General features: G+C 47.5%; 51 protein-coding genes (2 of these 51 only partly in view). 8 read left to right on the plus strand and 43 right to left on the minus strand.

The features are described 5' to 3' along the window. The 23 genes from MJ595_RS20445 to MJ595_RS20555 all read right to left on the minus strand — a co-directional run. Positions 1 to 1,129, minus strand: partial view of an ankyrin repeat domain-containing protein gene (locus tag MJ595_RS20445; protein ID WP_263079948.1) — the beginning only. The gene continues 2,918 nt to the left of window position 1, outside the view; the window shows 1,129 of its 4,047 coding nt (coding positions 1–1,129); its start codon is at positions 1,127 to 1,129; its stop codon lies off the left edge, out of view. A gap of 143 nt (positions 1,130 to 1,272) precedes the next feature. After that, positions 1,273 to 2,505 carry an NADH:ubiquinone reductase (Na(+)-transporting) subunit F gene (nqrF, locus tag MJ595_RS20450; RefSeq protein ID WP_263079949.1) on the minus strand — a complete coding sequence of 411 codons (1,233 nt, stop codon included), beginning with the start codon at positions 2,503 to 2,505 and terminating at the stop codon, positions 1,273 to 1,275. Between the two features lie 70 nt (positions 2,506 to 2,575). Further along, on the minus strand, positions 2,576 to 3,172 hold the full coding sequence (nqrE, locus tag MJ595_RS20455) for an NADH:ubiquinone reductase (Na(+)-transporting) subunit E (protein ID WP_263079950.1): 597 nt from the start codon (positions 3,170 to 3,172) through the stop codon (positions 2,576 to 2,578). 3 nt (positions 3,173 to 3,175) lie between these two features. Beyond that, the gene (locus MJ595_RS20460; protein WP_263079951.1) at positions 3,176 to 3,841 is read right to left on the minus strand and encodes an NADH:ubiquinone reductase (Na(+)-transporting) subunit D; all 666 of its coding nucleotides are present in this window, start codon (positions 3,839 to 3,841) and stop codon (positions 3,176 to 3,178) included. Next, entirely contained in the window at positions 3,841 to 4,632 is a 792-nt protein-coding gene (locus MJ595_RS20465) for a Na(+)-translocating NADH-quinone reductase subunit C (RefSeq protein ID WP_263079954.1), read from the minus strand. Before MJ595_RS20465 ends, MJ595_RS20460 begins: the two co-directional genes overlap by 1 nt. Next, positions 4,625 to 5,830 carry an NADH:ubiquinone reductase (Na(+)-transporting) subunit B gene (locus tag MJ595_RS20470; RefSeq protein ID WP_263322553.1) on the minus strand — a complete coding sequence of 402 codons (1,206 nt, stop codon included), beginning with the start codon at positions 5,828 to 5,830 and terminating at the stop codon, positions 4,625 to 4,627. Before MJ595_RS20470 ends, MJ595_RS20465 begins: the two co-directional genes overlap by 8 nt. A gap of 3 nt (positions 5,831 to 5,833) precedes the next feature. Further along, complete coding sequence (locus MJ595_RS20475; protein ID WP_263079955.1) at positions 5,834 to 7,168, minus strand: Na(+)-translocating NADH-quinone reductase subunit A; 1,335 nt, start codon at positions 7,166 to 7,168, stop codon at positions 5,834 to 5,836. A 991-nt stretch (positions 7,169 to 8,159) separates the two neighbouring features. Beyond that, on the minus strand, positions 8,160 to 9,236 hold the full coding sequence (locus tag MJ595_RS20480; protein ID WP_263079956.1) for a hypothetical protein: 1,077 nt from the start codon (positions 9,234 to 9,236) through the stop codon (positions 8,160 to 8,162). A 68-nt stretch (positions 9,237 to 9,304) separates the two neighbouring features. Next, positions 9,305 to 11,815 (minus strand): protein kinase, encoded by a 2,511-nt coding sequence (locus MJ595_RS20485; RefSeq protein ID WP_263079957.1) that lies wholly within the window; start codon positions 11,813 to 11,815, stop codon positions 9,305 to 9,307. Between the two features lie 196 nt (positions 11,816 to 12,011). Further along, positions 12,012 to 12,791, minus strand: coding sequence for a TatD family hydrolase (locus MJ595_RS20490; protein ID WP_263322554.1), 780 nt, complete (start codon positions 12,789 to 12,791; stop codon positions 12,012 to 12,014). 90 nt (positions 12,792 to 12,881) lie between these two features. Next, the gene (locus MJ595_RS20495; RefSeq protein WP_263079958.1) at positions 12,882 to 13,223 is read right to left on the minus strand and encodes a PilZ domain-containing protein; all 342 of its coding nucleotides are present in this window, start codon (positions 13,221 to 13,223) and stop codon (positions 12,882 to 12,884) included. Positions 13,224 to 13,235: 12 nt separating this feature from the next. Then, positions 13,236 to 13,592: a VanZ family protein gene (locus MJ595_RS20500; RefSeq protein WP_263079960.1), complete on the minus strand. Its 357-nt coding sequence runs from the start codon at positions 13,590 to 13,592 to the stop codon at positions 13,236 to 13,238. 28 nt (positions 13,593 to 13,620) lie between these two features. Then, positions 13,621 to 14,604 carry a DNA polymerase III subunit delta' gene (locus tag MJ595_RS20505; protein ID WP_263079961.1) on the minus strand — a complete coding sequence of 328 codons (984 nt, stop codon included), beginning with the start codon at positions 14,602 to 14,604 and terminating at the stop codon, positions 13,621 to 13,623. Then, the gene (tmk, locus tag MJ595_RS20510; protein ID WP_263079963.1) at positions 14,601 to 15,230 is read right to left on the minus strand and encodes a dTMP kinase; all 630 of its coding nucleotides are present in this window, start codon (positions 15,228 to 15,230) and stop codon (positions 14,601 to 14,603) included. The genes MJ595_RS20505 and tmk overlap by 4 nt, the downstream gene beginning before the upstream one ends. 13 nt (positions 15,231 to 15,243) lie before the next feature. Then, on the minus strand, positions 15,244 to 16,281 hold the full coding sequence (mltG, locus tag MJ595_RS20515; RefSeq protein ID WP_263079964.1) for an endolytic transglycosylase MltG: 1,038 nt from the start codon (positions 16,279 to 16,281) through the stop codon (positions 15,244 to 15,246). Beyond that, the gene (gene pabC, locus MJ595_RS20520) at positions 16,274 to 17,107 is read right to left on the minus strand and encodes an aminodeoxychorismate lyase (protein WP_263079965.1); all 834 of its coding nucleotides are present in this window, start codon (positions 17,105 to 17,107) and stop codon (positions 16,274 to 16,276) included. The genes mltG and pabC overlap by 8 nt, the downstream gene beginning before the upstream one ends. An 18-nt stretch (positions 17,108 to 17,125) precedes the next feature. Continuing rightward, positions 17,126 to 18,367, minus strand: coding sequence for a beta-ketoacyl-ACP synthase II (gene fabF, locus MJ595_RS20525; protein WP_263322555.1), 1,242 nt, complete (start codon positions 18,365 to 18,367; stop codon positions 17,126 to 17,128). 330 nt (positions 18,368 to 18,697) lie between these two features. Further along, entirely contained in the window at positions 18,698 to 18,931 is a 234-nt protein-coding gene (gene acpP, locus MJ595_RS20530) for an acyl carrier protein (RefSeq protein ID WP_034872521.1), read from the minus strand. A gap of 337 nt (positions 18,932 to 19,268) precedes the next feature. Next, entirely contained in the window at positions 19,269 to 20,015 is a 747-nt protein-coding gene (gene fabG / locus MJ595_RS20535; RefSeq protein WP_263079966.1) for a 3-oxoacyl-ACP reductase FabG, read from the minus strand. Between the two features lie 85 nt (positions 20,016 to 20,100). Further along, positions 20,101 to 21,051, minus strand: a complete 951-nt coding sequence (fabD, locus tag MJ595_RS20540) for an ACP S-malonyltransferase (RefSeq protein ID WP_263079967.1) — start codon at positions 21,049 to 21,051, stop codon at positions 20,101 to 20,103. Positions 21,052 to 21,226: 175 nt separating this feature from the next. Further along, the gene (plsX, locus tag MJ595_RS20545) at positions 21,227 to 22,264 is read right to left on the minus strand and encodes a phosphate acyltransferase PlsX (RefSeq protein ID WP_263079968.1); all 1,038 of its coding nucleotides are present in this window, start codon (positions 22,262 to 22,264) and stop codon (positions 21,227 to 21,229) included. A gap of 6 nt (positions 22,265 to 22,270) precedes the next feature. Continuing rightward, entirely contained in the window at positions 22,271 to 22,453 is a 183-nt protein-coding gene (gene rpmF / locus MJ595_RS20550; protein WP_263079969.1) for a 50S ribosomal protein L32, read from the minus strand. Positions 22,454 to 22,455: 2 nt separating this feature from the next. Then, the gene (locus tag MJ595_RS20555) at positions 22,456 to 23,037 is read right to left on the minus strand and encodes a YceD family protein (RefSeq protein ID WP_263079970.1); all 582 of its coding nucleotides are present in this window, start codon (positions 23,035 to 23,037) and stop codon (positions 22,456 to 22,458) included. Between the two features lie 129 nt (positions 23,038 to 23,166). On the opposite strand from MJ595_RS20555, the gene MJ595_RS20560 reads away from it, so the two are divergent. Continuing rightward, the gene (locus MJ595_RS20560; protein WP_263079971.1) at positions 23,167 to 23,748 is read left to right on the plus strand and encodes a Maf-like protein; all 582 of its coding nucleotides are present in this window, start codon (positions 23,167 to 23,169) and stop codon (positions 23,746 to 23,748) included. Between the two features lie 192 nt (positions 23,749 to 23,940). Here the strand turns inward: MJ595_RS20560 and MJ595_RS20565 are convergent, their stop codons facing one another. Genes MJ595_RS20565 through rluC form a run of 3 tightly spaced genes read right to left on the minus strand, consistent with a single transcriptional unit; the run spans position 23,941 to position 26,646 of the window. Next, a complete protein-coding gene (locus tag MJ595_RS20565) occupies positions 23,941 to 24,924 on the minus strand; it encodes a S49 family peptidase (protein WP_263079973.1) in 984 nt (327 codons plus the stop codon). A 23-nt stretch (positions 24,925 to 24,947) separates the two neighbouring features. Beyond that, positions 24,948 to 25,622: an HAD-IA family hydrolase gene (locus tag MJ595_RS20570; protein WP_263079974.1), complete on the minus strand. Its 675-nt coding sequence runs from the start codon at positions 25,620 to 25,622 to the stop codon at positions 24,948 to 24,950. Further along, a complete protein-coding gene (rluC, locus tag MJ595_RS20575; RefSeq protein ID WP_263079975.1) occupies positions 25,615 to 26,646 on the minus strand; it encodes a 23S rRNA pseudouridine(955/2504/2580) synthase RluC in 1,032 nt (343 codons plus the stop codon). Before rluC ends, MJ595_RS20570 begins: the two co-directional genes overlap by 8 nt. Positions 26,647 to 27,389: 743 nt before the next feature. Between rluC and rne the strand changes: the two genes are divergently transcribed. Next, positions 27,390 to 30,308, plus strand: coding sequence for a ribonuclease E (gene rne / locus MJ595_RS20580; protein ID WP_263079976.1), 2,919 nt, complete (start codon positions 27,390 to 27,392; stop codon positions 30,306 to 30,308). A gap of 123 nt (positions 30,309 to 30,431) precedes the next feature. Here the strand turns inward: rne and MJ595_RS20585 are convergent, their stop codons facing one another. From MJ595_RS20585 to MJ595_RS20625, 9 genes are all read right to left on the minus strand, one after another. Then, the gene (locus MJ595_RS20585) at positions 30,432 to 31,220 is read right to left on the minus strand and encodes a DeoR/GlpR family transcriptional regulator (RefSeq protein ID WP_263079977.1); all 789 of its coding nucleotides are present in this window, start codon (positions 31,218 to 31,220) and stop codon (positions 30,432 to 30,434) included. An 8-nt stretch (positions 31,221 to 31,228) separates the two neighbouring features. Further along, positions 31,229 to 32,248: a UDP-N-acetylmuramate dehydrogenase gene (gene murB / locus MJ595_RS20590; RefSeq protein WP_263079978.1), complete on the minus strand. Its 1,020-nt coding sequence runs from the start codon at positions 32,246 to 32,248 to the stop codon at positions 31,229 to 31,231. A 36-nt stretch (positions 32,249 to 32,284) separates the two neighbouring features. Beyond that, complete coding sequence (locus MJ595_RS20595) at positions 32,285 to 32,761, minus strand: low molecular weight phosphotyrosine protein phosphatase (RefSeq protein WP_263079979.1); 477 nt, start codon at positions 32,759 to 32,761, stop codon at positions 32,285 to 32,287. After that, a complete protein-coding gene (kdsB, locus tag MJ595_RS20600; protein ID WP_263079980.1) occupies positions 32,758 to 33,567 on the minus strand; it encodes a 3-deoxy-manno-octulosonate cytidylyltransferase in 810 nt (269 codons plus the stop codon). Before kdsB ends, MJ595_RS20595 begins: the two co-directional genes overlap by 4 nt. Continuing rightward, positions 33,567 to 33,758: a Trm112 family protein gene (locus tag MJ595_RS20605; protein WP_263079981.1), complete on the minus strand. Its 192-nt coding sequence runs from the start codon at positions 33,756 to 33,758 to the stop codon at positions 33,567 to 33,569. Before MJ595_RS20605 ends, kdsB begins: the two co-directional genes overlap by 1 nt. Then, positions 33,751 to 34,752, minus strand: coding sequence for a tetraacyldisaccharide 4'-kinase (gene lpxK, locus MJ595_RS20610; RefSeq protein WP_263079983.1), 1,002 nt, complete (start codon positions 34,750 to 34,752; stop codon positions 33,751 to 33,753). Before lpxK ends, MJ595_RS20605 begins: the two co-directional genes overlap by 8 nt. Before the next feature lie 189 nt (positions 34,753 to 34,941). Further along, a complete protein-coding gene (locus MJ595_RS20615; protein ID WP_263079984.1) occupies positions 34,942 to 35,364 on the minus strand; it encodes a biopolymer transporter ExbD in 423 nt (140 codons plus the stop codon). Further along, positions 35,364 to 35,996: a MotA/TolQ/ExbB proton channel family protein gene (locus tag MJ595_RS20620; RefSeq protein WP_263079985.1), complete on the minus strand. Its 633-nt coding sequence runs from the start codon at positions 35,994 to 35,996 to the stop codon at positions 35,364 to 35,366. Before MJ595_RS20620 ends, MJ595_RS20615 begins: the two co-directional genes overlap by 1 nt. A gap of 97 nt (positions 35,997 to 36,093) precedes the next feature. After that, positions 36,094 to 38,373: a DNA internalization-related competence protein ComEC/Rec2 gene (locus MJ595_RS20625; protein ID WP_263079986.1), complete on the minus strand. Its 2,280-nt coding sequence runs from the start codon at positions 38,371 to 38,373 to the stop codon at positions 36,094 to 36,096. 345 nt (positions 38,374 to 38,718) lie between these two features. Here MJ595_RS20625 and MJ595_RS20630 point away from each other — a divergent pair, with 345 nt between their 5' ends. From MJ595_RS20630 to MJ595_RS20640, 3 genes are all read left to right on the plus strand, one after another. Beyond that, positions 38,719 to 39,237 carry a DUF2062 domain-containing protein gene (locus tag MJ595_RS20630; protein WP_263079989.1) on the plus strand — a complete coding sequence of 173 codons (519 nt, stop codon included), beginning with the start codon at positions 38,719 to 38,721 and terminating at the stop codon, positions 39,235 to 39,237. Between the two features lie 200 nt (positions 39,238 to 39,437). After that, positions 39,438 to 39,731, plus strand: coding sequence for a hypothetical protein (locus MJ595_RS20635; protein ID WP_263079991.1), 294 nt, complete (start codon positions 39,438 to 39,440; stop codon positions 39,729 to 39,731). Between the two features lie 472 nt (positions 39,732 to 40,203). Continuing rightward, entirely contained in the window at positions 40,204 to 41,193 is a 990-nt protein-coding gene (locus MJ595_RS20640) for a hypothetical protein (RefSeq protein WP_263079992.1), read from the plus strand. Between the two features lie 39 nt (positions 41,194 to 41,232). Here the strand turns inward: MJ595_RS20640 and lolD are convergent, their stop codons facing one another. The 3 genes from lolD to rlmKL form a co-directional block, all read right to left on the minus strand. Continuing rightward, a complete protein-coding gene (gene lolD / locus MJ595_RS20645) occupies positions 41,233 to 41,934 on the minus strand; it encodes a lipoprotein-releasing ABC transporter ATP-binding protein LolD (RefSeq protein ID WP_263079993.1) in 702 nt (233 codons plus the stop codon). After that, on the minus strand, positions 41,927 to 43,171 hold the full coding sequence (locus MJ595_RS20650) for a lipoprotein-releasing ABC transporter permease subunit (RefSeq protein ID WP_263079994.1): 1,245 nt from the start codon (positions 43,169 to 43,171) through the stop codon (positions 41,927 to 41,929). The genes lolD and MJ595_RS20650 overlap by 8 nt, the downstream gene beginning before the upstream one ends. Positions 43,172 to 43,341: 170 nt before the next feature. Next, positions 43,342 to 45,498: a bifunctional 23S rRNA (guanine(2069)-N(7))-methyltransferase RlmK/23S rRNA (guanine(2445)-N(2))-methyltransferase RlmL gene (rlmKL, locus tag MJ595_RS20655; protein WP_263079996.1), complete on the minus strand. Its 2,157-nt coding sequence runs from the start codon at positions 45,496 to 45,498 to the stop codon at positions 43,342 to 43,344. A gap of 226 nt (positions 45,499 to 45,724) precedes the next feature. On the opposite strand from rlmKL, the gene rmf reads away from it, so the two are divergent. Then, positions 45,725 to 45,937, plus strand: coding sequence for a ribosome modulation factor (gene rmf, locus MJ595_RS20660; protein WP_263322556.1), 213 nt, complete (start codon positions 45,725 to 45,727; stop codon positions 45,935 to 45,937). 69 nt (positions 45,938 to 46,006) lie between these two features. On the opposite strand, the gene MJ595_RS20665 is transcribed toward rmf, so the two are convergent. Then, positions 46,007 to 47,035 carry a quinone-dependent dihydroorotate dehydrogenase gene (locus MJ595_RS20665; RefSeq protein WP_263079998.1) on the minus strand — a complete coding sequence of 343 codons (1,029 nt, stop codon included), beginning with the start codon at positions 47,033 to 47,035 and terminating at the stop codon, positions 46,007 to 46,009. A 223-nt stretch (positions 47,036 to 47,258) separates the two neighbouring features. On the opposite strand from MJ595_RS20665, the gene MJ595_RS20670 reads away from it, so the two are divergent. Beyond that, a complete protein-coding gene (locus MJ595_RS20670; RefSeq protein ID WP_263079999.1) occupies positions 47,259 to 52,226 on the plus strand; it encodes a hypothetical protein in 4,968 nt (1,655 codons plus the stop codon). 175 nt (positions 52,227 to 52,401) lie between these two features. Here MJ595_RS20670 and MJ595_RS20675 read toward each other — a convergent pair whose 3' ends face one another. From MJ595_RS20675 to MJ595_RS20685, 3 genes are read right to left on the minus strand one after another with little or no spacing between them, the layout of a single operon-like run. Continuing rightward, on the minus strand, positions 52,402 to 52,830 hold the full coding sequence (locus MJ595_RS20675; protein ID WP_263080000.1) for a YeeE/YedE family protein: 429 nt from the start codon (positions 52,828 to 52,830) through the stop codon (positions 52,402 to 52,404). Between the two features lie 12 nt (positions 52,831 to 52,842). Beyond that, positions 52,843 to 53,247 carry a YeeE/YedE family protein gene (locus tag MJ595_RS20680; RefSeq protein ID WP_263080001.1) on the minus strand — a complete coding sequence of 135 codons (405 nt, stop codon included), beginning with the start codon at positions 53,245 to 53,247 and terminating at the stop codon, positions 52,843 to 52,845. A gap of 36 nt (positions 53,248 to 53,283) precedes the next feature. Next, the gene (locus MJ595_RS20685; RefSeq protein ID WP_263080002.1) at positions 53,284 to 53,577 is read right to left on the minus strand and encodes a metalloregulator ArsR/SmtB family transcription factor; all 294 of its coding nucleotides are present in this window, start codon (positions 53,575 to 53,577) and stop codon (positions 53,284 to 53,286) included. Positions 53,578 to 53,746: 169 nt separating this feature from the next. On the opposite strand from MJ595_RS20685, the gene MJ595_RS20690 reads away from it, so the two are divergent. After that, positions 53,747 to 55,399, plus strand: coding sequence for an FAD-dependent oxidoreductase (locus MJ595_RS20690; protein ID WP_263080003.1), 1,653 nt, complete (start codon positions 53,747 to 53,749; stop codon positions 55,397 to 55,399). Positions 55,400 to 55,535: 136 nt separating this feature from the next. On the opposite strand, the gene MJ595_RS20695 is transcribed toward MJ595_RS20690, so the two are convergent. Continuing rightward, positions 55,536 to 57,671, minus strand: partial view of an NAD-glutamate dehydrogenase gene (locus MJ595_RS20695; protein WP_263080004.1) — the 3' portion only. The gene runs 2,688 nt beyond the window's last position; 2,136 of the gene's 4,824 nt are visible here — the last part of the coding sequence; its start codon lies off the right edge, out of view — the gene reads right to left on this strand; its stop codon occupies positions 55,536 to 55,538.

Genomic DNA, 57,671 nt, shown 5'->3' on the forward strand with positions numbered 1-57,671 from the left:
TATTATACTGATGATCTCCGCCCAGCTGTTTTGCTAGCTTTTTGTGCTGCCGGTTGGTTCGGTATAATATTGAGGGACGCCAGGCGGATAAGGAAGGCGTCGTTTCAGGCATTATCTCGGCAAACAATAACTGATCAAGTAACGATATGGGCTGAAGATAGGCTGTTTCAGTACTGCACTCACCGTCATCTGGCAAAGAGATGGAGCAGCTGTGGGCGAGCAAGAGCTGAAGTAACTCTCTTTTATCTGCAATTAATAGCGGCTTTACGCTCAACCCCGCCAAGCTTTGCCAGCGCTCTATAATAGCTGAAAACCTTTTATCGATGAGTGAAATGCACTGCTCACATACATTAAATGCCCCATTATCGACACCTATACCCCCAGCAGTTTCATCAATGCAGTCGCATGTAATTCCCTGGATCCAAATTTCCAGGTCAGCGGGAACGCTTTTTATACTTTCGGAAACAGGGTTGTGAAAAGAAGGTGAATATATCTCGGCCAATACCTTATAGGAAGGAACTGAGGGTGTTAATGGACTGTCTCTTAAAGGTTCTTGCAATGCCAGTTTCATGCTGGTCAGATCAGTCATTAATTTTTTATCCGGTTCTGGAGGTATATAAATAGCCTGTAGAGGATTATCCTTTTGAATATTTCTCTCTACCTCGTCAAGCACAGCATTAGTAATCGGAGGTCGATTATCAGTATTATCTGGCATGGAAGACGACAGAACCTGCTTTTGATCCTGAACAAGGGTAGCAATTATGATGTTATCCAGCACATAAAGCTTTCTAATTTGTGTAAGAGCCAACATGATTTTTGTTGCTGACTCTGTGGGAGGTTCTTTTAATCGTGGTGCTTGGCCTGAAGACAGAATTTTTAGCATCTCACTATTATTTTGAATAATTTCAACCCCATAAGCAGGTGTAATATATATCCCGTCTACCGCTATAAAAATATTAACCGGGACAGCATAGGGTGAAGTGTATCTTGTCACTTCATCGTCCTCTATAGCTTCATAGCAAAAAATAGCCCCTGTGGACTGAAGTGATATAAGAGTAATTAAAACAATAAACCATCTTGTTTTTTCTAAAGATAGACTTGATTGATTCCTCATAAAAAAACCCATCATTTTTATACTCTCATTATTGATAGGTGATTTTTCATCAAAGGCAATTAATGTAAAACAAATGGCCAGCTATAAGTTCAATAGGTATAAAAAAACCGGCGAAATATTCGCCGGTTTTTTTATACCTCAGCAAAAGCCTTTAGCGATTAACCACCAAAGTCATCCAGCAGGATATTTTCTTTCTCAACACCCAGGTCAGTGAGCATATTGATAACTGCCGCATTCATCATGGGTGGTCCACACATGTAGAACTCACAGTCTTCAGGAGCCGCATGATCCTTCAGGTAGTTTTCCATCAATACCTGGTGGATAAAGCCGGTCTTGCCAGTCCAGTTATCCTCAGGCTGAGGATCAGACAGGGCCAGATGCCAGGTAAAGTTCGGGTTTTCTTCCGCCAGCTTGTCAAACTCTTCTACGTAAAAAGCTTCACGCAAAGAACGGGCACCATACCAGAAAGAGATCTTGCGACTGGATGATAGACGCTTGAGCTGGTCAAAGATATGGGAACGCATAGGTGCCATACCAGCACCACCACCCACAAAGACCATTTCGTTGTCCGTATCCTTGGCAAAGAACTCACCGAATGGACCGTATACAGTCATCTTATCGCCTACCTTCAGGTTAAAGACATAAGACGACATCTGTCCTGGTGGGAAGTCAGTTCCCGGAGGAGGTGAGGCAACCCGGATATTAAACTTGAGCAAGCCCTTCTCTTCCGGATAGTTGGCCATGGAATAGGCCCGGATAACCGGTTCACTAACCTTGGACTTGTACTGCCACAGGTTGAACTTGTCCCAGTCGCCACGGTACTCTTCCTGAATATCGAAGTTTTTGTAATCCACTTCGTGAGCAGGCGCTTCCAGCTGGACATAACCACCGGCACGGAAATTAACGTTTTCGCCTTCAGGCAGCTTCAGGGTCAGTTCTTTAATGAAGGTGGCAACGTTGTCATTGGAAACAACTTCACATTCCCACTTCTTGACGCCGAAGAGTTCCTCTTCAACCTCAATCTTCATATCCTGCTTAACCGCCACCTGACAGGACAGGCGCCAGCCTTCCTGCTCTTCACGCTTGGTGAAGTGAGAGCGTTCAGTGGGCAGCATTTCACCGCCACCATCCAGCACTTTACACTTACACTGGGCACAGGTACCGCCACCACCACAGGCAGAGGGCAGGAAGACACCACTACCCGCCAGGGTTGTCAGCAATTTGCCGCCCGCGGCCGTGGTTACACGTTTTTCCGGATCGTCATTGATGTCGATGGCGACATCTCCGGTACTAACCAGCCTGGAGCGAGCGGCCAGGATCACGGCTACCAGCGTCAGCACGATAACCGAGAACATGACCACGCCCAGGAGGATGATATTTGAATCAGTCATAGATCTATCTCGTCCTTTTATAGCATCCGGTGATCAACACTCATGACACACCGGATACGCTCAGGGCTGTTTACAGCTGAACTCCGGAGAATGACATAAAGCCCAGAGACATCAGACCCACAGTAATGAAGGTGATGCCCAGACCACGCAGGCCCGGAGGCACATCGCTGTACTTGAGCTTTTCACGAATACCGGCCAGCGCCGCAATAGCCAGGGCCCAGCCAACGCCAGCACCCAGGCCATACACCACACTCTCACCTACGTTGTAGTCACGCTGAACCATAAACAGGGAGGCACCCATGATGGCGCAGTTTACGGTGATCAACGGCAGGAACACACCCAGAGCGTTGTACAGTGCCGGTACATATTTATCCAGGAACATCTCCAGAATCTGAACCAGGGCAGCGATAACACCGATATAGGTGATCAGGCCCAGGAAACTCAGGTCCACGCCGGCAACCAGCGCGCTGTCCTTGAGGATGTTCTGATAGATCAGGTTATTTATGGGAACGGTAATGGTCAGTACCGCAATAACGGCAACCCCCAGACCCAAGGCAGTTTTTACCTGCTTGGATACCGCCAGGAAAGTACACATTCCCAGGAAGAAAGCCAGCGCCATGTTTTCCACGAACACTGCTTTCACAAAGAGTGAGATAAAATGTTCCATGGTTTAGTGGGCCTCACTGAACTTGGTATTAGGAGCCATCTTGAATTCGGCTTTTTCCACCTGCCCTGGCTTCCAGCTACGAATCGCCCAGATCAGCAGGCCGATCAGGAAGAAGGCGCTGGGAGCCAGCAGCATCAGGCCGTTCGGGTTGTACCAGCCACCGTTGTTGATGGTAGGCAGGATTTCAATACCGAACAGTTTACCGGCACCAAACAGCTCCCGGAAGAATGCCACAACCAGCAGCACGCAACCATAGCCCAAACCGTTACCAAAACCATCCAGGGCAGACAGTTTGGGCCCATTCTTCATGGCGAAGGCTTCTGCGCGCCCCATTACGATACAGTTGGTAATGATCAGGCCTACGAATACGGACAGCTGTTTGCTGATGTCATAGGCATAGGCTTTCAGGATCTGGTCAACCACAATTACCAGGGAGGCAATAACCGTCATCTGACAGATAATACGGATACTGTTAGGAATGTGGTTCCGGATCAGTGAAACCGCCACGTTGGAACAGGTGGTAACCCCGATAACGGCCAGGGCCATAACCAGACTCACCTGCATGCTGGTAGTCACCGCCAGCGCCGAACAGATGCCCAGAATCTGCAAGGTGATGGGGTTGTTATTAACAACCGGTTCCAGCAGGATATCTTTCGTCTTGACCGACATTACGCATCCCCCGCTTTGAGATGTTCAAGGAAAGGTCCAAAGCCGTTTTTACCCATCCAGAACTGCACCAGGTTGGTGACACCGTTACTGGTCAGGGTTGCGCCGGCAAGACCGTCAACCTGGTATTTGGCGGCAGGGTTGGCAGCATCTACAGAGCCTTTGATAACAGCCAGTTCAACCGCACCTTTGTTATCGTAAACTTCTTTGCCCGCCCACTTGCTCTTCCAGTTCGGGTTGTCCACTTCACCGCCCAGACCCGGAGTTTCACCATGCTCGTAGAAACCCAGGCCCGCAACAGTATTCAGGTCACCTTCCAGCGCCATGAAACCGTAAAGGGTGGACCACAGACCGTAACCATGAACGGGCAGAATCAGAGTCTTCCGCTTACCGTCTTTGACGATCTCATACACCTTGGCCACATTAGCCTGACGTTTGATGGAAGCAATATCCTGAGCTCCGGCCAGGGTGTGGGACGCTTTAGGGTCTTTAGCAGCAACGCGCTGGTCATAGGCGTTGATATCCGCTTCGGATGCATCCACAAACTTACCGGTTTCCAGGTTAACCAGGCGAGGTGTGATGTGCTGGAACAGCTCAGCCACCTGCAGGTTAGTCAGCGCACCGGCGTTATCAGTCAGGCCGGAAATAGCCAGGATATTACGCTGAACATCAACCACCTTGTTCAGCTCCTGCTTGGGCTTCAGGAAAACAGCCGCAGCAGATACCACTACCGAGCAGACCAGCGACAGCAGGATCGTGACCAGTAGCGTCTTTTTAATGGAGTCGTTAGACATTAGAACGAGCCTCCCGACGCTTGATGTTAGCTTCGATGACAAAGTGGTCAATCAATGGCGCAAACAGGTTGGCAAACAGGATCGCCAGCATCATACCCTCCGGGAAAGCCGGGTTTACAACGCGGATCAGTACCACCATCAGGCCAATAAGAATGCCGTAGAACCAGCGTCCGGTATTGGTCATGGAGGCAGAAACCGGATCGGTGGTCATAAAGATCAGGCCGAAAGCGAAGCCACCCAGTACCATATGCCAGTACCATGGCATGGCAAACATCATATTGGTGTCAGAACCAATAAAGTTAAACAGCGTAGACAGACCAATCATGCCCAGCATGGTACCGGCAACAATGCGCCAGGATGCTACACCACTGAGCAGCAGCACCGCACCACCAATAAAGATAGCCAGGGTAGAGGTTTCACCGATGGAACCCTGCATAGTGCCAACAAAGGCATCAAACCAGGTAATATTGTGAGCCACCAGGTTCGCAACACCGCCGTGTTGAGCCAGGCTCAGGGCAGTGGCACCGGAGAAGCCGTCAACGGCAGTCCATACCAGGTCACCGGAGATCTGTGCCGGATAGGCAAAGAACAGGAAGGCCCGGCCTGCCAACGCAGGGTTCAGGAAGTTTTTACCGGTACCACCGAATACTTCCTTGCCAATCACAACACCAAAGGAAATACCCAGAGCCACCTGCCACAGCGGAATGCTCGGTGGAACAATCAGGGAAAACAGAATGGAAGTAACAAAGAAGCCTTCATTCACTTCATGGCGACGAATAATGGCAAACAGCACTTCCCAGAAGCCGCCCACAAAGAAAGTCACCGCATAGATCGGCAGAAAATACACGGCACCGTATATCAGGTTGTCCAGGATACTGGCGGGGTCATTACCTGCCAGCATGCCGATCAGCATACCGTGCCAGTCTGTTGGCAGGGACATGCCATTGGCAATGGCCGTGTTAGCCTGGTAGCCCACGTTCCACATGCCAAAGAACATGGCCGGGAAGGTACACAACCAGACCAGTCCCATCATCCGTTTCAGGTCAACCGCATCACGCACATGACTGGTGTTATGGGTGACATCCGGTGGACTGTACAGCAGAGTGTCTGCCGCCTCGTAAAGAGCGTAGAACTTTTCGTACTTGCCACCCCGGGTAAAGTGGGGCTCAAGTGAGTCAAGCAGTTTTCTTAACACTATGAGTTACCCCTCGATCTCGATGCGTGTCAGGTTATCGCGCAGAATGGGACCGTACTCGTACTTGCCAGCACAGACATAGCTGCACAGGGCCAGATCCTCTTCCTCAAGTTCCAGTACACCCAGCTTCTGGGCTACTTCTGTATCGCCAACGATAATGGCACGCAACAACTGGGTGGCCAGAATATCCAGCGGCATCACTTTCTCGTAATTGCCCACAGGCACCATGGCTCGCTCACCACCATTGGTTGTGGTGGTAAAGTCAAACAGGCGGCTGGGGTTCAGTCTGGAAAGCAGCAGGTTCAGGGTGGAGTGACGATCAACTGCCGGGTTCAGCCAGCTCATGAACAGACGCTCAGTGCCTTCTTTCAGAATGGAAACCTGATTGTGGTAACGTCCCAGCCAGGCAAAAGCACCACTGGCAGTCCGACCTCCCAGAATGGAACCACTGATAATACGGTTATCACCGCTTTTCAGTTCACCGGCTGTCAGCTCTTCCAGGCTGGCACCTACACGGGTACGAACCAGGCGTGGTTTTTCCACCTGCGGTCCCGCCAGGGAAACCACCCGGTCTGTGTACAGTTTGCCAGTGGTAAACAATTTACCAACCGCAATCACATCCTGATAGCTTATCTGCCAGACGGTCTTTTTTACAGAAACCGGATCCAGAAAATGGATATGGGTACTTGGCAGACCCGCAGGGTGTGGGCCAGAGAACTCTTCAGCATTGGCTATACCTGCCGGGATACGGGCACCCGGTGCCTTGCAAAGGAAAATTTTGCCAGCGCTGAGTTTGCCCAGTATATTGATGCCCAGTTCAAAGGCTTCGGTCTGCTCATTGATGACCACCTCCGGATTGGCTGCCAGAGGGTTGGTATCAATAGCGGTCACAAAAATAGAGTTCGGACGGGAACCCAGGGCAGGAACCTTACTAAATGGACGGGTGCGAATAGCTGTCCAAAGGCCGGCCTGGTTTAACGTCTCTTCCACCTGTTCAGCGGTCAGGCCGGACAGTTCCTCAGGTTTGTAAGAGGCGAAAGTTTCTTCTTCATCGCCCTTGATATCAATGACGACGGATTGCAGAACACGCTTCTCTCCGCGGTTAATGGCTGCCACCACACCGCCTGCGGGCGCTGTGTAGCGAACCCCCGGAGTTTTTTTATCAGTAAAGAGCAATTGCCCTTTTTTAACTCGATCTCCTTCAGCTATCGCCATTGTGGGCTTCATGCCCACATAGTCAAAGCCAACCACGGCGACCGAGCGTATAGCCCTGCCGTCCGAGATGCTTTGTTCAGGCGATCCTGAGATTGGGAGATCCAGCCCCTGTTTGATTTTGATCATACCTTTCGCCTAATCAATCAAGTTGAGGTCAGGAATAACCTGTCTTTTCGGTTAAAGTTACTGCAATAGACACAGCTGGCACTTCAGGGTCTTTAGGCAGAAGCCGGCATGAAGAATATGCCAGCTTGCCCCGGACGCCCCGTTAAAAGTCAGTTTGCGATGAATCCCCGAGACACCGCTTTTTATACTCACTCCTATTTCTGGTTATCAGCAGGCATTCCACCCACCTTAAAGACCAAAAGCAAAAACAGGTATAATTACAGACTTTTCATAAGCACAAAAAGACCTCACTTAGCACATAAGCCCGCAGCCTATACCTGCGAATTTATGTGTCAAAAGTGGGGTCTGATACCAATAGCTGCTCCCCTCGCAATGAAACTACTACTTGGGACGAAATGAAAAACAGAGCCTCAGGGCTTAGCATAACGCCAGAGCCGCAAGCTCCATTTTCGAACATTCATCTCAAACAGCTGTACATTCAGGGATCTTGAAACAGCGATTGGCATAACCAGCCTGGGTTCAATACTTGCACGATAACCAGGCAACTCAGTCAGGCGAACTTCAACAAAAAGCCTGTTTTACCACCCCCGGCAGCTTAACAACACTCTCTATTTAAACACATCTGACCGGCATAATAACCATGCTTTCCCATCCCTGTCGGGCCACAGCAAAATAACCAATTAAAATGGTAGGGCGATTATAAAGACAGAGCGCTAGATATTCCATACTCAATCACAATGTAAATGGTGGAAAAATACTCTGTATTTATACGGGTGGTCAAAGGACTGCATCCATTTAATCCGAGTTCAATAGAGCAATGAGCAACCACTCTGGATCAGCTTCAGCTGGCTCTTTTTTTACAGATACAGGTATAAACCACGCCAGGCAATATCTATCCAAACATACACTTTCTAGCAGAGTGCGGTTTAATCCGTCGCAATCAGGGAAGTGCTTACAGTCACACAGCCTACAACCATATTAACTAAAAAACTCACTCTTGCAGGGAACCCAACTCACCACCTTTGCCCTTACTTTTTGATTGAGTCTTATCTTTCTCATAGCCGATCTGCAACCATTTCGCAGCCGTTGCTTCAGGATCCAGTTGCAACAATAGATCTGATCTTAATTTCTCATCAATCTTATTCTTAACAGTCGGTTGCGCACGGCCTGGGGCAGTTTGTTTTGGAACCGTCACTTTACTATCAAATGGTGCTCTAGCCATAGATACATTAGCAAACGTAGTTTTGGAAGCAGAACCCACTCCTGCTATGTATTTCAACCAGTGATCGTATTCTTGTTGATCACATTTCACAAACACTAAACCCTGTTCTTCATCAGAATATTTATACAGAAACCTATCGGTATTGGTCGTATGATTCCAAATCCATAGTCCATCTTTAATAACACACGAATACCCCCCTTGTTGTGGATGATATACCCATTCATTCTCCAATTCTTCTACAGCTTTTTTTTCTATCTCCTTAGCACCCTTTTCATCTTCAGAACCTAATACCATCAGAGGATCCGCTGATTTATGCTTAAAATTTCCCAAGCCAGCCTTATCATCACTTTCTTGCTGCTGGTATGCAGCCATTGTATCTTCAGGATCTATACCTTGATACGCCTGTTTGACTGATTGATCAGGCTTGTCAAAAAAATCAGGGTCAAACATAAACCAATGACCAAGACAGCATCCATATATCGTCTCAGGAAAACCCTGAACATATGTCTCTCTACAGGTATAGTTTTTTTGATCACCTTCCTGGGAAGATTTTTCTATAAGAAGTTTCAAGCTTGAATATTGCTTTCCCTCTTTATTTTCAAAAGCTGCAATTCCAAGCTTATCCCACATCCTAACCATCCCGGTTTCACCAGGTATCCTGACAGACTGATAGTTTTTACTCGTAGCAGTACTTCGTAAATTTCCCCCTTCATACTTCATGACACCAAAAATAGCATCTTCATTTCCCTCAAAATACACCTTATAGTAGAAATCTGTAGGACCACACCAGACCACGCCAGAAAAAACAGAATACGATATTAAAATAGAAAAAAACAGATACTTCATTAGTTTTAAGCAATTCATAATAAAGCCCTCTAATTACAAAAACCCCTAACTAAAAACTTTTATTACATTTAATTCCGTCTAAAAAAAAGATTTTCCATAAAATAATTACATGACCATGGATTATAAAAACTTTCACTCTGCTCCATCATGACTTGACCGAGAAACTCTGCCTCATCATCCAAACAGGGGCAACCACATAATTTAAAATATTCCTTGAACCCATTAGTTGCTCCCTGAGCATAAAGCCATCTATTAAACTGGATTGCTCCATCATAGCAAAGCCTTAAGGTATCAGCTCTTGTCTTTGCTGAAGGAAGAGTATAAGGAAGCTTACCATCCCTTTGCAAAGTTGGAGGGAGCGTTCCTGTTCTCATTCTCACATACAAAATAGCTACAGCAGCAATATCTTTAAAATAACCATTATAACCCTCTTCATGTCTATCCAATACAACATCATTATCAGTTTCTTCTGATAAAATTGGTTTTTGAACAGAAAAATATCCATGCGGGCCAATCAAACCTTGGCAAATAGCATCATCATTCTTTAACCAGTGTGATATACCAAAATCACAAATTTTTAGTTTCCCACTATAATTAATCAACACATTCCTAGGCTTTAAATCTCGGTGTATGATATTTTTTCCATGCAAGTGACTTAATCCACACAGCAACTGGTACAAATAATTACTAGCAATTTTTCTACTAAGCATCTTGCCCTGTAATTCTTTATCAAGCGCATTACAATAACAATCCATAATCACGACCAACTTTCTATTGCCGGAATCGAATAGAGCATCTCTTACTTTCACAACATTCTCATGTGGATCCCTTTTAATCTCGCAAACAATGTCATATTCCCTCAATAACTGATGATAATAGTGAGCCATTTTATCTTGGTTATCTTTTATTGCTTTTGGTGGAACTGAAACTCTCACCGCACAATAATCGGTATTTTCCACATCAAGAGCTCGAAAAATATCAGACTCAACGCCTTTCCCAATTTCTTTTTCCAAAATATATTTATCTCTATAAAATTCGGGAAGTTTATCCTGCATGTTTATATTTTTCTCAATTTGCGATAGCTCTTCAAACCTCTTGTTTTTCCTATCAACTTTCACCCTTACATACTTATTACCATTTTGGTAGATTCGAACATTATCATCAGAGTCTGAACTTAAAAACTGAGGAGCATCCCTTATTGAAGAGTCCCGTCTTAAATCACAAGATAGTGACCATTCAGAAAACATTCTTTCTAATAGCTGTTCTTCAGATGGAGGAGAAATTAAGTGAACCTGTAACTCCCTTTGTCTTTCCTTTGAGCTGGACCAGCGAGTAGTTTGTGGAAAAATATCTATTTCTAAAGGTTTCATACTTTCCATCGATACAAGTCTAAACTTCCTACTTCTATGAAAGCAGTGATTATCCCTGTTGTAGCATGCCAACTGATACAGGCTATCTGATCTCGTATCAAGCAACTTTTCCCAAGTAATTGTTCTTGTCGTTTTATTGACATCAAATCCATATGTCTCTGATGCCCTGCCATAAATAAAACCTGCTTCATGCACTTTCTTTTGCGTTACAGCATCAACCAGTTCAACCCGTGAACTCCGACTGGCTTCCTTATCATCGAAATACTCCATCCAATCGTAATAAAAATCCCGATCTTGACCAGTATAGTAGTTCTGGCAGACAGACAAGACAGGCCCAAAAATATCTTTTCCGCTTCCCTGTATTTCTTTAATGAGTTTATCACTTTCAAACCCACCACTACTAACTAAGGAATCCTGAGGTGCATATGGTTCTAAACCTTTAAGGAATTTATCTCCTACAATATTATAAATGAATTTTCCATCACGCTTACCTTTCCTATCGATATGTGCGGAAAAAACACATCGATCATCCAAAACAATAGCGCTATAAATTTTACCACCATGGACAACAATAGTTTTTTGATACCTGGCTCTTTTTAAACCTGAACTCTTACTATGATGTTGAATAAATGATTGGGGAAATGGGTCTTCAGACTGTGGTTTATAAGGCATTAAAACAACCCTTCCTTTCCACTCAAAAAAAAGCATTTGTATTTTTCCCATATAATTTGAGCCTGACAACTCAAAAACCTTAGCCTCTATTTTCAAAAACCCTTGCTCTACCAGTCGATGACATTCAATTGAATGATGATCAGCAAAAGATTTTCTAATAAACGAAACCCCAACATCCAGATCAACTTTCGTACCGTCAGGATCAAAACAAGGATACTCAATACCATAGTAATTCATGGCCAAACTTACATCTACTTTATCTACCTGCCCAACCAGCATTAACTCTAAAGTATTGAGACTATAATTTTCTTCCGGGGACTTTTCATCCCTACAATATAACGACTCTAGAACATTATCTTTTTTATCATCCACAAAAACAAGACAAGAAACACTATCCAAACCAAAAAGCCGGCCACATAAAAAAAATAAGCTAATTATAAGCAATAATAACTTAACTATTATTTTCCTATTTAAACTTACCCTGGAGTTTAAAAAAAGAAAAAACCCACAAAAAAACAAGCCAATAAATTCAGCCATACAAAAACTCTTTGAGTATTACGAACTACTCATAAAGATCAAGTCTGGTACATATACTATTAATGTCAAAGCCTGTTTAGTGATAAATAATATCACCTATATCTTAAGATGCTATACCCTGAAAGTATCAATTAGTTCTTATTATGCTTAAGCCCAAGACAGGCTTCATGCCTGCCCTGACTCTAGAATATAAAAATCACCTAGCTGCTTTTTTAAATAGCTTAAAAAAATTATTGGTCGTTTGTTCTACCAACTTATCTACCGAAATTTTTTTCAGGTCGGCAATATAATGTGCTACCTCAGCGACAAAAGCAGGTTCATTAGGCTTACCTCTGTGGGGAACAGGGGCAAGATAGGGCGCATCCGTTTCAATAAGCATTCGATCAAGGGGTAACTGTTTTACCACATCCCTTAAGGCAGAAGCATTGCCAAAGGTCACTATTCCTGAAATAGATATCATAAAATTCATATCCATGGCCGCTTTTGCCATCTCCCGGGACTCTGTAAAACAATGCAGAACACCTGCCTGCTCCAGATCACCATGGGCACGAATAAGGCTGAGGGTATCTTCCCGGGCATCACGGGTGTGGACAATCACCGGCAATTCTGCCCGGGCGGCAGCCTGTAGTTGTATAACAAAGCATTCCTGCTGCGCCTGTTTATTATCAGGGGAGTAATAGTAATCCAGGCCGGTTTCACCGATGGCAATAACTTTGCTGTGCCTGGCATAGTTTAAAAGCTGGTCTATATCTGGTGCTGGTGACTTATCTTCGAGAGGATGCACCCCTATCGAGGCATAGACGTCAGGAAACTGTTCAGCCAGCTGAATAATCTGCCCCGCATGCTCCATATCAATACCAGCACATAAGACTTTACCAACCCCTCTTTTTCGGGCAGCAGCAAGGGCTAATTCCAGCTTTCCGTCGTATTTATCCAGCTTCAGCCGATCAAGATGGCAATGGGAATCTACCAGCATATTCAATATCAATAACCTTGTGAGGGAAGGGTTTCAAAAGGCAGGCATCATCCCCGCTAATTCCAGCTCCGTCAATCCATCTCCCTAAAACTACATGGTACTGGTTTCCCGCTCCGACTTCAGGGTTCCGGCAAGATGGGCTTCAATTTTAGTACGCACAGTATCATCCGCACTGGCAAACTGTATTCCGATACCTGCACGCTTCCTGCCCTGGGCGCCCTCGGGTGTAATCCAGACCACCCGGCCTGCCACTGGCAGAACTTCAGGATCATCCATTAGCGTTAAACGGATAAAAACCTCATCACCCAAATGATATTTTTTGGAGGTGGGAATGAATACACCCCCTCCCTCAAGAAAAGGCATATACGATTCATAAAGAGAAACCGTATCTTTAATTGTTAGCGACAAAAAGCCCGTCATTCCTCGAGACATATCCTTTTCTCCTCAGGTTTTATCTGGCAAAAATTGGGTCACCGTCCTTCGTATCAACTCAAACAAACAGGAACCAAGAAAGCTGGCTACAAAATCATCAAGATGAAACTCTCTTCCAGGCGCCCATAACTGTGCCACTTCAATTCCCAAGGCAATAACTGCCATTACCCCCAACCGGGTTCCTGTTGTTGATGCAGGAAAAGAAATGGCCGCAAAAAAAGACAGACCCAAAAAGGCCATAATATGCCGAAGCTTATCCCCCATGAAATCTAATGGCTGCCACGATGTAAATAAAGCATTCCACAAGACAACCATTAAAACCGCAATTAAAGCCAGGCGGGCTATATATAGCCTGTGCTGAACCTGCATATTGAAGTACTTATTGTTTATTATTGTCTTATAAAACTAACCCAAGATAGCGGCAAAAAACACCTTCAAGCACAAGCAGTGTATTCAGGTTTCCTCCTGATAGCAGAATTTGCCTTTGCGCCACCAGCAAATCCCTCAACTCAATTAACTGCCGGATATCTGATTTACCCGCAAGATAACCAATAAGCTTAATCAGATCGTCATTTTTTATGACGCCATCTTCCCCGGATAATTTAAACTTAACACTGTCCTCCAGCCAGCTTGCCAACCACTCCAGAATCTGCACATAATCCCGACCCTGCCACTCTTTAGCCACTTCAACAGGGGTCAGTTCCCCTTTAAAAAGTGCCCCCACAGAGTCAATGAGATCCCGCCGCAGCTTTAACGTACCTTGCCCGAAAAAAGCATAGGCCAGCAGGGGAGAGCCAGAAGCCAGATTCAATAATAGCCCGGCATCCCTGGAATCATCCAGCTTATCCATCAACCAGGACAGTGCCTGTTCCTTCCCTGGGGTTGCAAAGCTCAACACCTGACACCGGCTTCTAATAGTAGGCAACATATCCGCCGCACGATGGGAAACCAGCAAAAACAGGGTTTCAGCTCCAGGCTCCTCAAGGGATTTAAGCAAAGCATTAGAGGCATTGATATTCATGGCCTCCGCCGGATTGATAATGATAATCCGGCGCCCCCCTTGCTGAGCCGTCTTTTGCGCAAAATCGTTCAGGGCCCTGACCTGACCAATCTTGATGGGCCGACCAGTCTCCTCCGGCTCAACAACCAGCAAATCCGGATGATTGCCCGCCTGAATCAGGGAACATCCTTTACAACGCTGACAGGGTTCGTTGCCATTCGCTTCACACAGCAGCATTCCGGCAAAGGCCTTGGCAAAGTGCAATTTGCCAACCCCGGAAACCCCTTTCAACAGGAAGGCATGAGCCAGAGCCCCTTGCCGAGCACTAGCCATCATCATTTGCCAGAGTTCGTCATGCCAGGGAAGAGGCTGAAAACTCACAGGCATGACTCCAGATACTCTGCCAGTATCGTTTCGATCCGGACTCTGACAGATTCAATACTCTGGCTGGCATCCACCACCCTATACCGTTCTGGAAATTGCTCAGCCCTGGCAAGATAAGCCGCCCTGACACGCTTGAAGAAGTCAATATCTTCCTGCTCTATACGATCCAGCTCACCGCCCCGTCCACGGGCCCGGGCAAGACCCAGTTCCGGCTCCAAATCCATCAACAGGGTTAAATCCGGACGACAATCTCCCTGTACCAGCTGCTCAAGAATTTCGATTCGTGAACAATCAACACCCCGTCCTCCGCCCTGATAGGCATAAGTTGCATCAGTAAAACGATCGGATAAAACCACTTTATCCTGAGCAAGGGCTGGCTTGATTTTTTCATGGAAATTCTGTGAACGGGCAGCAAACATCAGCAGCAGCTCAGTGGTATCCGCCACTGATTCCTGGTGCTTGGCCAGCAGCAGCTCCCTGATTTGCTCAGCCAACAAGGTGCCGCCCGGCTCTCTTGTTTGTTCAAACGCAATACCCTTTGCTATAAGCCATTGGCGAATAGACTCCATAGCTGTTGTTTTCCCTGCACCTTCACAACCTTCTACCGTGAGAAAAAAACCCATGAATTTCCTTAAATTAATTAACCTCAAAAGTAGAGCGATAGTCTGACCTTCGCTCACTGACCTGATACTTTCTGACCGCCTTGTTATGCTCAACCAGCGATTCTGAAAAATAATGGGTACCATCACCCTTGGCCACAAAGTACAGTGATTTCCCGTCAGCCGGATGCAATGCCGCATTGATGGCCTCTCTCCCCGACAAGGCAATGGGTGTTGGCGGCAACCCTTTAATGACATAGGTGTTATAAGGTGTTTTCTCTCGCAGCATACGCCGGCTTAACTGACCATCATACCGCTCACCCATTCCGTAAATAACGGTAGGATCACTTTGCAGCCGCATCCCCCTTTGCAGCCGTCTAACAAATACACCAGCAATGGCAGGACGTTCGAAGGCTGCCCCGGTTTCCTTCTCGATAATAGAAGATAGAACCAGCGCCTCATATGCACTGTCAACGGGTAAGCCCTTGGCCCGCCCTAACCACTCCTCTTCCAGGACTTTATTCAAACGTTTATGGGCCCTGGCCAGAATCGAACGAACCGGTGCACCCGCTTCAAAAAAATAGGTATCCGGATAAAACAGCCCTTCGGCTGCCCCGTCAATCCCCAAAGACTTGAGCAAGTCGGGAATATCCTCCCGCTTTACCGGCTCTGTCAGCTTTGGGTGGGCATTAAGCCTTTCCAGCTCTTGATAAAAGGTCTGCCCCTCCACCAGGGTGATATCGTAATAACGCACCTGCCCCTGGGTGAACATGGCCAGCAACTCCCGACGGGAGATACCTGGCAGAATCTGATAGTCTCCGGCATGAAGGCCTCCGGCAATACCCGACAACCGCCCCATAACAGAAAACACTTCGGGATACTCCAGCACCCCCAAAGCCTCCAGGCCTTGAGCCACTTTAGTCAGGGAATCCCCCCGCTCAATGGTAAAGTCCCGCTCAACGGTAGAGACCACCGGCTGATCCGCATACCAGTTGAGAGCTACCCAACCCGCCCCCATCATCAGGGCCATTGAAAATAGGCCAATGAACAAGCCAAGAAAGAATTTCTTAAGCATTTAACACACCCGTCACTTTGTCTCTGATCACCCGGGTTATATCACCAACAGGCCAATGCCTATGATCACAGGATACAACCGGCCAAATGCCATTAACACTGTTGGCAATAAATACTTCTCTGGCCTTATCAAGCATATCAGGGAATACATCTTTTTCCTGAACCTCCATCCCCCAATCCCGGGCTTGCTCCATGATATATTGCCGACACACTCCCGCAACACCATTCCTGACAAGCGACGGTGTAACAATAACTTCCTGATGATCAATAAAGAACAGGTTACTCATTGTTCCCTCAATAATCCGGCCCTCGAAATCCCTTAATAGCCCTTCAGCATAAGCTGCTCCCTGCCACTCTGACCTGGCTATCACCTGCTCCAGGCGATTCAGGTGCTTCAAACCGGCAAAACTGCTCTGACCGATCCTCAAATCACAAAACCGGATATTAACACCGTCAATTGCATAGTGCTTCGGATACTCCGGCAAGGCATGCAGGGACATTATTCTGCTGGCTTGACCACAGCCAGCAGCATTATAGCCTCTACCCCCACTGCCACGGGTAACAATCACTTTTAGCACAGCCTCAGTAACACCCGAAGACTCCAGGAACAGCAGGCTTTCCCTCCATACCTGCTCAACATCCAGGGTAATACCCAAGCGGCGGGCACCTGACAGAAGTCTCTGCCAGTGCAAATAGTCCAGCGTTTGCCTGCCATTGGTAACCCGAATAGTCTCAAACAGACCATCGCCGTAAGACAAGCCACGATCAGTTATCGAAATCATTTCCGAGGGCTTGCCATTTACCCAAGAAGCCAGACTCAAAAGCATCCCCCCCGTCCACAACGTCTAATTTTGCCTGGAAAAAACCAGTGACACATTGGTTCCCCCAAATCCAAATGAATTAGAAAGTGCATGCCTGATATCCAGCTTCCGTGCTTCACCCGGTATATAATCCAGATCACAGCCCTCTCCGGCATTCTCCAGATTAATGGTGGGCGGAACCATAGAGTCCATTAATGACTTGATTGTAAATACCGCTTCAACAGCCCCCGCTGCACCCAATAAATGGCCTGTCATGGATTTTGTAGAACTGACCGCAAGGGTGTCTGCATACCGGCCAAAGACTGAGCGAATTGCCCTTGTTTCAGCCACATCACCCGCCAGGGTTGAGGTTCCATGGGCATTGATATAAGACACCTGCCCCGCATCAACCCTGGCATCCCTCAAAGCGGCATCCATGGCCCGCGCCGCACCACCACCATCTTCAAGGGGGGCCGTCATATGGTAGGCATCCGCACTCATGCCGATACCACTGAGTTCCGCATAGATTGTCGCTCCCCGCTGACGGGCATGTTCATATTCTTCAAGAACAACAATGCCTGCACCATCCCCAAGTACAAACCCGTCACGATCCCTATCCCAGGGGCGACTGGCTTTTTCCGGTTCATCATTACGGGAAGAAAGCGCCCTTGCGGCAGCAAAACCCGCCATACCCAGAGCAGAAGAGCCTTTTTCAGCACCGCCAGCCACCATCAGGTCCGCATCACCATAGGCAATGGTTCGGGCTGCCAGCGCTATAGCATGACTACCTGTAGCACAGGCTGTGGAAGTTGCGAAGTTCGGCCCCTGAAGCCGGTACTTTATGGATAACCAGCCAGCCGCCATATTAATAATCGCTGCCGGAATAAAAAAAGGTGATATCCGCCTTGGCCCCTTTTCTAACAAGGTATTATAATTTTGCTCAATGGTTGTCAGTCCACCCACTCCCGAACCAATCGCAACACCATATCGATGACTTTTAGTTTCATCAACAGCCAGCCCTGCATCTTCTATGGCCTCAATTGCAGCAGCCAGACCGTATTGAATAAACACATCCATTTTCCGAAGCTCTTTTGAATCCAGAACACCGGTTGCATCAAATCCCTTTACAGCCCCACAGAGCCTTACATTAAAGCCGGTTGTATCGAAATGCTCGATGGTATGAATACCACTCTTGCCAGCCAGGGCAGCCTTCCAACTTGATTCAACATCCAGCCCTATAGGCGTCAAGGCTCCCAGACCTGTAACCACAACCCTTCTACGAGACAACACCGAATCTCCTGCTCAATTTTAATAATGCCAAGCTAATATTCTAACCCTATTGATGAGCACAACCAGTACATAGGGAATGGGGAATGGGGAATAGTATGACCTGCATTCTCTCGATAGCGGGTCAAATATACAGAAAACCCCTTTGAGAAACACAATTGCCCCATTATCTCTACTCCTCATATACCATTCCCTATCCCCTATTCACCATTTCCCACCTCTTCTATATAAACAAGTTCAATACAATAGACAGATACCTTGTTCCCATAAAAACAAAAGCCGCACAAATCATTTGTGCGGCTTTTGCAGGCATAGCAACCGAAGTAGCTATCAGGAATGCGCTACAACGTAGTCAATAGCTTCCTGCACTGTTGTAATTTTCTCGGCTTCTTCGTCAGGAATCTCTGTTTCAAACTCTTCTTCCAGAGCCATTACCAGCTCAACAGTATCCAGAGAGTCCGCGCCGAGATCCTCAACGAAAGAAGCACTGTTAGTTACTTCCTCTTCCTTCACGCCAAGTTGTTCACAAACGATCTTTTTGACGCGTTCTTCAATGGTGCTCATACCCAGTTGTGCTCCTATTGATATTCGGTGCAGCCCATAGCTGCGGTCGGTTAGTGTATATGGTCAATCACGATAATTTCAAGCAAAGCTCTGATAAATTACCGCAATTTAATACATTTAATTACAAAAGGCTGTCGCCATGGTGCCGCCAGGCGCTAACCCCCATACAGCTACCGAATGAGCTGAAATACCCACACACACTCCCGGCGAGGGGATGCCGGGAATGCGATGCCGGGGGGGGGATATAAGAGCTTTGCGACACTCGTCATCCAAGTAGACAAATTCTACTGATATGAGATACAGCGAACCATACTCAAATCATGCAATATTTATGGGATTATCCCATGTACATCCCGCCATTCACATGAAGGGTTTCACCCGTCATATAACCTGCCGCATCACTCACTAAAAAAGCGACAACCTTGGCGATTTCTTCAGGTGCCCCCAGCCGTGCCAGAGGAATCTGCTGAAGCATTGCTTCACGCTGGGCATCTGGCAAGGCACGGGTCATATCAGTATCGATAAACCCTGGCGCAACAGTATTAACAGTAATATTCCGGGAGCCAACCTCCCTGGCCATGGAGCGGGCAAACCCTTCAACACCTGCCTTGGTTGCAGCATAATTGGCCTGACCCGCATTACCCATTGAGCCAACAACAGAGCTGATATTCACAATACGTCCCCAACGAGCCTTGGTCATACCCCTTAACACCGCCTTGCTCATACGGAAAATGGAACTCAGGTTAGTATTAATAACCTGCTCCCACTCATCTTCCTTCATCCGCATCAGGATATTATCCCGCGTAATACCGGCGTTATTGATAAGGATATGGGGTGCCCCATACTTTTCAGTAACCCTCTTAACCACATCAGTGCAGGCATCACTGACAGAGACATCAAGAGCGACTCCCTGTCCCTGAATACCCGCCTCAATTAACATGGCTGTGATTTTTTCAGCGCCAGCACCCGTTGTCGCTGTACCAACAACTGTTGCCCCAGCCTCTCCCAGAGACAGAGCAATAGCCCGGCCGATTCCCCGACTGGCACCCGTGACCAGCGCCACTCTGCCTTGCAGACTACCCATTATCGACGTTTCCATGGTTATTCATAAAAAATAGGGATCGTTCAACAACCATCCATATCTATTTGGTTGGACGCTATGATGCTTTTCAAGCTGATACTTGACTTAACTCTTCGAGCAACTTGTCCATGGCAGACAGTGACTCCAGCGGGGTCACCGGCACCCGTCTGACAATGCGCTTATTCAGACCAGCCAACACTTTTCCCGGGCCACATTCTACAAATTGCGCAACACCTGACTTATGCATCAATTCAATACTTTCAACCCAGCGAACCGGACTATAGAGCTGTGCCACAAGATTATTACGAATAGCCTCAGGTTCTGTCACTACCGATGCAGAAACATTCTGAACCACAGGTATGGATGGGGCAATAATCGAAATTTTTTCAAGTTCCACCTTAAGCTGCTCTGCCGCCGGTTTCATTAAGGCACAATGAGAGGGCACGCTCACCGGTAGCATAATCGCCTTTCTCGCACCGGCCTCACCAGCCAGGGCAGCAGCACGCTTAACTTCCCCTGCACCACCAGCAATAACCACCTGGCCCGGAGAGTTAAAATTAACCGCCTCAACCACACCACCCTGGGCAGCTGACTGACACACTTCTATAACCTGGTCATCAGATAACCCAAGGATGGCAGCCATTGCACCTTCACCCTGAGCAACAGCACCCTGCATAAACAGGCCGCGCTTCCTGACCAGCGATACAGCCTCTTTAAAATCAAGCGAACCCGAACAAACCAGGGCTGAATACTCACCCAGGCTATGACCAGCCAGAAACTCAAGCTTGGCCTCAGGGTTCTTTGAAGCCCAAAGCCGCCAAAGGGCAACACTGGCAGCCAGCAATGCGGGCTGCGTATTTTCCGTCCTGTTAAGCTCTTCCGCTGGCCCGCGGGAAAACAGCGCCATGAGATCAAGGCCCAGAATCTGTGAAGCCTCTTCCAGCGTATCCCTGACTACGGGTTCACCCATGTAGTCCGCCAACATACCAACCTGCTGGGATCCCTGCCCAGGAAAAATAAACGCAAGTTTATCCGTCATTGCTGTGTACTGGTTCCTGATAAAAACTGTGGCAATTATAGAAAAAATCGTGCAAAAGGTGCGTAAATTTATGTTTCCCAACAGTAAGAGGGAATAGGGAATGGTTAATAGGGAATAGTAGACCCTACTATTTTCTGTTAACCATTTCCTATTCCACCTAGGGGCTGTTGAGGTTTTAGCGCATTAGCATATCTTCAATACCTTGAGCCAAACGTCCCTGAACACCACTTTCCACCTCATGAATCGCCCGGCAAATGGCCTGATAGAAACCCTTTTCATCGGCACTGCCATGACTTTTAACCACAATCCCCTGAAGACCCAGAAAACTGGCTCCATTATAAAGTACAGGATTGATTTGATCACCAAATTCACTTAACACCGGCGACACCATCAATCCCAGCAATCGTCGCCACCAACCGGACTGAAACATGGCGGTCAATTCATGCCTGGCAAGATTGGCTACACCCTCGGCTGTTTTCAAGGCAATATTACCAGCAAATCCATCGCAGACAATAACATCAGCCAGACCGGTAAAAATAGCATGTCCCTCTATATAGCCGGTATAATTCAGACTGCCATCCTCCAGCAATATCTGATGGGCAAGACGAACCTGCTCAGACCCCTTGATATCTTCAGTCCCTACATTCAAGAGAGCGACCCTTGGTGCGGCAATCCCATACAAAGACGACGAAAGGCGTGAACCCATAACCGCAAACTGGTAAAGATTGGCAGATGTTGAATCAACGTTTGCACCAATATCCAGTAGCAGAGTTTCACCGTTCCCACAAGGGAGACTGGTGGCAATAGCTGGCCGGTCAACGCCAGAGAAGGTTTTAAGAAGATATCTCCCCATGGCCATCAGCGCCCCGGTATTACCAGCACTGACACAGGCATCGGCATTACCATTAGCCACCTGCTCCAGCATCTTCCACATGGATGATCCTTTTCTGGAACGGAGCGCCTGGGATGGACGATCTCCCATGGCAATGGTGGTATCAGCATGCAGCATTTCAATCCGCCCCGAATCCGCAAGCCCGGGATATTCTACCAGCAACGCATTCATTAAAGGCTTGTCGCCAATCAGTATAAGGCGTATATCGGATCTACTTTTTAATACCCTGGCCACCGAGCAGATACGAGAACGGGGACTCTCGTCCCCGCTCATGATATCAAGTGCGATTTTCATTCCCTGAAGTGCAGACCTTCCTGGCATAAGACATCACTCGTCGTTGTTGCCCGCAATCACTTTACGACCACGATAGAAACCGTCAACAGTCACGTGATGACGACGGTGGGTTTCACCGGAAGCAGCATCCTGAGACAGCTGAGCACTTCCCAGTGCATCGTGAGAACGGCGCATATCGCGCTTGGAACGGGTTTTACGGTTTTTCTGAACAGCCATTATTAAGTCTCCTGAATCGTCGTCTTGGCACCAGCTTTCAGTTTGGCCAGTACGCTGAATGGGTTCGTCCTGTCAGCCTCACCACTCTTTTCTTCCACCTCAACGAGGGCAGCTTCACTGCCAGCATCCTCGGGCCCTGTGGAAAAATCCTGTTGGGCTGAACACTGTTCAGGTTTATGAAAAGGAATGAGTGGCAACTCCAGCAGTAACTCATCCTCCAGCAAAGGCACAAGCTCAACGGGCTCTTCCTGAAGAAAGAGAGGCTCATAACCTGAGGGCAACGCCTTTGCCTGCTCATCAGTCCAGACAGCCATCAACCGAATGTCTGTATGAACTGGAATATCAGCGATATCAAGACACCGCTGGCAGACCATTTTGCACGCCAAATCAAGATGACCTTCCAGCACCACCTGCCGGTCCTCATCCAGATAAAAGCGCAGCGTAGCCTTTACCTCTCCCTGATCATCAGCAAGAGCATCCACCAGCCGACTGAAACGATTCAGTGCCAGCGAACCTTCAAACTGCATACCTTGCCGCGCAAGTTTACGCGGATCAATGGTTTTGGGTAATTGCCCGATTAACATAAGCGCGCCATAATAGGGCGAACCCCCCATTCTGTCAAAGGGTTTCAACCCTTATTTAACATTTTACCGTTTACGAACCCCAGGATAAGAACCCGTCCGATAACCACTGAATCCTTCCAACCACATACCATGAAACTAGTACTCGCATCCAGCTCAAAATACCGACAACAACTTCTTAAAAAACTGGGACTTCCATTCCAGTGCCACTCTCCCAATATCGACGAAACGCCCAAACCGGAAGAATCTGCCCGGGTACTGTCCACCCGGCTAGCCAGGGAAAAAGCATTTGCTATTGCCAGACTTTACCCTGAACACCTGATCATTGCATCCGACCAAAGCGCCCAGCTTGGCAATACCCTTCTTGGCAAACCCGGCAACAAGGAAAGGGCCATTAAACAGCTGACCCGGTGTAGCGGCAATAAGGTCACCTTTTATACTGCACTGGTTCTACTCAATAGCAAATCACAACAATGCCACACCGAATGCATACCTTTTCACGTCCATTTCAAGACATTAACCCAGGAGCAAATCAGTGGCTACGTAGAAAAAGATAACCCTGTTGACTGCGCCGGTAGCTTTAAATGTGAAGGATTAGGCATAGCACTGTTCGAAAAACTGGAAGGTGATGATCCCAATACCTTGATAGGCCTTCCCCTGATCACATTAAATACCATGCTGGCCAAGGAAGGCATTGACCCACTGCTATTATAGCGGACAGTAGTTAACGATCACTGCATTTGATGGCTGTTTCCCGCCAGCCATTCTCTCACTCCGATTATCTGCGTGCAAAGTATTTTTCCCTGACCCTGTCTATCAACTGACGCTGTACTTTCCTGGGGAAGAAGTAAGAAGAGGCAGCAAGAAAAAAGGAGGCTGATTAGCCTCCAGTCATTGACACAAACCTTATCTCAGCTGCAATCCATTACCACCCATAACACTAAGCATGACACGGGTAGCACCCACACCAAAGTCTCTGGCAAATCGCTCAAGTGGCGTCAGGCGAGGTGTGAAATCCATAATATTTTCTTCACCTATTACTTCCCTGGCCACATAGCCGGTACTTCCGAGCCCATCAACCAGGCCAAGCTCCCGGGCCTTCTCACCAGTCCACACCATACCTGAGAAAATGTCCGGATCATTGGCCAGACGGTCACCCCGGCCATGCTTGACACTGTCGATAAACTGCTGATGAATAGTATCCAGGGAAGCTTGCCAATGTCCTGTTACCTCTTTATCCATTGGCTGAAATGGATCCATAAAAGCCTTATGCTCGCCTGCGGTATAGGTTCTTCGGGTAATACCCAGCCGTTCTATCGCCTCCACAAAGCCAAAGCCCGATGAAATAACACCAATAGAACCCACCAGGCTGGCTTTATTGGCATAAATAGCATCAGCGGCAGATGCCACATAGTAACCGCCGGACGCGCCCATATCAGTAATCACCGAATAAAGTGGTGTCTCAGGATAGAGCTTACGAAGTCTGACAATTTCATCATAGATATAGCCTGACTGAACAGGACTACCTCCCGGACTGTTAATTCTTAGCACCACCGCCCGGGTTCCCTTATCTTCAAAAGCCGCCCTGAGTCCGGTAACAACATTATCAGCACTGGCCTCACCACCCTCACCGATCACACCGTTTAGCTCAACCAGCGCCGTATGAGCCCCCGAAGAGCTGACAGCTGCCACATCTACTATAACCGACTTGTAGACAAGCCCCGCCATCAGGAAGAGCCACACAAAGGTCAGCAGCTTAAAAAATATCCCCCACCGCCTGGCACGTCGCTGCTCCTTAAGGGAGCTCATCGCCAGACTCTCCAGCAATTTCCAGGCCTTACCATCCTCTCCGGCTGGCATTGCATTTTCAGGCTCACGCCACTTATCCATTTCAGTTACCCCCTGGCACAACCTTACTTATCCAGGCGTCCACTACTGACACCTAACCAGCTGACCAACTCATCAAAATGGTCAGCCAAAAATACCGGCCTGTGCGCTTTTAACAGGCCCGCTTCCTGAGCCCCGTATGTTACCGCAACACTGTCTATTCCGGCATTGGCCGCCATCGCCAGATCGTGGATTGAATCCCCCACCATCAGCGTCCTGTCAGACGACACCCCCAGTTTATCAAGAATTTGAAAAAGCATATCCGGGTCAGGTTTGGAGGCCGCATGATCTGCCGTGCAGCAATGCTTGAAGTAGCCTTCATAACCATTTGCAACCATCGAGCGCTGAAGCCCGGCCATGCGCTTGCCCGTCGCCACAGCCATTGCCGTACCGGTTGCCTTGATTTTATCCAGCCCTTCTGCCACCCCCTCAAATAACCGGGAGGCATTCTGCTCCAGCCGATGATGGTGTTCCTTATAAGCAGAAATCAGCTTTTCCAGCTGGTCTTCCTGCACGGCAGGATAAAGATGACTAAATGCATTTCCCAGACTCATGCCAATAACGCCTTTATAAGCAACGTCATCAAGCATTGGCAGCTCGAGATCCTCAACAGCTCCCTTCAACGCTCTCACTATGTTAGGCACTGAGTCGACAATGGTGCCGTCCCAGTCAAAAATAATCAGTGAATAGTTGTTAATCATTTCCAAGCCTTTTTAAAACCTTTTGCAAGTCATCAGGCAGTGGTGCTTCGATCTTCAGTATTTCTCCATCCGGTAGCTGAAACTGAAGACGGGCCGCATGTAAAAAAAGCCGCCTTAATCCATAACCCCTGAACTGCCGATTATCCTCATCACGCCCATACTTTTCATCACCCAGAATGGCGTGACCCGCATGCAGGCAATGCACCCTTATTTGATGGGTTCTACCCGTCAAGGGGCTGGCCTCAACCAGCGTGGCATCCCCTAAACGCTGCAGTACCTGATAGCGGGTTCTCGAGGTTTTGCCATCCACATGCACCCTGACCATTCGCTCCCCTGAGCGCAAGGTATTTTTCTGTAAGGGCGCGTTAACCAGTTGCTTTCTCGCCGGCCAGCGCCCTATCACCAAGGCATTATAAATTTTAGAAATCCCGTCTCCCTGAAGCTGGGCGTGCAGATACCGAAGCATACTGCGCTTCTTTGCCACCATCAGACAGCCAGAGGTATCACGATCCAGACGATGGACCAATTCCAGACCTTTTTCATTAGGCCTGATCTGTCGCAATGCCTCAATCACACCACAGGAAATACCGCTGCCGCCATGCACCGCCAAACCAGATGGCTTATTGATAACCATCAGCTTTGAGTCTTCATACAGCACAGACTGCTCCAGCTGCTCCACCATAGATGCCGGAGGTTTATTCGGTTCATTTTTTTCAGCCATACGGACAGGTGGAACTCTCAACAAATCCCCTTCCTGTAATCGATAGTCCGCCGTTGAGCGTTTTTTATTAACCCTGACTTCGCCCTTTCGGATAATCCGATAAACCCGTGTTTTAGGCACTCCCTTAAGCACCCGGCACAGGTGATTATCCAGCCGCTGCCCCGCATCATCAGCGTCAATGGTGATAAAACGGACGGCAGGGGACGGGCTGACAGCCCCTTTAACACCATCCTGGCTTACAGGCTTTTGCCCCTGAGCCGAACCACTTGAAGGAACTGATAAATCATTCAATTGTCTATTCATAGTACAATGGTATCAGCTTTGGCTCATTTGAAGCACCTACTGATTACTGATATAGTTGAAGCACTGTCTTGCATTAACTCGAAAGGACAGTTCGATTTTCGAAAACTGAGCAACGCTGGTGACGGAAAGCAATAACTCCATCAAGGCGGTAAACAAAGCAAAAGCATCATAAGATACCTGAATACAGTATTGAATGATGCTTTTTTTGCTCAATAGATTAGAAAGATAGAGAGCGCGGCTAAAGCCGCAGATAGATAACCAGTGCTATCCTCTCCCAAGTGAGGCCCGATTTCAGGAAAAGGCAGGTAAACGGGATTGCCAGATTATTTAATTGGCTCATTAGTTCGATAACCGATTCGATTTCAAGCCAGTACCCGAAAGCCTTTCCTACCCTCCTGGCACCCTACATTGAATCTTGAGGTGCAGGAGGAAGCTATATCGTTACAATACAGATAGCAGAAATACTGATGTAAGTCTGATAGCAAAACCAGTAACCGGTTTTTCCGCACTAAAAGACGGATCGGACGTTTATAATCGGGCTCGGGGAGACTGTTCTGGAATAGATAGCCCCACTGTGGCGGCAGTAAAACAGGTCAGAAAACTCGCTTTTGTTCGAAAAATAGCCTGGCTAGACATCGATCAAAACGATGTGACCTGATAGCGCTACTGCCTTTGCCAAGGGCATTATTCCCCAACAGCTTCCTGGTCACTTGAGAGGTTAGCCTCAAGCGAACCGGTACTCTATGAAGAGAATGTTAATCAACGCAACTCAACAGGAAGAGCTGCGTGTTGCACTTGTAGACGGGCAACGTCTGTATGATCTGGATATTGAGTCCAGTGCCCGCGAACAGAAAAAAGCGAATATTTATAAAGGTAAGATCACCCGGATTGAGCCCAGCCTTGAAGCAGCATTTGTAGACTTTGGTGCTGAACGCCACGGTTTTCTGCCTTTGAAGGAGATCTCCCGCGAATATTTCTGCAAGCCCGCCTCCGGTCGCCCGAATATTAAGGAGGTCCTGAAAGAAGGTCAGGAACTTATTATTCAGGTGGACAAGGAAGAGCGAGGCAATAAAGGGGCAGCCCTGACTACCCTGGTAAGCCTGGCAGGCCGCTATCTGGTCCTGATGCCTAACAACCCGAGAGCTGGCGGCATATCCCGTCGCATTGAGGGCGAAGAGCGCACGGAACTCAGGGAAGTCCTCAGCAAGCTGAATATTCCGGCTGAAATGGGTGTCATTGTCAGAACGGCAGGCCTTGGCCGCTCCCTGGAAGAACTCCAGTGGGATCTCGATTATCTGTTACAGCTTTGGTCCTCCATTAAAGATGCAGCTGCAGCCCAGCCTGCTCCCCTGCTGATTTACCAGGAAAGCAACGTTATTATCCGGGCTATTCGCGACTACCTGCGCCAGGATATTGGTGAAGTACTGATCGACAAGGCCAGCGTACACCAGGAAGCACTGGACTTTGTCCAGCAGGTCATGCCCCAGTACCAGCACAAGTTCAAGCTGTATAAGGACAGCATCCCGCTGTTTAATCGCTTCCAGATTGAATCCCAGATTGAAACCGCCTTCCAGAGGGAAGTAAAACTGCCTTCCGGTGGCTCTATCGTGATAGACCCCACCGAAGCACTGGTATCCATCGATATCAACTCGGCACGGGCTACCCGTGGTGGCGATATCGAAGAAACAGCGCTGAATACCAACCTGGAGGCCGCCGATGAGATTGCACGGCAACTGCGACTTCGGGATATTGGTGGCCTAATCGTTATTGATTTCATCGACATGGGTCACAACAGGAATCAGCGGGAAGTAGAAAACCGCATTCGCCAGGCCTTGGGCATGGACCGCGCCCGGGTTCAGACGGGCCGTATTTCCCGCTTTGGACTATTGGAAATGTCCCGTCAGCGCCTGCGCCCCTCTCTCGGAGAAACCAGCGGTGTTGTTTGCCCTCGCTGCTCTGGCCAGGGAACCATTCGCGATATCGAGTCCCTGGCCCTGTCAATCCTTCGCCTCATGGAAGAAGAGGCCATGAAGGAAAACACCACCGAGATCAGGGCTCAGGTACCTGTTGCTGTTGCAGCATTCCTGCTGAACGAAAAGCGCTCAGGCATTGCCAAAATAGAAAAACGTCACCAGGCACGTATCGTAGTGGTGCCCAACCCTACCCTGGATACCCCGCACTATGATGTCCAGCGGCTCAGGGATGACAACCTGGATTCTCAGCCAGCCAGCAGTTATGAAATTGTTGACTTTGAAGAGGCATCTGAAGAATCCACCGCCAGCAAACAGGCGTCTCGCACTGAAGCTGCCGTAAAAAATATTGCACCAGCCAAGCCTGTCCCTGTCCAGAAAAAAAAACCAGGCTTAATTCGCTCCTTTGTTAAGGCTCTGGGTGATATATTCTCTGCGGAGGAAGAAGCACCGGCTGCCAGACAACCCGCTACCGGACAGAAACCGACCCAGCCTGCCAACCGTGATCACCAGAACAGAAGTAATGCCAACCGCAAGCGCAAGCCGAGGCAAGACAACTTCCGTGAGAGTGGCAGGAAGGAGCACCAAAACTATGATGACCAGCCAAGAGGAACTGATCGCCGCCGCTCCCGTCAGGTAGATAACCAGGATCGCTTTGAGCAAAAACAGGATCGACGTCGCCAGGATTCCGATTATCGTGATGATCGCAAAAACCAGCAACGTCGACCTCAACAGCAAGCCAGCAAACCCGCCAAACAAACAGCGGAGCAGGACGATAACCAGCGTAAACGCAGACCTGGCACTGCACCTCGCAGAAGAAATAATCGTCCGTCCCAAAGAGGGCAGATGCACGAACATCTTCCCGTAATGGCTTCTGCACAGGAAACCAAAGAACCTAAACCAGCTCATAGTCAGGCAGACAGCAAACCCCAGCAGCCAGCAAAGGAGCAAAAACCTGCCGCCCGTACTGAAACCCAATCAGTCCAGCAGCCAGTAGAAACGCCTCGGGGCCCCTCACAGGTAAAAGCACAGGCACAGGCACAGGCACAGGCACAGGCACAGGCACAGGCACAGGCACAGGTTGATATTAAACCTCAGGAAAGTAAGGTCCAGACACCTCCTGCTGACCACTGCGATCAGAAGCCCGGAGTCTCCAACCAAAAGCCTGAGTCCCATAACAAACCACAAATGACAGAGGTGGCCAAAGCCATTGCCAGCACGCATCCTGAAGTACCGGCAGTGCAAACACCTTCATCTGTCCAGCCGGAGCCAACCTTTACCAAAAGGGAAGAGGCAAAAAAACCTGAATTACCTGTGATGGCTAAAGCGCCTGAACAGAAACCTCAGGAAAAAACGGCCGGTGAGCCAAAAGCACCTCAGGTTCCACCCGTCCAAACGCAACCGGCAAATAACAGGCAGGATGAACAGCCACCTGCGCCAAAGCCTGATATCAAGGAGCAAACGCCCGAAGCTGTGATCACACCAAAGCCGGTCATTGAGCCTCCCAAGCCTCAGGAACCAGCTACCAGCCCGGCAGTCTCTGATGATGACAACACTCAGACAGCGGTACAACCTAAACGTCGCCGTCGCAGTCGTGCCCATAATGACCCGCGTATGAAGAGAACCATGACTGAACAAAAAAGTGTTACAACAGAGGCAGAGCAAAAGCAGGAAGCAGAACTCCCCGAGTAACGCAGCACCCTAAAAAGAAGGCGGCTTTAGCCGCCTTTTTTATTCAATTTTGCGCCAGTTTCAGAAGCCTGGAAACGAGTTCAGAAAGTGCAATGGATATTACAATAGCCCTCGGGAAACTCTTCAGTTACACACTACCACTTCAGTCTGATGATTAGCCAAACAGGTCTGCAAAGGTTCCGGGGGAACCGCATCGGTAAACAATGCATCAATATCCCTTAGGTGACCCAGGCGAATCATGGCATTGCGGCCCACTTTGGAATGGTCTGCCGCCAGGAAACGATGGCGGGAATTAGCGATCATGGCCTGGGCTACACGAACCTCGTGATAATCATAATCAAGCAGAGAACCATCAAGGTCAATGCCACTGATACCAATCACGGCATAATCAACCCGGAACTGATCTATAAAATCCCGGGTTGCCTCACCGATAACACCCCCATCCCGATTCCTGACCTCACCTCCGGCAATCAGCACGGTAAAGTCATCACGTTGCAGCAAGATAGAAGCCACATGCAGATTATTAGTTATCACTTTCAGGCGACTATGGCCTAACAGATGCCGCGCCACTGCCTCTGTTGAAGTACCAATATTGATAAACAGAGAAGCACCATCGGGAATTCTCTGCGCCAGGGTCGCGGCTATTTTATTTTTTTCATCATGCAACAACCCCTTGCGCTCGGTATAGGCCGTATTAACGGTACTACTGGTTGGCTCACCCGCACCGCCGTGGTGTCTGGAAATGAGTCCCTGACGATCCAGTTCATTCAGATCCCGCCGGATAGTCTGTGGTGTCACCTGGAAAATACTCACCAGCTCATCGGTGGTCAAAAAACCCCGGCCACGAATTAGTTCAACAATGCGTTCGTGGCGGCAGGTTTGCGGTAGGTTACAGTATTGCTCAAGCTGCATGGCTACTCTCAGAAAATCCTGGGTTCTCTTTCCAAAATAATACCAAAACGCTCCCGGACCCTCTCTTGAATCATCCCGGAAAAACGCATGACCTCATCACCGGTGGCCCCACCATGATTAACCAATACCAGCGCCTGTTGCTGATAGGTTCCCACAGCACCCTCTTGATAACCTTTCAGGCCCACTTTATCGATTAGCCAACCCGCCGCCACTTTGCAGTGATTATCTGATACCGGGAAGGCACTGATATCAGGGTATTCTTTCCGCAAACGCTGCACCACGCCGGTCTCTACCAGCGGGTTTTTAAAGAAACTGCCTGCATTTCCCAAAACCGCAGGATCTGGTAGTTTCTCTCGACGAATATCACAAACCGTATCACTGATCAGCTGTGCAGACAGCATCCCTGAACCACAACGAGCCTGAACCCGCTCTTTCAGGTTGCCATAGTCCAGCCTCGGCTTTAACGCTTTATCCAACTCCAGCTGGACAGAAGTAATAATATAACGGTCTTGCCACTGCCCTTTAAAAACAGAATCCCTGTAACCAAACCGACAGTGGTTTTTATCAAGCGTTACCTGATGACCCGTTTCAATGTCTATGGCTTCCAGGGAGTAAAAGAAATCCTTTAATTCCACGCCATAGGCACCAATATTCTGAATAGGTGCAGCCCCCACAGCCCCGGGAATCAAAGAAAGATTCTCAAGACCAAAAGCCCCCTGAGAGAGAGTCCAGCGAACAAAGGAATGCCAGTTTTCTCCCGCTTTTGCCGCCACTCTCACAGCCCTGTCACAGGATTGAACCACCGCTTTACCCTGCAAGGCCACACGGATGACCAGGGCATCAATATCCCTGGAAAAAATCACATTACTGCCGCCCCCCAAAGGAACCACAGCAATCCCCCGCTGGCGGGCAAAGGCTAACAGGGATACCAGTTCATCAACACTGGATGCTTCAGCGAAATAACGGGCACGGGCTTTCAGGCCGAAGGTATTTTTTTCGCCCAGGTCAATATTTTCCAGAATATTCATTAAGGATTTCAATTATTAAAAGGCAGTAAACGACAATCACTGGATATAGTGATTCCGGATATGTTGTAACAGCGCCTGACTACCGTGCTCAATGAGGCTCACAACCCTGTTAAACCCTTCATCGCCACCATAATAAGGATCAGGAACCTCCCTGGTTTCGATATCTTCAGCAAAATCCAGAAACAGTCGGAGTTTATGCTGGTAGTCCAGTGGGCACATTTGGCCCAGCGCTTCCAGGTTCTGCTGATCCATGGCTAAAATCAGGTCTTGCTCAACAAAGTCCTTCTCAACCACTTTCCTGGAACGAATGGATGACAGGTCATAACCTCTCTTCCCGGCTACCTGGGCAGAACGCTGATCCGGGCAATTACCCATATGCCAGCCACTGGTTCCCGCTGAATCAACACTGACCTGGCCTGCCAGCCCCGCCTCTGCCACTTTATTGGTAAATACGCCCTGCGCTGTGGGCGAGCGGCAAATATTACCCAGACACACAAAAAGCACTTTGATCATTTTGACAGCGCGACCCCTTCCCATTGCTCCAGCTGTTGTCGGATGAATTCCAGATCCTGCTCGGTATCAACACCCGCAGGAGGTGTTTCAATGGCATCAGCCACATGGATACGATGACCATGCCACAATAACCTGAGCTGCTCCAGCGCTTCCAGTTTTTCAATAGGGCAAATACCCCACTGAACATACTGGTTCAGGAGACTCACCCGATAGGCATAGATACCAATATGACGGCGAAATACGTCAACTGTCGGCAAGGACTGTGAGTCAGCCATGGCAAAGTGATCCCTGGCCCAGGGCATTGGCGCCCTGCTAAAATACAACGCATAGCCTTGCTGATCGGAAACCACCTTAACAATATGGGGATCAAACAGCTGCTCTGTTGATGACAGCGGTTCACAAAGTGTCGCGGCCCCGGCAGTATCTGCCTGACAAAGATTTCGCGCCACCTGGTTTATCACAGAAGGAGGAATAAGGGGTTCATCACCTTGCACATTAACAATGATTTCATTGTCAGCCATGCCATATAACGATACCACTTCCTGAAGACGGTCCGTACCGGAAGGATGACCTGATTGGGTCATGCAGACATCTGCGCCAAAACTTTCTGCTACGCTGACAATACGCTCATCATCAGTGGCAATAATAACCCGGCTCGCCTGGCTTTCTACTGCACGCTCATAGACATGCTGCACCATCGGCTTACCGGCAATATCCGCCAGTGGCTTGCCCGGCAACCGACTGGAGCCAAACCGGGCAGGAATAACCACCGTAAATGACTGGTCTGCCACAACGCTTTCCTTCATCAAGAGGCCTCATTCAGACGTTCATTTGCGGTCAAGGTTCGCGCTTCAGTCTCAAGCATCACCGGAATTTCGTCCCGAATAGGAAAGGCCAAACCACATGGCCTGCAAACCAGCTCTGCCGCTTCCTTTTGGTATTTAACCCTGCTTTTGCACAGGGGGCAGGCCAGTATTTCAAATAATTTTTTATCCATGTTGGATCCTGACAGATTCTTCAATAAGGTTCGCAATCGTATCCAGAACGCTATCGGGCAAGTCCGTAGCCACCGGCAGATACCAGTGTTGGGATTGCGCAAACAGTCGGCATTTTACCGCATCCTTGGCGGTCATGATGACCGGGAGACCATCACCAAAGGCAATATCGGCACCCGTAAACTGATAATGATCAGGAAAAGCATGGGGTATCACATCAAACCCCTGATCAGCAAGGGTTGTAAAGAAACGTCCCGGGTTACCTATCCCTGCAACCCCGTGAACCCGGCAAGCCTTTGGCAACTCGTCAGCGCTTGCCTCAACACCCTGACTCACAGGCCTCAAAGACTGAGGTACCAGGTTAAAACAGGTATAAGGCACCCCCGGATCAGTACCGGGCTGACCATTACTGAAAACCATATCAACGGTGTTAAGTCGCTCTGGCGGCTCCCGCAGCGGCCCGGCAGGCAGGCAATAACCATTCCCCAGCATTCTCCGGCCATCCAGAACCAGCAATTCAAGGTGGCGCCTGAGATTGTAATGCTGCAAGCCATCATCCGCGATAATCAGGTCACAGGCATACTGCTCGCATAAGAATTGGGCGGCACTAACCCGATCAGGATCAACCACAACAGGCACCTGAAGCTGATGAGCCAGCATCACCGGTTCATCACCCACCTGTCGCGGATCAGAGTCTGAAGTGACAGCCACCGGATAAGCGTCGGTATTGGCTCCAAAGCCACGACTCACCACCCCCGGAGAGTAGCCCCGCTGTTGCAAGCCTTTCACCAGGCTGGCAACCAGGGGAGTTTTCCCGGTGCCACCCACCGTTATATTACCCACCACCATAACGGGCACAGGCGGTATCCAGCGTTTTTTGCTCAGGTATTTTGCCTTTCTTTTGTGGGCAATCCTGTTAAAAACCAAACTCAGGGGCATCAGGGATCGGGTCCAGCCGCCATCGCCAAACCAGGCATTGATCACCGACTCGTGCAAGCGCTTTTTACAGCTGGAAAACATATAGCAACATATCTTGGAAAACAGGGGGCAGTTGCTGAATAGTACCAGTTGTTAGTGGTGCTTGCTGAATTTTATCGCTATTTGTTTTGACTTGAGGGGGTGAGGGAAGCAGTGAATAGAAAAGATGACTTATACCATTCCCTGTTACCCGACAAAATCAGCGGCTCACGGCTCTTCAGTGTCCTTTTTGGTGGTCATGCTTAAATTGACAAAGCCAAGCTGACCGGCGGCATCCATAGCTGTCACTACCGCCTGATAAGAAGCATTGGCATCAGCAGTAATAACAAGAGGCAGCTTACTATCACCTTTACTGACTTCTGCCAGGGCTGTTTTTAGTGTCTCTATTTTTCCGTTAACCAGTGACTGACCATTAACCGCAAACTCCCCTGCCCGGCTTACGGTAATCTCCACCTGTTTGGACTGCCTGGCAAGAGCAACGCCACTGGATTCAGGCAAGTTAATGGAAAGGTGGGTTTCCTTATTAAAGGTGGTGGACACCATAAAGAAAATAAGCAGTAAAAAAACCACATCAATCAATGGCGTCAGATTCACCGACACCTCAGCTTGCGCTTGCCGACGAAACTTCATTATTGACCCACCCCAGAGCCATTAAAACGCCGGTCACCCTGAAGCACTTCCACCAGCTTGGTGGCTTCCTGCTCCATAGTCACCACCAGCTCATCCACCCGACGGGTAAAATAGCGATGAAAAATCAAGGAGGGAATGGCGATAGTTAATCCCGCTGCGGTTGTGATAAGGGCTTTGGAAATCCCTCCGGCAAGAACGGCAGCACTGCCTGTACCCTGAACCATAATAACAGAGAAAACATCAATCATGCCGATAACCGTTCCCAGCAGGCCAAGCAAAGGGGTAATGGCGGCAATGGTTCCCAGGGTATTGAGATAGCATTCCAGCTCATGAATAACCCGGCCAGCCTGCTCCTCAATGCTTTCTTTCATGATATCCCGACCACTACGGGCATTGGTAATGCCCGCCGCCAGGATTTCACCCAGAGGAGACTCTTCCCTTAAGCCAGCCACTTTAACACTGTCTAACTCATTATTTTTTATCCACTGCCAAACCTGGGACAAGGTATCCCCCGGCGCTATTCTGGAGGGTCTCAGAGTCCACAGGCGTTCAACGATAATGGCCATAGCCATTACAGAACAAAGCAGGATTGGCAGCATCAGCCAGCCACCGGATTTTACCAGTTCAAACACAGTGTTTTCCCTAATGCCTGTTATAAAGAAAGAGTAACTCTCTTTGCTTGATCACTGCAACGTATGGGCTGACTATCTTAATGGCCAATATAACCTGCTATTCCCACCAATAGCGCCGGTGGGTGATACGGTATGCAGACACCACCGGGTTACCATTTCCTAAAGTGAATGAAAGATTGCCATGCCAGGCTGTATTCCAATATTGCACGCCCATCTTCTCATAACGCTCCACTGTCGCCTTGGCCGGATGACCAAACTGGTTTTTATAACCGGAGGAAAACAACACCTGCTCAGGATTAACCGCTTTCAGGAAAGCATTACTGCTTGAATATTTGCTGCCATGGTGGGGCGCTAATAACATTTTAGCTTTGACAGGGACTCCAGAGTCAACCAGCTGCCGCTCTACCCGATAACCAATGTCCCCGGGTAGCAACAGGCTGTCATCACCTGCTGTTACTTTCAATACGCAGGACCGATCATTGCTTTTTGGCCACCGGCCTCCTCCTCCCAGCACCTGGAACAACACACCCTCCCACAGCCACTGTTGTCCCGGCTTGCACCTGGAAACCGGCTGCTGAAAATAAGGAATGGAGGTTCCGCAAGAAATCTGCCGACAGTCATAATGCTGGACTAAAGGCCCCAGCCCACCGGAGTGGTCTTTATCCCCATGGGAGATCATGATTTTATCAAGCCCAGTCACTTTGTTTTTTCTTAAATAGGGTATTAACACTCTGTCTGCCGCATTAAAGCGGTCTGAAAAGGCATCCCCCGTGTCATAAACCATTGTATGACTTTGGGTTTGAATCAACACAGCCAGCCCCTGACCCACATCGAGCACCGTAACCCTTGCCTGACCGGCTTCTGGCCTGATTGAATGGGGAAAAAGCAGTGGTATAAAAAACAGTGGCGATACCATTCTAAAACCAAGAGAACCTGGAGCAACCAAAAGACAGCCCCCCACCAATACACCTGCTAATTCCAGCGCCCCTGGTAGAGGAATAACAGGATTATCCATAACCCCACCTGAGAACAGCTCAAGCATCCATAAGAAGAACCGCAATAACCCATCAAGCAATCCAAACAAAAAGGAAGAGAGTGCTGGCAGCAAAAGGCCAAGCCCCACACTAAGCAGTAGCAGGGGAACCACCAGCAGTCCCACTAACGGTATTGCCACCAGATTAATTAAAGGTGAAAAGTACGATACAGGCTGACCATTAAACACCAGCAACGGGGTGAGTAAGCAAAACACAACCCACTGCGGCCTTAACAGCCTGGCAGGCAGTGAAGACGGCCCCACACGATTGGAGAGTCCATAAATAAGCGCGGCAACAGCCATAAAAGAGTACCAGAACCCTGCACTGGTGACCGCTAAAGGGTCAAGGCTCAACACGACTCCCAGGGCAATAATCCATAATGACAGGGGGGCTGGTTTAACGCCCACAATAGGGCCTGCCAAGGCTACGGCAGTCATCACCAAGGCTCTTTGCACCGGGATGCCAAACCCGGCCAATAAGGCATAAAGGGTTGCCAGCCCCAAAGAAAAGCACCCTGCAATCCTTGGAAAAGGTACCTTATCCAGGGGGAAAAGGCCCAGTTGAGCCATCAGCCAGGCAAGCCAGTACCCCATCAGGGCCATAAGGCCAATATGCAAGCCGGATATCACTAACAGATGTGTGGTGCCGGTATTGTTGAACAGCTTCCATTGATCCGCTGTTATTGCTGATTTATCACCCAGCAATAATGCCTTTAACAGGCCCAGGCTTTGGGGCTGGCAATTCTGCTCCAGCCAAAGGGAAAGCTGGTATCTGAAGTTATCAACACCTCTTGCTGAATAACCTGACAGGGAACCAGAACGGACATAACCCTTGGCCCTGATACCCTCTCTGGCTGCCCAGGCTTCAAAATCAAAGGCACCGGGACTGGCAAAACCGTGGGGCTTGCGCAGCCTGACCTCAAGCAACCAACTCTGGCCAGGTGCCAGTAAAGGCGCATCAAACCAGCTTAAGCGCAGCTTGGTGATGTGATTGCTATAATCCGCCCCTGTCACCTTAAAATCAAAACTGGTTGACTTCCCGTTCCGGACAGGTAGCCCAATCACTTCACCGTCAATGCCAAGATAACGCCCTTCAAGGGAGTCAGGCAGGGTATTGTGTTGAAACCATTTCCCATACCCCAGCCCCAGGGTTATTCCTAACAATAATGTACCCACAGGTAGCCACTTGGGCGAACGAAATAACCCCACAGTGGTCAAAATGACTGCAAAAGTGCCGATGATGGCTACTATAGAGGTAGGAGGTAGAAGAGGTAGCAGTGCTACGACACTGATACCCATGGCATAGGTAAATATCCCTGCTACCGGCTTTATGGTTTGCTGCATGGTTTAAAGGCATAATAACGGGTTTGGTCGAGTCTCTTTGTCCTTGAGGTCAGGATAGTGCGTTTTTGCCAGGGTCGCAGAAACATGAGGATTATTCGCCTACCCAGGACAGAGGCTCCCTCCAGATTCCGGCATCGGGTTTCAATAGATTTGACCTGAGTGCCTAGGGGCTGTTGACGTTTGCTCGTGTGCTCACGATCAAACGTCAACAGCCCCTAAAGTAATAGAGAGACAGCTGTGGCAAGTAATGCAGGGTGTACTTCCAGCTCTGTTACAACCATAGGTTAATAATCACCATCTGGTTAAATTAAACCTGACCAGACAGGGTATTTACAGTGAAAGGATATGGCGAAAAAACTGATACAGCGTTACCTGCCAGACCCAAAGTCCATCAAGGAAAATCGTTACCTGGGCTTTCTGGGATCAACCATTGATAACCCAAATCTTTGGCATTTGAACCGTCGATCCGCTGCCTCTGCCTTTTTTGTGGGCATATTCTGCGCTTTTATTCCCATCCCTTTTCAAATGGTGGTGGCCGCTTGCCTGGCCGTGATTGTCCGCTGTAACCTCCCCCTGTCTGTGGCGCTGGTCTGGATTACCAATCCGGTGACCATGCCTGCCATTTTCTATTTCACCTACAAAGTCGGGTGCTATATTCTCCATGTCCCCGTCAGTGAAACCCCCCTTGAGCTGACCCTTCATGGTGTTGGTGTTGAGCTTGGGCGGGTATGGAAGCCCCTGTATCTGGGTTCACTGGTTTCGGGTGTCATAGGTGGCGCACTCTGTTACTTCATTATCCGGCTGTACTGGCGCTGGAATATCATCAATCACTGGCGCAAACGGCATCAGCGCCGACTTTCCTGATGACTTTTTAGCACCCGGCCAACCCCACTGAATATAGACCCACTTCGCAATCCTGATCTTTTAGCAATGCATTTTCAGGGTAATCAGCCATACCCAAGCGTTTAATACTCAGTAACAATAAACAGTTGTTTCTATAAAACTGTTTATTTTGCCTGCCATTCTTCCCAACAATGGCTCTGGCCTCCTCAGGAAATACTGTTATGCAGAGAAATTTTCAAAAGCGCACACCCAAGCTGGAAGGCCGGGGCATTTTGGAAAAAGTAACCACCGATGGCCCTCACAGCGACTGGCTGGGTATGCCTGACTACTACATTCACAGCCTGGTTGTGGCAGGAGAGGAGTATAAATACCTGTCCGGCGATAAAACCCTGGAAGTGAACGAAGGGGATACCATTGTTTTCCGTTACAAACAGCAGGGCAAGGAAAAGCGGATTGATAAGCGTTCACTGGGTATCTATATTGACCCGAGCCAATACATGAAAGACAACGCCTGACGTCGGTTTTCCGGCGTTTTTTTGTAATTCATGCATGAAGTAAATATATTTTATTTACTTCTTAAAAAACTAACATCCAGCGGAGAAAAATCAGAAAAGAGCTATATTTCAAGAATCATGCAACCCTATTATTGTCACCGGGTGTCTGTGTATGCCATTACATTCACTGCTTTATTCTATTTTATTGTCCACTATTCTCCTCACCCCTTTTCAGTACACATCAGCCCACTGTGATCAATGTGCTTCAAAAAATAAAAAATTCTTTTGCGAGGAGTGCCAGCAATATAACTTCCCCTATACTGCCCCCATTAGAAACTATATAGACCAATATAAAAGCTGCTCTCAATTCACCACAGTACTCACTGAGTCAGGAATCTGGCAGTATGAAAAAATCTGGGTCTTACATCGATTAGGGAGGCTAAAACCAGCATTATCTACCGGAAAAACCAGCCTACACATTGACACCTTCAACATGCCATTGCTAGCAATACTTTATGAATTTGAACTTAACCAACAAAAACTCTCCACTTTAATACCTGGAAGAACCTTAACGCCTATCATTGAAAAAGATGACCTCATTGAATTAACCATTTTGCTCGCTGGCTATTTTGATATTAGAGTGTCAGGAGATATCCAAACAGCATTAACAATTGCCTATGCTGCATTCTTTATAAGCAAGAAACGTTCGCCTGAAACAGAAAGTGAATTTATTGAATTTCATGCTAACCTGCTCTATGCCTTGACCCTGGCCACCAACGCAAGATATCGAACTCCCTATATAAACGGGATTGCACGATTGGTTAATAACAGCAGAAGAAGTGAGCTGATTCGAGAACTAGATGAAAGACAAACAACCGACCTTAAACTGGCTAGCTGCTGCCTGCATAGATATTGTCCAGATGAAAAGCTGGAAAAGTTGGTCAATATAGCTAGCATACCTCATAAATTGGACCTCAATAATCCTGACTGGCAAAAATCACTAAAAACAGACAGCCAACTGGCTTGCCTGGAAACAGTAAGCCACCACAGTAAATCGAATTCAGCTCAACAGAGAAAAAATACTAACCGGGTTTTTATCACACAACCAGGCAGCAAAAAAAATGACAACATCTTTGTGTTTCTTCCTCAACAACTTGCATACTATCAATGCCCTAACGATCAGTTGATCAATGATTTAAACCAACTCCATGCTTCCCCAGCCACTGCAAGCACAACTGACCCCACATTAGAGGAGCATTGCAAAGCCTATTTAGACCCTAAGGTAGAGATATATACTGGTAATAGAAAAGCGTTTAAATTGATGTGCCTGGGAACCCTGTGTACCTGGGCCTATACTGGCTACAAATACCACTCCGGAAATACCGACTTCACCCTTCCTGAAAAAGCAGCATGTGCAATCATGCCGCTTGCAACCCTTCATCAAGCATTTAAAACGCTCACTCTGGCTGACTTTGGAAGGTAATGATGCAATAGCACTATTCTGCTACTGCATCATTTACTATCACATATCGCCTAATGACAGCTTACCCTCGACCAATTTATAAGCCCGATCCAGTCTCAGCGCCAACCCCATATCATGGGTTACCACTATAAAACTGGTGGTTAACTCCTTACTGAGGGTCAACATCAATTCATGAATTTTCCCGGCAGTATTAGGGTCCAGATTTCCTGTGGGCTCATCCATCAATACCAGATCCGGTTGAGAGACAATAGCCCGTGCTATAGCAACGCGCTGACGTTCACCTCCGGAAAGTTCCGACGGCTTATGGCGCGAACGCGCTGATAACCCAACCGCATCAAGCATGGCGGATGCTTTTTCTCTGGCTTCTTTTATGGAAACACCCTTTCGCAATAGCAACGGCATAGCCACATTTTCAAGGGCAGTAAACTCAGGCAGCAAATGGTGAAACTGATAAACAAATCCCAGATGACGATTTCTGATAACGCCTTTCTCGGCATCACTGAGTGTTGCCATATTTTTACCGCAAATATGGACGGTTCCGGCAGTGGGCGAATCCAGTCCCGCCAACAACTGAAGTAAGGTACTTTTTCCTGAACCCGAAGCCCCCACAACAGCCACCCGCTCAGAGGGAGCCACGGCAAAATCAATGCCTTTTAGCACCTCCAGGGTTTCCGGCCCTTCATCATAACATTTTGACAGTGACTGGCACTGGAGCACAGGGGATAGCATCTCATTACTCATAGCGAAGGGCCTCTGCTGGCTGAATCCGGGATGCTCTCCAGGCAGGGTAGAGCGTAGCCAGGAAACTCATCAATAAGCCAGCAACACTAATCACAGCCACATCCTGCCACTGCAATTGCGAAGGAAGATAGCTGATAAAATAAACATCGGGGCTCAGGAAATGAATGCCCAGTATTCCCTCAAGCCAGCTAACGATAGCTGAAACATTCAATGCTGCAATCACTCCCAAAGCAACCCCCAGTAACGTGCCAATAACCCCGATAAGCGAACCCTGTACCATAAAGACGCCCATAATCATCCGCGGACTGGCACCAAAGGTTCTGAGAATGGCAATATCACCCTGTTTATCCGTCACCACCATCACCAGGGTAGAGACAATATTAAAGGCAGCCACAGCAACAATCAGGGTCAACAGCAGGCCAACCATGGTTTTTTCCATCTGAATTGCCTGGAATAAACGACCGTGGGTTCGCGTCCAGTCCTGCACGTAATAGCGGCCTGGCAACTGCATGGCCACATCCCAGGCCAGCCTGGGGGCGGCAAACAGGTTATGCATCTTCAGTCGAATACCGGATACCCCTTCAGTCACCCGCATAAAACGGGCAGCATCCTGGATATGAACATAAGCCAGGCTGGCATCCAGATCAGCTCCCACGGAAAATATACCGGTAATACGAAAGCGCTTAAGTCTTGGGAAAACACCCGCCAGATTGACATTGGCCTCCGGCAGAACCAATGTCACCTTATCGCCAACCCCGACACCCAAAGCCTGAGCCAGAAGCTCGCCCACCACAATATCAAACTCTCCAGGCTTGAGGTTATCCAACGAACCTTCAGACATGTGGTCATCAATGATAGAGACCTTTTTTTCATAGGCCGGATCAATGCCATAGACCATCACGCCCCTGACCTGCCCCCGGTTTGTCAGCATTCCCTGGGCATCCACAAAGGGTGCGGCAGCCTCAATCCCCGGCGTTTCAGGAATCTCTTCCAGCATTTCCTGCCAACCCTCAAGTCCCCCGCGGGGAGCTGTGATGGTGGCATGGGGAACCATTCCCAACACCCGCTGTTTCAGCTCACGGTCAAAACCGTTCATCACTGAAAGGACAATAATCAGTACGCAGACTCCCAGTGTCAGGCCCACCATGGATGTAGCGGATATGAAGGATATAAAGTGATTCCTTCGCTTGGCACGGGTATAGCGCAACCCGATAAATAAAGGCAGTGGTCTGAACATAAGGTGCTATTCGTACCGTTATTGAGTAAGGGCTTATGGCTGTCAATAGTAAAAGACCCAGCCATTATGCCATAAAGCTAATCCATGCCCTATTTATTTGCAGGATGCCGTAGCCACTCCCTATACATCAACAAAATATGGGGCTGGTGCTTATCACACCAGCGGCATACTTAACGATGACAAAGAACCCAGCTACGGTGAATGCCAGAACGGCGCTGAAAATCCTTATCAATGGTGGATGAAGTAATCTCTGATACAGAGAAGGCTTGCTCAATCTCCCTGTCAAGGCTAAACCCCCTGAAGTTATTGGAGAAATAGAGAGAACCCTCTTTTCTTAAGCGAGCCATAGCCAGCTTTAGCAACTGGCAGTGATCCTTCTGAATATCAAAAACCCCCCTCATCTTTTTAGAGTTAGAAAAAGTGGGTGGATCAATAAAAATCAAATCATATTGACGCTTCTCGGTTTTCAGCCACTCCATGCAGTTAGCCTGTTCCAGGCGATGCTTACGGTCACTCAGGCCATTCAGTGCGAAGTTTTTCCGACCCCAGCTTAAATAGGTATTAGAAAGGTCAACACTGGTTGTACTGGCTGCCCCACCCACCCCGGCATGTACTGATGCGGTAGCGGTATAGCAGAACAGGTTAAGGAAATCCTTGCCTTCAGCTTCCTGATAAATCCGCTTGCGCATCAAGCGGTGATCAAGAAACAGTCCGGTATCCAGATAATCCTTCAGATTCACCAACAAACGACAGTTACCTTCCTTAACCTCCATAAGCTGGCCGGATTCCGCCTGACGGTTATACTGGCTGGAACCGGATTGACGTTCACGCCGCTTAAACACCACATGACTCTCGGGAATACCAAGAACCGAGGGAATAACTTCCAAGGCTTCCAGCAATCGCTGACGCGCTTTTTCAGGGTTTACGGAAGCCGGTGCAGAGTATTCCTGAACATGCGCCCAGTCTTTGTAGATATCAACAGCCAGGGCGTACTCAGGCATATCCGCATCATAGAGGCGATAGCATTCAATACCCTGCTTTCTGGCCCACTTTCCCGTCAAACGCAAATTTTTAGCCAACCGGTTACCAAACATGATGGCTCCCGGTGAACCAGAGGTCACGGGTCTGGCTTTATCCACCACCGTTTCTGGCGGAGCCAACTGCTTTTCCCGAATATCATAAAGAAACAGCTTACAAGGCAGTGCACCATTAAATAGAGAGTACTGTTTTTTTGGACTCAACCCCATGCTTCGACACAGTTCCGGCGATGCCGTGAAGATACCGGCCTGCCATCCGGGACACTCGCTTTTTAGTTTTTCCCCAAGATGCCGGTAAAAATAGACCAGGCTGGCTTCATTCCCCATCCTTTCTCCATAAGGCGGGTTGGAAACAATCAGGCCCGGTGTTTTATTTTCCACCTTGAGATTACCCAGTTCCTGCTGTTTTATAGAAATACAGCGTGCCAGCCCTGCCCTTTCAATATTAGCCCGGGCACGACCAACAACCTTTGAAGCCCCTTCATAGCCAATAATCTCAGGCAGTTTTCTGGCTAATCCGGCCTTTCTTCTTTCCCGGGCCTCTTCCAGTACTGATAACCAGATTTTAGGGATATGCCCAAGCCATTTATCAAAGCCATATCGAGCCCGCAATAAACCCGGCGCGATATCTGCCGCCATCATCGCCCCTTCAATCAAGAAAGTACCCGAACCACACAGTGGGTCCAGCAGGGTGCCGCCATTTTTGGCCATATCGGGCCATCCGGCTCTCAGCAAAATCGCCGCTGCCAGGTTCTCTTTTAAGGGTGCCTCTCCCGCCTCCAACCGATAACCCCGTTGATGGAGGCTCTGCCCTGAAAGGTCTATGGAAACGTAAGCCTTTTCCCCTTTGGCATGAACATTGACCCTTAAATCAGGCTTTAATGGATCAACATTAAGCCTGACGCCATACTGGGCACGAAACTGATCAACAATGGCATCTTTTACCACTTGGGCACCATAACGGGTGTGCTGGATATCTGGTGTTGAACCGGAAAAATCCACCCGGAACCGGGTATCCGGCCCCAGGTGATCGCCCCAGTCAAATGACTGCACACCGAGATAAAGGCTATCGCGGTTGGCTGAGGGAACCTCTCCCAGCCTAAGCAAAATGCGACTGGCCAGACGCGACCATAAACAGCAACGATAGGCTAGCTCCATGTCACCCTGAAAACTGACACCAGCCACTGTTTCCTGTGGTTCTTTTGCTCCCAGTTCAAGCAGCTCCGTCGATAAAAGCGCCTCAAGCCCCTTAGGGCAGCTGGCAAATAAAGAAATAGAAGTAGAATGCATTTAGTTATTCCAAAATAAAATATAAATGAGTTCTGTTATTCGTAATTAACAGTCGACATCCCTGCTATTATTGGATAGAAAACATCCATTAACTTTTCCTTCAGTGATGTGCCCGGAAAATTCTTCCCATAACTGACAGTTCCAAAAGTGACCCTGAAAGTTAGGATCGATGCCATCTGGCATTAAAGACAAAATGAGTGATGAAGCAACAAGAGGCAGTACCATGATGAAAAGACAAAAAAGGGATAAATCTGATAGAGCTTACACTAAAGGATACCAGACAGGGCTGTCTGGCCGCTCAAAGGACATCTGCCCTCATGAGGATCCTTCGTTACGCCAGGCCTGGCTAACCGGCTGGCGAGAAGGGAGGTGTGATAACTGGGATGGCATGACTGGTATCTCAGGGGTTCAACGAATGTCTGAGAACCTTCACCTTTAACCTGTTAGCAGGATCATGAGGCCCCGGAAAGTCCGGGGTTTTCATTAAGTAAACCCGCTATCTCAGGCGTTATTCCCTTCTTTCACAGCAGTATACACCCTCCGCCGCTTCACGTATTAATGCAGGCCCCTTATAAATAAATCCGGAGTAAATCTGAACAAGACTGGCACCTGCCCTGATTTTTTCTGCAGCCGTTTCAGCGTTATGCACTCCCCCAACCCCAATAATAGGGAGCTTTCCTGACAACTCATCCGCCAGCACCTTGATCACCGCTGTGGATTTGTCGGTTAATGGCGCACCGCTAAGTCCACCGGCCTCCTCCGCAAAACGAGAACCTTTGACGGCTTCTCTCGAAAGGGTCGTATTGGTGGCTATAACACCTTCTATACCATGGGAAACCAGCTCTCTGGCAATATCTGCTATTTCCTGGTCTGTCATATCAGGGGCAATTTTTACCGCGATAGGTACTTTCCTGCCGTACTGGTTTTCCAGACTGGCCTGCTCTGTTTTCAAAGCACCCAGCAAGTTCTTCAATGATTCACCAAATTGCAATTTTCTCAATCCGGGCGTATTGGGGGAAGACAGATTAACGGCCACATAGCCCGCATAGGGATATATTTTCCGAAGGCAGGTCAGGTAGTCACTGGTTGCCTCTTCAACCGGTGTATCAATATTTTTGCCAATATTAATGCCAATCACTCCCTTGTACTGACACCTTCGGACATTCGCAATTAAATGATCAACCCCCAGGTTGTTAAAGCCCATCCGGTTAATAATGGCTTCCTTATCAATTAGCCTAAACAGCCTGGGCTTGGGGTTCCCGGGTTGAGGCCTTGGCGTCACCGTGCCCAGCTCCACAAACCCAAATCCCAGGCCACCCATGCCATCGATACAATCCGCATTTTTATCCAGGCCAGCAGCCAGGCCCACAGGGTTATCAAAAACAAGCCCCATCACTTCCCTGGGTCTGGAAGGCACATCGGGAGAAAAAAATCGGCTTAAACCAAGACGGTTTCCGGCACCTATCATATCCAGGGCCATATCATGGGCAGTTTCAGCTGACAATCGGAATAGCAGGTTTCGGGCAAGCTGGTACATAGCACATCCGCAGATCCAGAGAATTTCCGAGATTATACGGATTAAGGCGGCAGATTCCAGAGGCTGTTAGGGATTTAAATGGCTATGTATAATTTTCAAACAATCAAGGAAAATGCCGAAATAATTATAAGAATTCAGAAAGCTGAAGCATATCCTCACAAACTATAACAGCAAGTTATCCGTATAAATTATATTTTTACATCAATCGGTTATGGAATAAAAAATGATAAATCCACCGGGTAATCCAGTTAACCGCTTTAGAAATGGACTTAAAAAACTAGGCAAGTCATCCCCTTCTCAGCCATTAAAAGAAGCTGTTGCTCCTGGCAATAAAAAAACCAGAAAAAAATTCAGCCATACTGCTTTCTCTCGCTGGGCTATACGCATAATCAGCACATTAAAAAATATTTTTACCAGAAAACCTGTTCTCTCTTCAAATACGAATAATTCTAAAACCCAAAATTCAACCTCTGCCAGACGATTGTCTGAAAGATCAAGCAAACCATATAGCAAAGATATTGAAACTACTCAACTTGAACCCCGGAAGAAACTTAGCAATATAGAAAGACTTTGCCAAAGCTGGGCTTTCGAATATGAATTCAAATCTGATGATAAATTAGCCATCCAGAAACATCTCTACGAAGCTGATAACGTCAAATTCAAGCAACTCTGCAAATCAAGAATAGAAAGACTCAAATCCCATTTGTCAGGAGGTTTAATTTACGGGTTAGCAAATGCTGCCGTTAACCTTTTCCTTAAAGACGCCAATAAAGAAGAGCTAAAGCAGCTATCAGAAGAACTTGAAAACATTGGTAATGACCAGGATACTTTTTTAAAACACCTTGAGTCCTTTGAAGATAAGCTTGGCATCTTTTCTCTGCGCAAGATATTAGATGCCCACCACTTTAACATAGACCGCAACACATCATTATTTGAAATACATGAAAACACCCTGGCAAAAATGGAAAGAAATAATTTGTTAATCGCCCAGGCACGAATCAAAACCGAAAAAAACATTATCACCAAAACCAAAAATATCACCAAATCAATCACCTCATCATTTATCCCAGCACTTCCAAAAAGATTAAAAAAACCACAAAACATTCATGAAAGACAGGTTTCAGGAAATCAATATATAATTGATGATATAAAACATAAAATCTCAACATTAAAACAAGTTGCAGAAGAGAATCGAATCCCCCCAGAGGCATTTATCCATCTCACCCCCAAAGGACTAAGTGAAATCATTTACGAGAACTATCCTGAAAGTATGCTTATTCTCCTTGAAACAAGATTGGAACTACTGGAAAAAGACATTGATTCATTTTCCCGGGCAAGAGATCTCTTACCTAAAAATCTTGGCGGAGGGCGTAAGGCATATGCCAGAAATAGAATCGCAAGGCTAAAGGACTTCTTTAACAAGGTTGACACCAATACTCCTGAAGCACTTAGATCCTTTTTATCAGAACTCGAAAGTTATGAAAAAGAGTTTGAAAAAATCTCTCTTAACACAGCCCTCAGCATGCACTTCCTTGAGTTGCCTGGATCAGAAAATATTGCACCATTAGAGGTTCAGAATATTAACACCGGCTTTTTGCCTGCATGGCTCATAGCCCAAGAGCAAAAAGATATCTACCAGGAGCACCTGAGAGCGCTTGATTTCGAAAATTACCAGGAAGATATCACAAGATATAAAAAACACGTAACAAAAAAACCTTTAATACCAACAAGAAAAGAATATACAGCTGAACATGTCTTTCATGCCATAGAAAAAAACCCAAGACTATCTCATAAGCTAATAGTAAAAATCATACACCAGGAATACAAAACAAATAAAAAGCCAACAGCAGGTCTTCCTGAAGACAATGCAAAAAGCATTATGTCTTTCATCGAAAAACCCGAAAACAGTTGGATAATTAAGGCACTTCAAACAAAACTCATCGGGAATAATATTATTGACAGGATGGCATTTTTTGAGCCTCAGCACCTTTGCGACATATTAATACGAGACTGTAGCAGCCAACTCTTAAAAAATCACAGCCCCCATGCTGCCCATCAACTAAGTCAAGTCCTCACAATAAAGAAGCGCCTTGAAAATGAAGATAACTTCAGTGAATCAGACCTCCCAAATCTGTTTTCTGACTATTCCAATCAAGAAGAAGCAGGCAGTCTTTTAAAAAAAACTGAAACATCTCTGGCCAGAGATGATCTCATAGCGTTTATCAACAATCCGGAAAATTCAGGCTTGATATGCAATGCTACAGCGCGGATGACCAGAGCGATCCTAAGCGAAATAAATGATCATATTAACTCAGTTGACCCGGAAAATGCCGATCAGGCCACACTGACAAAGGCACTTCATGCAAAAAAAATGTTTCATGATCTGAAAGCACCTATAGATGATGAACTTGCAGTAGAAAAACTATCAGAAAATATAGAAAATAAATGTAAAAAAATACAGGCTGCACTAGGTTGGTTCTTTATTGCCAAAGAACAGCATAATAATCACAAAAAGATTTACTTCCTAAAACTACCTGACAAACAGGACTTTATTAAGAAGGCTACCCAGCCCACCCTCGCTCCCTCTACCCAAACAGCTTTGTTCAGAACCCTTTCAGAGTACGCAGAGCATCTCATACACCATGTCCAGGATCAAAAAACAGAAGATTCAGACAGCAGTACTCTAGAGGATTTATATTTCGAAATATTCACATTGCAGGAAGAAAAAATCCATAAAGAAACAGAGGCCATCCTGGAAAAACAGCATAATCAAAAAGAAGGCACATTCACTAGCCTGGCCAATCAAAACCAACAAACACTTGCAACAGGTAATCTCGAAGAAAACATAAAATTATTAAAAAAAGTATATGCTCGACAGACCAAAATTGCCCCCAGCAAGCCTGTTAAAAGTTTACTTAAATCCCCAGGATCAACGCTATACGACACTATATCAGCACTTCCTTTGACACAAACAGAAAGACTTGAAGACCTGGAACATAAAAAACTCTTACTTGAACTGGGATATAATTATAAGGACGAATTAATTTCAAATGTTAAAGATCGGGTTGTACCCCGATGCTTACGGTTCTGGGAAGAATCAAGTACAACCACCGACGAGCTAAGCACCAGCAATGACCAGCAAAGGAAAGAAATTTCAGAAAAACAGGGAGAAGTTGTCACTGGCATCTACGAACGCATACTGAAGAAAACAGCACTTATTCAAAAAGTTGCTAACCGACACCCCAAATTCCGGGAACTTTGTGGTAATGCTATTATTTTCCCCCTGATCACCATGAGGATGGCCGGAATTCCCATACCCATTTACTTAAATGGAGCGATACAAGCGGCAGTGCAGTCTCTAGGAACATCCTTTGCCGGAAATCATAAACCTCTATCAGCAAAAAATCTTGGTGCATTATCAGATGAAGAAAAAAAAATATTCAAGGATATACAGTTCCTCCATGACTCATGCTCAATGATTATGATGCCCGTGTTGGGTGCATATAGTTTAAATAACTTTTGTTCAGGAATAACCACCTTTGCTTTTAAAAAGATGATTGGTCAGGTTCCAAATGACAAAGTACATGAAGTGATCAGTCAATTAGCCGCTATTGTACCCTCTATAACTTTCTGCACTGAAATTCTTCAAAACATGTTTGGTGACATTTCTGCCTTGAGTAAAGGAAAAACTTCACTATTAATGTCTGCTGGAAAAGCACTGGTCATGACTTTGGTCACTCCTTTCCGGAACCGGTATAACGCCATCACCGAAGCATGGAGAAAACGGCATATACAGGGATGGAAACCCTTTTGGATGGAAGTGGGGAAAATAGCCGCCATTTCTTTTATCTCAGTGGCCACTGTGGGCTTTACCGCTGCTTTAACGGCCCTTACCTATGGTACGATTTTACCCGTGATTGCTGCCATACCACAACTCCTGATGATGGCATGGACGCTGACCAAGGCAGTAGAAACCGTAGAAAACTATACCGGCATACTAGGCATGATTCAATATGCCTATACCAAGCTCTACGGTTCAGAAGCCTTAAAAAAGAAAGAAATCAAGAAAACCTGTAACCAACATATTAAGTTACTAATGCCCGAATTTAAAAAATCGAAAGAGTACCTTGACTCAGAAGAAATGAGCGTTTTGCAGCAGTACTATAAAACCTATCTCGAGCAATATTATAACTCCAAAGAAAATGAACTCGGTAGCCATAAAGCTTTTAAGATATGGCAAGATGAGCAAGAAACTGCCATAAAACACTGGCTAAACTCCCAGAGAAATGCCATAGACAAACAGGCAAGTATCATATCAAATAAACTAAAAGCATTAAATTATATTGAGCAAAGGCTTAAATCATTTAACCATAAAACAATCACAAAACAAGACTTAAAACTCATCCAAAAGAAGTTAGCTTCATATGGAATAAAAACAAAGATCCAACCAGAAAACATTCTGCAACAGCTATTCCTTCTTAGAAGTGAAACAGCAAGCTATATTGAAGAAATATTTGGCCAATTGCCTCAAGATAACCCTGGGTTCATTCGTCGACATTTAGAACAACGTATGCGGGAAATATATGTCGGTGCACTTATAAAAATGAGTGCTGTTGCAGGACAAAGCATGAATAAGTTTGAGTCAAAAGTTAAGAAACATTTCGAAAAAACAGTAGAAAGAAAACTGTTTAAAAAAATCGATGCTGCAATAGACGAACACATCATCCTGACAGCAGACGAGTTTTTAAACTCGAAAGACAAGGGGCACCCTCATTCCATAGAACCTCCTCCTGTGGCTACAAAGGCTATGGAACCTGATGAAAGCCGGGAACCTATCCCTTCTTCAGAGGTTCCTGAAGCTCTTGAAAATAACAGGCGTAAAGAAACGTCGAGTGATGAAACAGAAGCCTTAAAATCAACATCGGAATATATGGCAACAACCAATTTTCAAGTGGCTAAAGAACATTACTCACACCCTGGTCCTGTTATCTTTGACTACACAGGCATGGATACTGATGATGACGATGAAACTGAAGAATTCTTTGATGCTGTGGAAACACTCTCTGAAACAAAAGTGTCAGAGAGTATTCCAGCCAAGACAAGTCCTGATATACATTCAATACCTGAAGGTGGCAAACAAAAGCCATCTCTCATCGATGCAATTAAAGAAGCAGCAAAATTTATATCTTGATATTTTTCCCCAGTGAGATTGGAGGGAGCCACAAAGCCCCGCGCAATGCTCGGGGCAGTTTATAAAATATCCGGATTAGGGGCTGTTGATGTTTTATCGCGAACTCAGTGGTTCGTAAAGCGGCCTTACGGAGAAAAGTATAGGCGATCTGAAGTCATCGTTAACAAGAAAGAAGCTAAGTCGGGTGTGATTTGCCAGCTTTAGCTCTGCCTTGTAGAGCCATACCCAACAGCATAGAGATAACAAACACTAATGCATCAACACTCTTCCCTCCCAGCGCGGTAACAGCGGGTCCAGGGCAAATACCAGCCAGCCCCCATCCCAACCCGAATAATACGGCTCCCGTAAGCAGCGACTTATCAATGTTCTGCCGGGCAGTAAACTTGAAGTCAGTGCCATAGATTGGAGCCTGCATAGGCTTAATCCAGAAAAAGTACACTGGCATAAACAGCAGCAATGCACCACCCATGACAAATATCAGGCTGGGGTTCCACTTTCCGGCAACGTCCAGAAAACCGATCACATTTTCAGGGTTGGTCATTCCGGATAAAGCCATGCCAAGACCGAATAACAAACCGGATAAAGCAGCAAACAAATTAAACATAGCGACAACTCGTTAGATAAGGTGTAAACGGACAAATACTGTCATTCCGGCCACAGCCATAAAAACAACAGTGGCCGCTATTGAGCGGATGGACAGGCGACCAATACCACAAATCCCATGTCCGCTGGTACAGCCATTACCCATGCGGGTGCCTACACCAACAAGCAATCCAGCAAGTGCCAGGAGTGTAGGGCTGCTGCCCAGTTCCCGGGGCATATCGCCATAAGGCACTGCCAGTGCTCCTCCGGCTATCATTCCGGCAATAAACAGGAGACGCCATAATTTATCACTTTTAGGAGCAGCAAGAATGCCTCCAAGAATACCGCTGATTCCAGCAATACGACCATTAGCCAGTAATAGCAGAAGGACTGAAAAACCCAGCAAAACACCACCGGCAAGGGGTTTGGTAAACAACATTAAATCCATCACTGACATTTCTCTCTTATGTCAAAGTCATTGGCAAAACAACTGATGCAGCGTCTGAACCAGGGTTTTCACTCTGGGATCAGACAAAGAGTAAAAGACCTGCAGAGATGATTTTCTGGATGAAATCAGCTGTTTTTTTTTCAGTACCGCCAGATGTTGTGAAAAAGCTGACTGGCTCAGCTGGGAATTATGCTGTAATTCACTCACTCCCACTTCCCCCTCCGTCAGCTGGCATAGTACAAGCAATCGGTCAGGGTGGCTCATGGTTTTAAGCAGGCCAGATGCCTCCAGAGCATTGGCCTGCATAGTCTTTATATCCATATTGAAATAATACCGGAAAGCGTTCGTAAAACATTGGCAGTCAGCATATTAGAAAACTCTACTTTAGAAAAGTAAGCATTAAGTAAATTATTTTAGATATATCTACATTAGACAAATCTAAATTGATAAAGTACAGTTTGTCTCAACTGTTTTTCAATAAGACCAGATCATGCCAAAAATTCTAATCATTGGTGGTGTTGCCGGTGGTGCATCCGCTGCTGCCCGTGCCCGTCGCTTAAGCGAAACCGCTGAAATCATCATGTTTGAGCGTGGATCTTATGTATCTTTCGCTAACTGCGGCCTGCCTTATCATATTGGTGGCGAAATTGCGAAGCGCGACCAGCTGTTGTTACAGACGCCAGAGAGTTTTCTTCAGCGCTTTAACGTCGATGTGCGTGTTACTCAGGAAGTCACAGCCATTAATCGTTCAGAGAAAACGGTGACCGTAAAGAAATTGCTGAATGGTTCTGAATACCAGGAAAGTTATGACTTCCTGCTTCTGAGTCCTGGGGCCAGCCCGGTTGTTCCGCCCATTGCCGGTATCAATAACCCTCTGACCCACAGTTTGCGCAATATTCCGGATATGGATGCCATTATGAATGTCATCGCCGTGAAAAAGCCAACACATGCCACCGTGGTCGGTGGTGGTTTTATAGGCCTGGAAGTGATGGAGGCCTTTCATCATCTTGGCATTACCACCACACTGCTGGAGTTGTCTGACCAGGTAATGGCACCGGTTGACCGCGAGATGGCAGGCATGGCTCATGCAGAAATTCGTCAGAAAGGGATAGACCTGCGCCTGGGCACAGGTTTGACCGGTGTCCAGTATCACAAAGATAAAGATGCCCTGACACTGCAATTAAATAACGACGAGACCCTGGAAACCGGACTGTTGATCATTGCGATTGGCGTACGCCCTGATACAACATTGGCAAAACAGGCTGGCTTGAAAGTCGGGGCTTTGGGGGGGATTGTGACCAGTCCAGCCATGCAAACCAGTGATCCTTATATTTATGCCGTGGGTGATGCCATTGAACAAATGGATTTCGTTACAGGCCAGTCAACCCTCATACCTCTGGCTGGTCCGGCAAACCGACAGGGCCGCATGGCCGCTGATAATATGCTGGGACGCGATGAGCATTACCAAGGTACTCAGGGCACTGCGATTTGCAAGGTTTTTGACCTGGCTGTAGGTGCTACCGGAAAGAATGAGAAACAGTTGCAAAGGGGAAGCGTGACCTATGAGAAAGTGTTTGTCCACACTGCCAGTCATGCCAGCTATTACCCCGGTGCTGAAACCGTCTCTTTCAAGTTGCTGTTTGATCCAGAAACCGGCAGGATTCTTGGTGCCCAGGCTATTGGCAAGGATGGGGTAGACAAACGGATTGATGTTATAGCCGTTGCCCAGCGAGCCGGAATGACTGTGGAGCAATTACAGCACCTGGAATTGACCTATGCACCTCCATTTGGCAGTGCCAAGGATGTGATCAACCAGGCAGCCTTTGTCGCCAGTAACTTGATGAAGAAAGATCTGGATGTTATCCATTATGATGAGGTGGATCAGCTCAGTGAAAATCAGGTTCTTCTCGATGTACGTAATCCAGAAGAACTTGAAATACAAGGCAGTATTGACGGGGCTGTGAATATTCCAGTAGACGCTCTACGCGAGCGTATGGATGAACTGCCTGAAAACAAGGAGATCGTTGTTTACTGTCAGGTCGGGCTACGGGGTAACGTGGCTTACCGGCAACTGGTGAATAGCGGCTATAAAGCCAGAAATCTCCTGGGTGGTTATCGTACCTGGATGTTTGCCCGTCACTAACTTTAAAAATTACCGAGACCCTCGCTTTCGTAAAAAACAAAAAAGTCGAGGGTTCAAGTACTCCTGCCTGGCATCCGACGATGATGCTAAACCCCAACCATCTAGCAGCGTGTCGGACTGAGGTTTTATCAAGTGCTCAACCTTGATAAGAATGAACTGTGGCCTGAACCAAGTCCAGCAACTCACGGTTAGCCACTGTAAACATGGCAAGGTCTAATTGATTGGCACCTCTGATTTCGCTTAACACACTTTGCCAGCGAGCCACCAGCGAGTGATGTTGCATCATCCAGTGATCAAGTTGCTTCTCCAGGTTTTCACCCGTATCCGGCCTGCTTAGCAGGGCTATGGTAAGCTCTCGCTGTTGCCAGCTAACTTCATCCCGAACACTGTCTGTGGCCAGGGACTGCCAGTGATTATTGGTATCAAATGCTCCCAACTCAGAGCTATACCACTCCAGTTCCAGTCGCTGTCCTACAGCAAAGTAAGTCCTTGCCACCTTCTCCAGTGGCTGACCTGTCTGGTCAGAAGCCTGTATTACCGGCAAAGCACTAAGTAGATAGCGATGGCCTGCAACCAACAAGGCCAAATCCTCTGGCACCTGCTTTTCAGTCATTGCTTTTATTTTCTCATCCAGGGCCTGCTTCTCAGCATCCACCAGATAATCAGAAAAACACACAATAAAGCTCTGAACACGAGGGCTATAATGTGAAACACATTCAGAAGGAACCAGTTCCTGGCGTTTTACTCGAATAAACCAGCGACTGGCTCTTCTGGCTAACTTAATCAGTGCAGTCATCATCTGGGTTTGAAGTTCACTGGGTACTTGATTATCCAGTGCTTCAATCTGCTCCCAGTAACGCTCGATATAAAATACATCCCGGCTTACCAGAAAGGCCCTGGCTATTTCTGCTGCTCCGGCACCCGTTGTTTGCCGTATTCGATGCACATAAGTAATACCCATCATATCAGTCAAGCGGTTGGCTATTTGTGTGGCTGTAATTTCATTACGCAGCCTATGACTGATAATTTCAGGGCTAAAGCGATCAACCAGCGTTTTGGGGAAGGTGGTATTCAGTTCCTGAACCAGGTATTCATCATTAATGATATCGGACTGGATCAATGCTTCTTTCAGGTCTGATTTACTGTATGAAATCAATAATGATAGCTCTGGCCGGGTCAACATCTGGCCTGCCTCCTCTCTTTCTGCCAACCCCTCATTATCTGGCAAAAACTCAATAGCCCGGTCCAGCTTTCCCTGATCCTCAAGGTACTCCATAAAACGACGGTACTCTTCCATCTTATAGCGAACTTCGGACTCCGCTAACGATATGGCTTGTGTCTGGCGGTAGTTATTAATTAATACCAGCCGGGAAACCTCATCCGTCATTTCTTCCAATAAGATATTACGCTGTTTTAGCGTCATATCTCCTTTGGCAACCACCTCGTTCAGTAATATTTTTATATTAACCTCATGGTCTGAGCAGTCCACACCCGCAGAGTTATCAATAAAATCAGTATTCATTGCTCCGCCCTGCATGGCATATTCCACTCTACCCAGTTGGGTGAAGCCCAGATTGCCACCTTCACCAATCACTTTGGTTCGCAGTTCACAGGCATTGATGCGTAACGGGTCGTTGGCCTTATCACCAACATCCCCATGGGTTTCACTCACTGCTTTAATATAAGTGCCAATCCCGCCATTCCATATCAAGTCAACCGGTGACCGTAATAAGGCCCTGATCAACTCATTAGGCGTTAATCGGCCGGGTTTAATGTCAAACCGCTCTTTCATTTCAGGCGAAATGGGAATGGACTTGGCATGACGTGAAAATATACCGCCTCCCCGGGATATTAGAGACTGGTTGTAATCTTCCCAGCTGGAACGAGGCAGTTCAAACAACCGTTTACGCTCACGATAGCTACTGGCCGGATCCGGACTGGGATCAATAAAGATATGCAGGTGATTAAATGCGGCAACCAGCGCAATGGCTTCTGACAGCAATGTGCCGTTACCAAAAACATCACCCGCCATATCTCCAACACCCACTACAGAGACAGTATCGGATTGAACATCAATACCTTTCTCCCTGAAATGCCGCTGAACCGAAACCCAGGCTCCTTTAGCCGTAATCCCCATTTTCTTGTGGTCATAGCCAGCACTGCCACCCGAGGCAAAGGCATCATCCAGCCAAAAGCCATACTCCTGGGCTATTTGATTGGCAATATCAGAGAAAGTCGCCGTTCCCTTATCTGCCGCAACCACCAGATAGAA

Origin of the sequence: Endozoicomonas sp. Mp262, assembly GCF_025643335.1 — a bacterium.
Lineage (GTDB): Bacteria > Pseudomonadota > Gammaproteobacteria > Pseudomonadales > Endozoicomonadaceae > Endonucleibacter.

What these genes read in the sequence shown, in the direction of transcription:
- nqrF (WP_263079949.1), bottom strand. Translation starts at nt 2,505, where the DNA reads ATGACTGATTCAAATATCATCCTCCTGGGCGTGGTCATGTTCTCGGTT.
- nqrE (WP_263079950.1), bottom strand. Translation starts at nt 3,172, where the DNA reads ATGGAACATTTTATCTCACTCTTTGTGAAAGCAGTGTTCGTGGAAAAC.
- MJ595_RS20460 (WP_263079951.1), bottom strand. Translation starts at nt 3,841, where the DNA reads ATGTCGGTCAAGACGAAAGATATCCTGCTGGAACCGGTTGTTAATAAC.
- MJ595_RS20465 (WP_263079954.1), bottom strand. Translation starts at nt 4,632, where the DNA reads ATGTCTAACGACTCCATTAAAAAGACGCTACTGGTCACGATCCTGCTG.
- MJ595_RS20475 (WP_263079955.1), bottom strand. Translation starts at nt 7,168, where the DNA reads ATGATCAAAATCAAACAGGGGCTGGATCTCCCAATCTCAGGATCGCCT.
- MJ595_RS20480 (WP_263079956.1), bottom strand. Translation starts at nt 9,236, where the DNA reads ATGAAGTATCTGTTTTTTTCTATTTTAATATCGTATTCTGTTTTTTCT.
- MJ595_RS20485 (WP_263079957.1), bottom strand. Translation starts at nt 11,815, where the DNA reads ATGGCTGAATTTATTGGCTTGTTTTTTTGTGGGTTTTTTCTTTTTTTA.
- MJ595_RS20490 (WP_263322554.1), bottom strand. Translation starts at nt 12,791, where the DNA reads ATGCTGGTAGATTCCCATTGCCATCTTGATCGGCTGAAGCTGGATAAA.
- MJ595_RS20495 (WP_263079958.1), bottom strand. Translation starts at nt 13,223, where the DNA reads ATGTCTCGAGGAATGACGGGCTTTTTGTCGCTAACAATTAAAGATACG.
- MJ595_RS20500 (WP_263079960.1), bottom strand. Translation starts at nt 13,592, where the DNA reads ATGCAGGTTCAGCACAGGCTATATATAGCCCGCCTGGCTTTAATTGCG.
- tmk (WP_263079963.1), bottom strand. Translation starts at nt 15,230, where the DNA reads ATGGGTTTTTTTCTCACGGTAGAAGGTTGTGAAGGTGCAGGGAAAACA.
- mltG (WP_263079964.1), bottom strand. Translation starts at nt 16,281, where the DNA reads ATGCTTAAGAAATTCTTTCTTGGCTTGTTCATTGGCCTATTTTCAATG.
- pabC (WP_263079965.1), bottom strand. Translation starts at nt 17,107, where the DNA reads ATGCTTTTGAGTCTGGCTTCTTGGGTAAATGGCAAGCCCTCGGAAATG.
- acpP (WP_034872521.1), bottom strand. Translation starts at nt 18,931, where the DNA reads ATGAGCACCATTGAAGAACGCGTCAAAAAGATCGTTTGTGAACAACTT.
- fabG (WP_263079966.1), bottom strand. Translation starts at nt 20,015, where the DNA reads ATGGGTAGTCTGCAAGGCAGAGTGGCGCTGGTCACGGGTGCCAGTCGG.
- fabD (WP_263079967.1), bottom strand. Translation starts at nt 21,051, where the DNA reads ATGACGGATAAACTTGCGTTTATTTTTCCTGGGCAGGGATCCCAGCAG.
- plsX (WP_263079968.1), bottom strand. Translation starts at nt 22,264, where the DNA reads ATGCCAGGAAGGTCTGCACTTCAGGGAATGAAAATCGCACTTGATATC.
- rpmF (WP_263079969.1), bottom strand. Translation starts at nt 22,453, where the DNA reads ATGGCTGTTCAGAAAAACCGTAAAACCCGTTCCAAGCGCGATATGCGC.
- MJ595_RS20555 (WP_263079970.1), bottom strand. Translation starts at nt 23,037, where the DNA reads ATGTTAATCGGGCAATTACCCAAAACCATTGATCCGCGTAAACTTGCG.
- MJ595_RS20560 (WP_263079971.1), top strand. Translation starts at nt 23,167, where the DNA reads ATGAAACTAGTACTCGCATCCAGCTCAAAATACCGACAACAACTTCTT.
- MJ595_RS20565 (WP_263079973.1), bottom strand. Translation starts at nt 24,924, where the DNA reads ATGGATAAGTGGCGTGAGCCTGAAAATGCAATGCCAGCCGGAGAGGAT.
- MJ595_RS20570 (WP_263079974.1), bottom strand. Translation starts at nt 25,622, where the DNA reads ATGATTAACAACTATTCACTGATTATTTTTGACTGGGACGGCACCATT.
- rluC (WP_263079975.1), bottom strand. Translation starts at nt 26,646, where the DNA reads ATGAATAGACAATTGAATGATTTATCAGTTCCTTCAAGTGGTTCGGCT.
- rne (WP_263079976.1), top strand. Translation starts at nt 27,390, where the DNA reads ATGAAGAGAATGTTAATCAACGCAACTCAACAGGAAGAGCTGCGTGTT.
- MJ595_RS20585 (WP_263079977.1), bottom strand. Translation starts at nt 31,220, where the DNA reads ATGCAGCTTGAGCAATACTGTAACCTACCGCAAACCTGCCGCCACGAA.
- murB (WP_263079978.1), bottom strand. Translation starts at nt 32,248, where the DNA reads ATGAATATTCTGGAAAATATTGACCTGGGCGAAAAAAATACCTTCGGC.
- MJ595_RS20595 (WP_263079979.1), bottom strand. Translation starts at nt 32,761, where the DNA reads ATGATCAAAGTGCTTTTTGTGTGTCTGGGTAATATTTGCCGCTCGCCC.
- kdsB (WP_263079980.1), bottom strand. Translation starts at nt 33,567, where the DNA reads ATGAAGGAAAGCGTTGTGGCAGACCAGTCATTTACGGTGGTTATTCCT.
- MJ595_RS20605 (WP_263079981.1), bottom strand. Translation starts at nt 33,758, where the DNA reads ATGGATAAAAAATTATTTGAAATACTGGCCTGCCCCCTGTGCAAAAGC.
- MJ595_RS20615 (WP_263079984.1), bottom strand. Translation starts at nt 35,364, where the DNA reads ATGAAGTTTCGTCGGCAAGCGCAAGCTGAGGTGTCGGTGAATCTGACG.
- MJ595_RS20625 (WP_263079986.1), bottom strand. Translation starts at nt 38,373, where the DNA reads ATGCAGCAAACCATAAAGCCGGTAGCAGGGATATTTACCTATGCCATG.
- MJ595_RS20630 (WP_263079989.1), top strand. Translation starts at nt 38,719, where the DNA reads ATGGCGAAAAAACTGATACAGCGTTACCTGCCAGACCCAAAGTCCATC.
- MJ595_RS20635 (WP_263079991.1), top strand. Translation starts at nt 39,438, where the DNA reads ATGCAGAGAAATTTTCAAAAGCGCACACCCAAGCTGGAAGGCCGGGGC.
- MJ595_RS20640 (WP_263079992.1), top strand. Translation starts at nt 40,204, where the DNA reads ATGCCATTGCTAGCAATACTTTATGAATTTGAACTTAACCAACAAAAA.
- lolD (WP_263079993.1), bottom strand. Translation starts at nt 41,934, where the DNA reads ATGAGTAATGAGATGCTATCCCCTGTGCTCCAGTGCCAGTCACTGTCA.
- MJ595_RS20650 (WP_263079994.1), bottom strand. Translation starts at nt 43,171, where the DNA reads ATGTTCAGACCACTGCCTTTATTTATCGGGTTGCGCTATACCCGTGCC.
- rlmKL (WP_263079996.1), bottom strand. Translation starts at nt 45,498, where the DNA reads ATGCATTCTACTTCTATTTCTTTATTTGCCAGCTGCCCTAAGGGGCTT.
- rmf (WP_263322556.1), top strand. Translation starts at nt 45,725, where the DNA reads ATGAAAAGACAAAAAAGGGATAAATCTGATAGAGCTTACACTAAAGGA.
- MJ595_RS20665 (WP_263079998.1), bottom strand. Translation starts at nt 47,035, where the DNA reads ATGTACCAGCTTGCCCGAAACCTGCTATTCCGATTGTCAGCTGAAACT.
- MJ595_RS20670 (WP_263079999.1), top strand. Translation starts at nt 47,259, where the DNA reads ATGATAAATCCACCGGGTAATCCAGTTAACCGCTTTAGAAATGGACTT.
- MJ595_RS20675 (WP_263080000.1), bottom strand. Translation starts at nt 52,830, where the DNA reads ATGTTTAATTTGTTTGCTGCTTTATCCGGTTTGTTATTCGGTCTTGGC.
- MJ595_RS20680 (WP_263080001.1), bottom strand. Translation starts at nt 53,247, where the DNA reads ATGTTGTTTACCAAACCCCTTGCCGGTGGTGTTTTGCTGGGTTTTTCA.
- MJ595_RS20685 (WP_263080002.1), bottom strand. Translation starts at nt 53,577, where the DNA reads ATGGATATAAAGACTATGCAGGCCAATGCTCTGGAGGCATCTGGCCTG.
- MJ595_RS20690 (WP_263080003.1), top strand. Translation starts at nt 53,747, where the DNA reads ATGCCAAAAATTCTAATCATTGGTGGTGTTGCCGGTGGTGCATCCGCT.